Source organism: Cellulomonas sp. A375-1, assembly GCF_001040865.1.
GTDB lineage: Bacteria > Actinomycetota > Actinomycetes > Actinomycetales > Cellulomonadaceae > Cellulomonas > Cellulomonas gelida.
This window is the reverse complement of sequence record NZ_LFKW01000105.1, coordinates 639-56,852: the sequence shown is the minus strand read 5'-3', so window position 1 is coordinate 56,852 and position 56,214 is coordinate 639. Positions and strand designations below refer to the sequence as shown.

At 73.2% G+C, this 56,214-nt stretch carries 47 protein-coding genes, 1 tRNA gene and 1 pseudogene; 41 read left to right on the top strand and 8 right to left on the bottom strand.

From position 1 onward, the window contains the following. Positions 1-351: 351 nt before the first annotated feature. The 3 genes from CWIS_RS11330 (at position 352) to CWIS_RS11320 (ending at position 3,532) form a co-directional block, all read left to right on the top strand. Positions 352-1,422, top strand: a complete 1,071-nt coding sequence (locus tag CWIS_RS11330) for a lysylphosphatidylglycerol synthase domain-containing protein (RefSeq protein WP_048343396.1) — start codon at positions 352-354, stop codon at positions 1,420-1,422. Positions 1,423-1,464: 42 nt separating this feature from the next. Continuing rightward, a complete protein-coding gene (locus tag CWIS_RS11325) occupies positions 1,465-2,586 on the top strand; it encodes a chorismate-binding protein (RefSeq protein ID WP_048343395.1) in 1,122 nt (373 codons plus the stop codon). 85 nt (positions 2,587-2,671) lie between these two features. Beyond that, complete coding sequence (locus CWIS_RS11320; protein WP_048343394.1) at positions 2,672-3,532, top strand: aminotransferase class IV; 861 nt, start codon at positions 2,672-2,674, stop codon at positions 3,530-3,532. 93 nt (positions 3,533-3,625) lie between these two features. Here CWIS_RS11320 and CWIS_RS11315 read toward each other — a convergent pair whose 3' ends face one another. Further along, positions 3,626-4,054, bottom strand: coding sequence for an SsgA family sporulation/cell division regulator (locus CWIS_RS11315; protein ID WP_048343393.1), 429 nt, complete (start codon positions 4,052-4,054; stop codon positions 3,626-3,628). A gap of 368 nt (positions 4,055-4,422) precedes the next feature. Here CWIS_RS11315 and CWIS_RS11310 point away from each other — a divergent pair. The 9 genes from CWIS_RS11310 to CWIS_RS11270 all read left to right on the top strand — a co-directional run bounded on the left by CWIS_RS11310 (position 4,423) and on the right by CWIS_RS11270 (position 12,708). After that, positions 4,423-4,497, top strand: a tRNA-Val gene (locus tag CWIS_RS11310). A gap of 243 nt (positions 4,498-4,740) precedes the next feature. Next, positions 4,741-6,756 carry a threonine--tRNA ligase gene (gene thrS / locus CWIS_RS11305; protein ID WP_048343392.1) on the top strand — a complete coding sequence of 672 codons (2,016 nt, stop codon included), beginning with the start codon at positions 4,741-4,743 and terminating at the stop codon, positions 6,754-6,756. A 36-nt stretch (positions 6,757-6,792) separates the two neighbouring features. Beyond that, a complete protein-coding gene (locus CWIS_RS11300) occupies positions 6,793-7,356 on the top strand; it encodes an HIT domain-containing protein (RefSeq protein WP_048343424.1) in 564 nt (187 codons plus the stop codon). A 7-nt stretch (positions 7,357-7,363) separates the two neighbouring features. Beyond that, a complete protein-coding gene (gene pgsA, locus CWIS_RS11295) occupies positions 7,364-8,020 on the top strand; it encodes a phosphatidylinositol phosphate synthase (protein ID WP_048343391.1) in 657 nt (218 codons plus the stop codon). Continuing rightward, positions 8,017-9,009: a phosphatidylinositol mannoside acyltransferase gene (locus tag CWIS_RS11290; RefSeq protein WP_048343390.1), complete on the top strand. Its 993-nt coding sequence runs from the start codon at positions 8,017-8,019 to the stop codon at positions 9,007-9,009. Before pgsA ends, CWIS_RS11290 begins: the two co-directional genes overlap by 4 nt. A gap of 20 nt (positions 9,010-9,029) precedes the next feature. Continuing rightward, positions 9,030-10,235: a glycosyltransferase family 4 protein gene (locus CWIS_RS11285; RefSeq protein ID WP_082156405.1), complete on the top strand. Its 1,206-nt coding sequence runs from the start codon at positions 9,030-9,032 to the stop codon at positions 10,233-10,235. Continuing rightward, positions 10,232-10,891 (top strand): hypothetical protein, encoded by a 660-nt coding sequence (locus tag CWIS_RS11280; RefSeq protein WP_048343388.1) that lies wholly within the window; start codon positions 10,232-10,234, stop codon positions 10,889-10,891. Before CWIS_RS11285 ends, CWIS_RS11280 begins: the two co-directional genes overlap by 4 nt. Positions 10,892-11,110: 219 nt before the next feature. Then, a complete protein-coding gene (pdxS, locus tag CWIS_RS11275; protein ID WP_048343387.1) occupies positions 11,111-12,037 on the top strand; it encodes a pyridoxal 5'-phosphate synthase lyase subunit PdxS in 927 nt (308 codons plus the stop codon). Next, positions 12,034-12,708 carry an NUDIX hydrolase gene (locus CWIS_RS11270; protein WP_082156402.1) on the top strand — a complete coding sequence of 225 codons (675 nt, stop codon included), beginning with the start codon at positions 12,034-12,036 and terminating at the stop codon, positions 12,706-12,708. Before pdxS ends, CWIS_RS11270 begins: the two co-directional genes overlap by 4 nt. 12 nt (positions 12,709-12,720) lie before the next feature. On the opposite strand, the pseudogene CWIS_RS11265 reads toward CWIS_RS11270, so the two are convergent. Continuing rightward, a pseudogene (locus CWIS_RS11265) lies at positions 12,721-13,176 on the bottom strand (DUF937 domain-containing protein); the annotation flags it as partial. Between the two features lie 244 nt (positions 13,177-13,420). Between CWIS_RS11265 and CWIS_RS11260 the strand changes: the two are divergent. From CWIS_RS11260 to CWIS_RS11210, 11 genes are all read left to right on the top strand, one after another. Beyond that, entirely contained in the window at positions 13,421-14,605 is a 1,185-nt protein-coding gene (locus CWIS_RS11260) for a pyridoxal phosphate-dependent aminotransferase (RefSeq protein WP_048343386.1), read from the top strand. Positions 14,606-14,636: 31 nt separating this feature from the next. After that, on the top strand, positions 14,637-15,242 hold the full coding sequence (gene pdxT, locus CWIS_RS11255; RefSeq protein WP_048343385.1) for a pyridoxal 5'-phosphate synthase glutaminase subunit PdxT: 606 nt from the start codon (positions 14,637-14,639) through the stop codon (positions 15,240-15,242). Positions 15,243-15,249: 7 nt separating this feature from the next. Then, entirely contained in the window at positions 15,250-16,005 is a 756-nt protein-coding gene (locus CWIS_RS11250) for a YebC/PmpR family DNA-binding transcriptional regulator (RefSeq protein ID WP_048343384.1), read from the top strand. Between the two features lie 169 nt (positions 16,006-16,174). Next, entirely contained in the window at positions 16,175-16,735 is a 561-nt protein-coding gene (gene ruvC / locus CWIS_RS11245) for a crossover junction endodeoxyribonuclease RuvC (RefSeq protein ID WP_048343383.1), read from the top strand. A gap of 136 nt (positions 16,736-16,871) precedes the next feature. Then, positions 16,872-17,498 (top strand): Holliday junction branch migration protein RuvA, encoded by a 627-nt coding sequence (ruvA, locus tag CWIS_RS11240; RefSeq protein WP_048343382.1) that lies wholly within the window; start codon positions 16,872-16,874, stop codon positions 17,496-17,498. A 37-nt stretch (positions 17,499-17,535) separates the two neighbouring features. Next, a complete protein-coding gene (ruvB, locus tag CWIS_RS11235) occupies positions 17,536-18,570 on the top strand; it encodes a Holliday junction branch migration DNA helicase RuvB (protein WP_048343381.1) in 1,035 nt (344 codons plus the stop codon). A gap of 131 nt (positions 18,571-18,701) precedes the next feature. Beyond that, positions 18,702-19,175: a preprotein translocase subunit YajC gene (gene yajC, locus CWIS_RS11230; protein WP_053071684.1), complete on the top strand. Its 474-nt coding sequence runs from the start codon at positions 18,702-18,704 to the stop codon at positions 19,173-19,175. 32 nt (positions 19,176-19,207) lie between these two features. After that, complete coding sequence (gene secD, locus CWIS_RS11225) at positions 19,208-21,241, top strand: protein translocase subunit SecD (RefSeq protein ID WP_082156401.1); 2,034 nt, start codon at positions 19,208-19,210, stop codon at positions 21,239-21,241. Further along, positions 21,241-22,338: a protein translocase subunit SecF gene (secF, locus tag CWIS_RS11220; protein WP_048343379.1), complete on the top strand. Its 1,098-nt coding sequence runs from the start codon at positions 21,241-21,243 to the stop codon at positions 22,336-22,338. The genes secD and secF overlap by 1 nt, the downstream gene beginning before the upstream one ends. Further along, positions 22,335-22,895 (top strand): adenine phosphoribosyltransferase, encoded by a 561-nt coding sequence (locus CWIS_RS11215; protein WP_048343378.1) that lies wholly within the window; start codon positions 22,335-22,337, stop codon positions 22,893-22,895. Before secF ends, CWIS_RS11215 begins: the two co-directional genes overlap by 4 nt. Positions 22,896-23,006: 111 nt before the next feature. Next, complete coding sequence (locus CWIS_RS11210; protein WP_048343421.1) at positions 23,007-25,367, top strand: bifunctional (p)ppGpp synthetase/guanosine-3',5'-bis(diphosphate) 3'-pyrophosphohydrolase; 2,361 nt, start codon at positions 23,007-23,009, stop codon at positions 25,365-25,367. Here the strand turns inward: CWIS_RS11210 and CWIS_RS11205 are convergent. The 3 genes from CWIS_RS11205 to CWIS_RS11195 all read right to left on the bottom strand — a co-directional run bounded on the left by CWIS_RS11205 (position 25,333) and on the right by CWIS_RS11195 (position 28,675). Beyond that, positions 25,333-25,959 (bottom strand): hypothetical protein, encoded by a 627-nt coding sequence (locus CWIS_RS11205; RefSeq protein WP_048343377.1) that lies wholly within the window; start codon positions 25,957-25,959, stop codon positions 25,333-25,335. The genes CWIS_RS11210 and CWIS_RS11205 overlap by 35 nt on opposite strands. A gap of 89 nt (positions 25,960-26,048) precedes the next feature. Further along, positions 26,049-27,884 carry a DUF349 domain-containing protein gene (locus tag CWIS_RS11200; protein ID WP_048343376.1) on the bottom strand — a complete coding sequence of 612 codons (1,836 nt, stop codon included), beginning with the start codon at positions 27,882-27,884 and terminating at the stop codon, positions 26,049-26,051. Next, complete coding sequence (locus CWIS_RS11195) at positions 27,881-28,675, bottom strand: peptidylprolyl isomerase (RefSeq protein WP_053071683.1); 795 nt, start codon at positions 28,673-28,675, stop codon at positions 27,881-27,883. Before CWIS_RS11195 ends, CWIS_RS11200 begins: the two co-directional genes overlap by 4 nt. Positions 28,676-28,890: 215 nt before the next feature. Between CWIS_RS11195 and CWIS_RS11190 the strand changes: the two genes are divergently transcribed. The 4 genes from CWIS_RS11190 to aspS all read left to right on the top strand — a co-directional run bounded on the left by CWIS_RS11190 (position 28,891) and on the right by aspS (position 34,131). After that, entirely contained in the window at positions 28,891-29,613 is a 723-nt protein-coding gene (locus CWIS_RS11190; protein WP_048343375.1) for an MBL fold metallo-hydrolase, read from the top strand. Positions 29,614-29,658: 45 nt separating this feature from the next. Further along, complete coding sequence (gene hisS / locus CWIS_RS11185) at positions 29,659-31,029, top strand: histidine--tRNA ligase (RefSeq protein ID WP_048343374.1); 1,371 nt, start codon at positions 29,659-29,661, stop codon at positions 31,027-31,029. A gap of 92 nt (positions 31,030-31,121) precedes the next feature. Further along, positions 31,122-32,225 (top strand): Rv2578c family radical SAM protein, encoded by a 1,104-nt coding sequence (locus CWIS_RS11180; protein WP_048343373.1) that lies wholly within the window; start codon positions 31,122-31,124, stop codon positions 32,223-32,225. A gap of 115 nt (positions 32,226-32,340) precedes the next feature. Continuing rightward, positions 32,341-34,131, top strand: a complete 1,791-nt coding sequence (aspS, locus tag CWIS_RS11175) for an aspartate--tRNA ligase (RefSeq protein WP_048343372.1) — start codon at positions 32,341-32,343, stop codon at positions 34,129-34,131. 109 nt (positions 34,132-34,240) lie between these two features. On the opposite strand, the gene CWIS_RS11170 is transcribed toward aspS, so the two are convergent. Beyond that, positions 34,241-34,579 carry a hypothetical protein gene (locus tag CWIS_RS11170; protein WP_048343371.1) on the bottom strand — a complete coding sequence of 113 codons (339 nt, stop codon included), beginning with the start codon at positions 34,577-34,579 and terminating at the stop codon, positions 34,241-34,243. Position 34,580: 1 nt separating this feature from the next. Then, the gene (locus CWIS_RS11165; RefSeq protein WP_048343370.1) at positions 34,581-36,815 is read right to left on the bottom strand and encodes an MMPL family transporter; all 2,235 of its coding nucleotides are present in this window, start codon (positions 36,813-36,815) and stop codon (positions 34,581-34,583) included. A gap of 139 nt (positions 36,816-36,954) precedes the next feature. On the opposite strand from CWIS_RS11165, the gene CWIS_RS11160 reads away from it, so the two are divergent. The 13 genes from CWIS_RS11160 (at position 36,955) to CWIS_RS11100 (ending at position 51,272) form a co-directional block, all read left to right on the top strand. After that, complete coding sequence (locus tag CWIS_RS11160; RefSeq protein WP_048343369.1) at positions 36,955-38,328, top strand: replication-associated recombination protein A; 1,374 nt, start codon at positions 36,955-36,957, stop codon at positions 38,326-38,328. A 274-nt stretch (positions 38,329-38,602) separates the two neighbouring features. Further along, positions 38,603-39,229 carry a 30S ribosomal protein S4 gene (gene rpsD / locus CWIS_RS11155; protein ID WP_053071682.1) on the top strand — a complete coding sequence of 209 codons (627 nt, stop codon included), beginning with the start codon at positions 38,603-38,605 and terminating at the stop codon, positions 39,227-39,229. Between the two features lie 181 nt (positions 39,230-39,410). Beyond that, the gene (locus CWIS_RS11150; protein WP_048343368.1) at positions 39,411-39,779 is read left to right on the top strand and encodes a DUF948 domain-containing protein; all 369 of its coding nucleotides are present in this window, start codon (positions 39,411-39,413) and stop codon (positions 39,777-39,779) included. Continuing rightward, positions 39,779-40,153 carry a hypothetical protein gene (locus CWIS_RS11145; RefSeq protein WP_048343367.1) on the top strand — a complete coding sequence of 125 codons (375 nt, stop codon included), beginning with the start codon at positions 39,779-39,781 and terminating at the stop codon, positions 40,151-40,153. Before CWIS_RS11150 ends, CWIS_RS11145 begins: the two co-directional genes overlap by 1 nt. A 96-nt stretch (positions 40,154-40,249) precedes the next feature. After that, complete coding sequence (gene alaS, locus CWIS_RS11140) at positions 40,250-42,946, top strand: alanine--tRNA ligase (protein WP_048343366.1); 2,697 nt, start codon at positions 40,250-40,252, stop codon at positions 42,944-42,946. A gap of 1 nt (position 42,947) precedes the next feature. After that, positions 42,948-43,535, top strand: a complete 588-nt coding sequence (gene ruvX / locus CWIS_RS11135; protein ID WP_048343418.1) for a Holliday junction resolvase RuvX — start codon at positions 42,948-42,950, stop codon at positions 43,533-43,535. Further along, positions 43,532-44,719: an endolytic transglycosylase MltG gene (gene mltG, locus CWIS_RS11130; RefSeq protein ID WP_048343365.1), complete on the top strand. Its 1,188-nt coding sequence runs from the start codon at positions 43,532-43,534 to the stop codon at positions 44,717-44,719. The genes ruvX and mltG (CWIS_RS11130) overlap by 4 nt, the downstream gene beginning before the upstream one ends. Before the next feature lie 86 nt (positions 44,720-44,805). Next, entirely contained in the window at positions 44,806-45,981 is a 1,176-nt protein-coding gene (mltG, locus tag CWIS_RS11125; RefSeq protein ID WP_048343417.1) for an endolytic transglycosylase MltG, read from the top strand. Beyond that, positions 45,978-46,829 carry a shikimate dehydrogenase gene (locus tag CWIS_RS11120; RefSeq protein ID WP_048343364.1) on the top strand — a complete coding sequence of 284 codons (852 nt, stop codon included), beginning with the start codon at positions 45,978-45,980 and terminating at the stop codon, positions 46,827-46,829. Before mltG (CWIS_RS11125) ends, CWIS_RS11120 begins: the two co-directional genes overlap by 4 nt. Before the next feature lie 58 nt (positions 46,830-46,887). Beyond that, on the top strand, positions 46,888-48,558 hold the full coding sequence (locus CWIS_RS11115) for a cation:proton antiporter family protein (RefSeq protein WP_048343363.1): 1,671 nt from the start codon (positions 46,888-46,890) through the stop codon (positions 48,556-48,558). 95 nt (positions 48,559-48,653) lie between these two features. After that, positions 48,654-50,018, top strand: coding sequence for a ferric reductase-like transmembrane domain-containing protein (locus CWIS_RS11110; protein WP_053071681.1), 1,365 nt, complete (start codon positions 48,654-48,656; stop codon positions 50,016-50,018). After that, positions 50,015-50,539 (top strand): FMN-binding protein, encoded by a 525-nt coding sequence (locus CWIS_RS11105; RefSeq protein ID WP_048343362.1) that lies wholly within the window; start codon positions 50,015-50,017, stop codon positions 50,537-50,539. Before CWIS_RS11110 ends, CWIS_RS11105 begins: the two co-directional genes overlap by 4 nt. Before the next feature lie 4 nt (positions 50,540-50,543). Further along, positions 50,544-51,272, top strand: coding sequence for an FAD:protein FMN transferase (locus CWIS_RS11100; protein ID WP_229747559.1), 729 nt, complete (start codon positions 50,544-50,546; stop codon positions 51,270-51,272). On the opposite strand, the gene CWIS_RS11095 is transcribed toward CWIS_RS11100, so the two are convergent. After that, positions 51,258-53,627, bottom strand: coding sequence for a glycoside hydrolase N-terminal domain-containing protein (locus CWIS_RS11095; RefSeq protein WP_053071680.1), 2,370 nt, complete (start codon positions 53,625-53,627; stop codon positions 51,258-51,260). The two genes, CWIS_RS11100 and CWIS_RS11095, sit on opposite strands and share 15 nt — an antisense overlap. A 470-nt stretch (positions 53,628-54,097) precedes the next feature. Between CWIS_RS11095 and CWIS_RS11090 the strand changes: the two genes are divergently transcribed. After that, the coding region (locus CWIS_RS11090; RefSeq protein ID WP_197080829.1) for an alpha/beta hydrolase-fold protein at positions 54,098-56,214 on the top strand (2,117 nt) is incomplete at its 3' end.

The window sequence follows — 56,214 nt, the reverse complement described above, 5'->3', positions numbered from 1 at the left end:
CCGCGGCAGCAGCCGCGAGGTTGCCGACGCTCTCGCCATGCCTGACCAGCACGAGCTCGCGCGCGGCCGCCGCGCGGGTCATCGCTCGACCCCCCGGAACGGGCCCGCCTCGAACGATCGCGACATGCTGGCACGCTAACCGCGCTGCTGCCGCGACGCTCGGGGACGCGGGAACCGTCGAGGCCCGTGACGGGCGGCGGGTCGGGTGCCCGGCATCGCCGCACGACGCACGTGAGCCGATATGTTGCGGCGAGGCGCTCACAGCCGTCGTCGTCCGACGACCGCCGCCGCGCGCGCCGCACGACCCGGGGAGGGCGCGATGGGCACGTCCCGCACGGCACCGCGGTCGCGATGACGGTCGCCGGGGCGTCGGCCGCAGGGCCGGACGACGACGTGCCGCCCGCGTGGTGGCGGCGCCCGCTGCGCCTCGTGCTGTGGGCTGCGCTGGCGGTGTTCGCGTGGTTCGCGGTGTCGCGGCTCGTGGGGGCGATCGACTGGCACGCGGTCGCGGACGCGTTCGGGCACGTCCCGGCGTGGGTCATCCTGCCCCTGCTGGCGCTGCTGCTGCTCCGCCAGGTGCTCAACGCGGTGCCGCTGCAGCAGTACGTCGCGGGCCTCAGCCTGTTCCGCTCGTTGCAGAACGACCTCGCGGCCTACCTCGTCGGGAGCTTCACACCGCCGCCTGCGGACGTGGTCGTGCGCGTCTCGATGTTCCGCGCGTGGGGCGTCGACCCGGCCGCGGGCCTGGCGGGCGTGGGGCTCAACACCGCGACGTTCTATGCCGTGCGGTTCGGTGTCCCCGTGGTCGGTGTCGTGCTCCTGCTGCTGGGCGAGGGGGTCGAGAGCAGGCAGTGGGTCACGGCGCTCGTGTGCGGGCTCGTCGCGGCCGCCTGCGTCGCGGCCCTGGCGATGCTGCTGCGCTCGACCACGCTCGCGGCGTGGATGGGTCGACAGGCGGGCGCCCTCGTCGGGCGGTTCCGCAAGGACGTCGACCCGCAGGCGTGGGCGGACTACCTCGTGGACCTGCGCGCGCGGACCTCGGACCGGCTGCGCACGGGCCTGGTGCCGTCGTTGCTCGCGCTCGTCGCGATGGTGCTAGCCGACGGCTCGATGCTGCTGCTGGCCCTGCGCGCGGTCGGCGTGCCGATGAGCGCCCTGACCGCCGTCGACGTCCTGGCGGCGTTCCTGGTCGCCTACCCGATCACCCTCATGCCGATGTTCGGGTTCGGGATCATGGACGCGGTCCTCGTGGGCGCGTGGACGACGATCGCGGGCGTGGCCTGGGAGCCGGAGATCGTCGCGGCGACGATCGTGTGGCGCGTCGTCACGATCGTCGGCCCCCTCGTGCTGGGCCTGGCCGTCGTCGCGTTCTGGCGTCGCCGTGCAGGTGACAGCACCGACGACGCGGCCACCGCGCCCTGAACGCGCACCGGGCGCCGCACGCGCGGCGGCTACGGTGGGCGGGTGGCCGCCCCTCCCGCCAGCGCTCGGTTCGCCGGCGTGCACCTGCGTGACGTGGTGGAAAGCATCGACGTGCTAGCCGAGCCGCGGCGGCTGAGCGAGCCGGGGTGGTGGGTCCTGGTGGGGGAGTTCGAGGGTCGGGTCCGGGCGTGGCGGTTCGCCCACGCGTCGGCCAGGCCAGACGGTCCGTCCGACGAGCCGTCCGACGATGCCTCCAGCGAGCCGGTGATCGGTCCCTGGCGCGGCCCGCGGGCCGACGACTGGACGAGCGCGATGACCCGGGCCGAGTACGTCGCCGCGGTGCAGTCGGTGCGTGACCACGTGCGTGAGGGCGACGTCTACCAGGCGAACCTCTGTCGCGTCCTGAGCGCACCCCTGGGCTCGTCGCACGACGAGCCCGACGCACGCGCGCTCGCGCAGGTGCTGGCGGCCGGCAACCCCGCGCCGTTCGGCGGCTACGTGCACGTCCCACGAGGCATGACGGGCGTCGACCCGGTGTGGGTCGTCACGGCGTCTCCGGAGCTGTTCCTGCGGCTCGAGGACGACGTCCTGACGTCGGCGCCCATCAAGGGCACCGCGGCGACCCGTGAGGGTCTCACACCCAAGGACGCCGCCGAGAACGTCATGATCACCGACCTCGTCCGCAACGACCTGCAGCACGTCTGCCGGCCGGGCACCGTCGAGGTCACGACCCTGCTGGGCGTCGAGGAGCACCCTGGGCTCGTGCACCTGGTCTCGACGGTCCAGGGCGCGCTGGACCCGGCCGTCGCCCGGGCGCCCGACCGGTGGGCTCAGGTCCTCGCGGCCACCTACCCGCCGGGCTCGGTGTCGGGTGCGCCGAAGTCGTCGGCGCTGCGGGTGATCGACGAGCTCGAGGCCGGTCCGCGCGGGCCGTACTGCGGCCTGGTCGGCTGGGTGCACGTCGGCGACGACGGTCGCACGCGCGCCGAGCTCGCCGTCGGCATCCGCACGTTCTGGTGGGCCGGCGACGACGAGGGCGCGGGCGTGCTGCGGTTCGGCACGGGCGCGGGCATCACGTGGGGGAGCGACCCCGACGCCGAGTGGGACGAGACCGAGCTCAAGGCCGCGCGCCTCGTCGGCCTCGCGTCGGCGCCGCGTCCCTGACGGAGGAGACCTCACCGGCGGACGCGACGTCCCCGGCGGACGTGACGTCCCTGACGGACGTGACCGCGGTGGGAGACTGGCGACCATGAGCGTCGTGATCTGGGCCGACGGACGGCTGCACGCACCCACCGACCGCATCCTGACGGGCGTCGACCACGGGGTCACCGTCGGGGACGGCGTCTTCGAGACGTGCGCGGTGTACTCCGGGCAGGCGTTCGCGCTGACCCGGCACCTGCGCCGGCTGGCCCGGTCCGCGGCAGGTCTCGGGTTGCCCGCACCCGACGAGGGACGCGTCCGCGACGCCGTGGCCGAGGTGCTGGCCGCAGCGGGTGACGCCGGGCGGCTGCGCATCACGTACACGGGTGGGCCAGGGCCGTTGGGGTCGCACCGCGACGAGCCCGAGGAGCAGCGTCCGTCGCTCGTCGTCCTGGCCGGTCCCGCGACGCGCGCGGCGTCCAGCCGTGTCGTGCGGGTGCCGTGGGTGCGGAACGAGCGTTCGGCGGTCGCGGGGCTCAAGACCACGTCCTACGCCGAGAACGTCGTCGCGCTCGCGCGGGCGCACCGCCAGGGCGCCGACGAGGCCGTGCTCGCGAACACGGTCGGCGAGCTGTGCGAGGGGACCGGCTCGAACGTCGTCGTCGAGCGCGCCGGGGAGCTCGTCACCCCGCCGCTCTCGAGCGGCTGCCTCGCGGGGATCACGCGCGAGCTCCTGATCGAGTGGGCTGCCGCGGCCGGCGTCCCGGTGCGGGAGGCCGCGCCGGGCGAGCTGCCCTACGACGTGCTCGACGAGGTCCTGACGGGCGCCGCCCACCTCACGCTCACGGGCTCGATCCGCAACGTGTCGCCGGTCGTCTCACTCGACGAGCACGACGTGACGGTCGGTGAGCTCTCGCGTGCCGCCGCGGAGCTCTTCCAGGCGAGGGCGCTCGACGACCTCGACCCCTGACGGTCAGGCGTCCGTCCCGGACGGAGACGGCGGCCCCGGACGGACGACGACCGGCCCCGTCGTCGGTGACGGGACCGGTCGGATGATCAGTGATCAGGCGGTCAGGAGCGCGGCGATGAACGCCGAGATCTCCGACTCCATGCGATCGCTCTCCGCACCCAGGGGCACGAGTGCCTCCGTGCCGGCGAGGAACCTGACGATGGGTTCGCTGGGAGCGGCGAGGAGCGCACTGCCCTCGACCCCGCTGAGCGACACGAGCGCGTAGTCGGGATCCTCGTCCCGCCATACCTGGACGTCGCCACTTCCGGCGGGCGCATCCGACGACGCGTGCATGCCCATGGAGAGCAGCTCGCGGCCGATGAGCCAGGTCGACATGGTGTGCGGGCCGGTGAAGACCGCGCGCACCGTGTACGGATCCGACGTCCGGAAAGAAAGTTCTGCGCTCACCGGGATGACGCTCGCGTCACTCCCGATCAGCTGCATGGCGACGACCTCGACGACGTCATACGACGAGCGCGTCATCGGGTCCCCTCCTCGTCTACATGGGCTGTTGGTCCCATCATGGCAGCGGGTCTGCCCGATTGGACCGGAACTGCACCCAGGTTCACCCGGTGGGACGCCTTGTGAGCGTGCCCAACGTGGGTGCATGCACCTCCCCGCGCGCCGAGCCCGGCGTGGACCTCCACTCGCGAGTGACACATACCCGAGTAATCGGTCGCTCGCGGCGACGGCTTGAGACCTGACCGACAGCAATCTGGGCGAGCTCGATGTCGCATCCGGTGCTCATCGTGCCCCAGATGACCGCGACTCGGGCCGGTTTCGGAATCTGCGGGCTGGGCGGGTAGCATCCTCGTCAGCGCCGCCCCCGGGAGGTGCGCCGGGGAGACCCCGGGCGATTGGCTCAGTGGTAGAGCGCCTCGTTCACACCGAGGAGGTCACTGGTTCGAACCCAGTATCGCCCACCACCACATCGACGAAGGCCGCCGCGAGGCGGCCTTCGTCGTCTCCGACCGCTGTCCTCGTCGTGGCGCTGTCCTCGTCGTGGCGCCGTCCTCGTCGTGGCGCGGTCCTCGTCGTGACGGGGTCCTCGTCGTGGCAATGCGCGCGAGGTCGGGGACCTGCGCAGGTAGCATCGACGGGTCCGCTGCCCGGCGGAACACCACGTCGCGCGGGTGACCGCGTGAGCTCCCGAGGAAGGCCACCACCCCGTGCCTGATCAGATCGCCCTCACCGTCGACGGAACCGCGACCACGGTGCAGGCGGGCACGACGGGCACGGACCTCTTCGGTGACCGCAAGGACGTCGTCGTCGTGCGCGTGGACGGCGAGCTGCGCGACCTGCACCTGCCGCTGCCCGAGGACGCGAAGGTCGTCGAGCCGGTGAGCGTGCACGAGCCCGACGGGCTGGCCGTGCTGCGGCACAGCGCGGCGCACGTGCTCGCGCAGGCCGTCCAGGAGGTCAACCCGTCCGCCAAGCTGGGCATCGGACCGCCGATCACCGACGGCTTCTACTACGACTTCGACGTCGAGACCCCGTTCACCCCCGAGGACCTGCGCGCGCTCGAGAAGGTCATGTCGCGCATCGTCAAGGAGGGGCAGACCTTCCGGCGCTGGGACGTCTCCGAGACGGAGGCGCGCGAGGTGCTCGCCGGCGAGCCGTACAAGCTCGAGCTGATCGGCCTCAAGGGCGACCCGGGCGCGGCGGACGGCGCGAGCGTCGAGGTCGGCCTCGGTGGGCTGTCGATCTACCAGAACGTGCGCGGCGCCGGCCGGGAGAGCGAGAAGGTCGTCTGGCAGGACCTGTGCCGCGGCCCGCACCTGCCGAGCACCCGGCTGATCGGTAACGGCTTCCAGCTCATGCGGTCGGCCGCGGCCTACTGGCGCGGCAGCGAGAAGAACCCTCAGCTCCAGCGCGTGTACGGCACCGCGTGGCCCAGCAAGGACGAGCTCAAGGCCCACCTCGACCGGCTGGCCGAGGCCGAGCGCCGTGACCACCGCAGGCTCGGCAACGAGCTCGACCTGTTCTCGTTCCCCGACGAGATCGGCTCGGGCCTGGCGGTGTTCCACCCCAAGGGCGGGATCGTGCGCATGGAGATGGAGGAGTACTCGCGCCGTCGGCACGTCGAGGCGGGCTACTCGTTCGTCAACAGCCCGCACATCACGAAGGCCAAGCTGTTCCACACCTCGCGTCACCTCGAGTGGTACGCCGACGGCATGTACCCCCCGATGAAGCTCGACACCGAGTTCCACGAGGACGGCACGGTCAAGCGCGAGGGCCAGGACTACTACCTCAAGCCCATGAACTGCCCGATGCACAACCTCGTCTACCGCTCGCGCGGTCGCTCGTACCGCGAGCTGCCGCTGCGGCTGTTCGAGTTCGGGACGGTGTACCGCTACGAGAAGTCCGGCGTCGTGCACGGCCTGACCCGCGCGCGCGGCTTCACCCAGGACGACGCGCACATCTACACCACGCGTGAGCAGATGCGCGAGGAGCTCGGCTCGCTGCTGACCTTCGTGCTCGACCTGCTGCGCGACTACGGCCTCGACGACTTCTACCTCGAGCTGTCGACCCGCGACCCCGAGAAGTCGGTCGGCGACGACGCGACCTGGCACGAGGCGACCGAGACCCTGCGCGAGGTCGCCACGGCGTCCGGGCTGCACCTGGTCGACGACCCGGGCGGCGCCGCGTTCTACGGCCCGAAGATCTCGGTGCAGGTCAAGGACGCCATCGGTCGTACCTGGCAGCTCTCGACCATCCAGCTCGACTTCTTCGAGCCGGAGCTGTTCGAGCTCGAGTACACGGCACCCGACGGGTCGCGCCAGCGTCCCGTGATGATCCACCGCGCGCTGTTCGGCTCGATCGAGCGCTTCTTCGGCATCCTCGTCGAGCACTACGCGGGCGCGTTCCCGGCGTGGCTCGCGCCCGTCCAGGTGCTCGCGGTGCCGGTCGCGGAGCCGTTCGAGGGTTACCTCGACGACGTCGTCGCGCAGCTGCGAGCGCAGGGGATCCGCGCGGAGGTGGACCGCAGCGACGACCGCTTCGGCAAGAAGATCCGCAACGCGAGCACGCAGAAGATCCCGTTCGTGCTCATCGCGGGCGGCGAGGACGTCGAGGCGGGTGCGGTCTCGTTCCGCTACCGCGACGGCCGCCAGGAGAACGGGGTGCCGGTGGCCGAGGCGGTCGCGCGGATCGTCGCCGCGGTCCGCGACCACACGCAGGTCTGAGCCGTGGCTGACGACCGGCACCGCCCGGACGCCGGCGTGACGGGTCCCGAGCTCGTCGACGCGCGCGCGCTCGCCGGCGAGCCGGACGGCTTCCAGCGGCTGTGGACGCCGCACCGCATGGCGTACATCGGCGGGGAGAACAAGCCCGTCGACGACGCCGCCGGTCCCGGGTGCCCGTTCTGCCGTATCCCGTCGCTGCCCGACGACGAGGGCCTCGTCGTCGCGCGCGGCACGCGGGCGTACGTCGTGATGAACCTGTACCCGTACAACCCGGGGCACGTCCTGGTGTGCCCGTACCGGCACGTCGCGGACTACACGGACCTCAGTGTCGACGAGGTGGCTGAGGTGGGTGCGCTGACGCAGTCGGCGATGCGCGTGCTCCGTGCGGTCCTGGCGCCGAGCGGCTTCAACCTGGGCATGAACCAGGGCGACGTCGCGGGCGCCGGGATCGCCGCTCACCTGCACCAGCACGTCGTGCCGCGGTGGGATGGTGACTCGAACTTCCTGCCGGTCGTGGGGCGCAGCCGGGCGTTGCCGGAACTCCTGTCCGACACGCGCGCGCGGCTCGCCGCGGCCTGGCCCACTCCGACCGGGGGATGATCGACCCGTGCTGAACCGTCTCCGTGGCGCGATGACCCGCCTCTTCACGCCGGTCGCGGACGCCTTGCTCCGGCTCGGGGTCTCGCCCGACGCCGTGACCATCACCGGGACGCTCGTCGTGGTGGTCACCGCGCTGTGGGCGTTCCCGACCGGTCACCTGCTCGCGGGCACGCTCGTGATCACCGTCTTCGTGCTCACCGACTCGCTCGACGGCGTCATGGCGCGTCGGGCCGGCCGGTCCGGGCCCTGGGGGGCGTTCCTGGACTCCACGCTCGACCGGTTCGGCGACGCCGCGATCTTCGGTGGCCTGGTGCTGTGGTTCTTCGGCGCCGGCGACGACCGCCTCACGGCCACGCTCGCGCTGGCGTGCCTGATCCTCGGCTCGATCGTGCCGTACGCGCGCGCCCGCGCCGAGGGGCTCGGCATGACCGCGTCGGGCGGAATCGCCGAGCGGGCCGACCGGCTGCTGCTCGTGCTGACCGCGACCGCACTCGTCGGGTTCGGGCTGCCGCTCGCCGTGCTGACCGTGGTCCTCGCCCTGCTCGCGGTGGCGTCCGCCATCACGGTCGTGCAGCGCATGGCCAAGGTGTACGCCCAGGCGCGAGCGCTCGCCGTGCCGAGCGCACCGGCCGACGGTGCGAGCGGGCACGGGGCGGACGCGTGAGCCTCGACGTCGGCGCGCTGTACGGCTTCGCGTGGCGGCACGCCCCGCGCCTGCCCGGACCGCTGCTGCGCGGCGCGGCTGCCCTCGGGGCCGACGTGGCATGGCTGCGCCGCGGGAGCGGTGTGCGGCGGCTCGAGGCGAACCTCGCGCGCGTGCGGCCCGACCTCAGCCGGTCGCAGGTGCGGCGGCTGTCCCGTGCGGGCATGCGCTCGTACCTGCGCTACTTCAGCGAGGCGTTCGCGCTCAGCGGTGCGAGCGCCGAGCAGATCGACGCGCGGGTGCGTGCGGTCGGCCTGGAGCACGTGGTGCGGCACGTCCAGGACGGTCGGGCCGTCGTCCTCGCGCTCGGTCACCTCGGCAACTGGGACCTCGCGGGGGCCTGGGCGACGCGCGCCGTCGCACCCGTCACGACCGTGGCGGAGCGCCTCGAACCGCCCGAGGTGTTCGAGGAGTTCCTGCGGTTCCGCGAGGGCATCGGGCTGCGCATCCTGCCGCTCGGCGACGGCGACGTGTTCCGCGAGCTCGTGCGCGTCGTGCGCACGGGCGGTCCGGGCCTGGTTCCGCTGCTCGCCGACCGCGACCTCACCCACAGCGGCATCGAGGTCGACCTGTTCGGCCGCCAGGCCCGCGTCGCCGCGGGACCGGCCGCGCTCTCCCTGGCGACCGGGGCGCCTCTGGTGACGACAGTCATCACCTATGAACGGCTGCACGGCGAGCGCCGACGCCGCGCGCGCACCCCGTGGGGCATCTGCGTCACGTTCGACCCGGTCGAACCCGTCGCGGACGACGTGCCGCGTGCCGAGCGCGTGGGGGTGCTCACCCAGGCGTGGGTGGACCGGCTCGCTGCCGGCATCGCGGCCTCCCCGCAGGACTGGCACATGCTGCAGCGGATCTTCGTCGAGGACCTCGACCCCGAGCGGTACGCCGCCACGAAGGCACGCGCGGCGCAGCGGGCCACCACCGACCGTGACGGGACGGCACGGCCATGACGACGACTCCGACCCGGCCGTTGCGCGTCGGCATCGTGTGCCCCTACTCGTTCGACGTGCCCGGTGGCGTCCAGTTCCACGTGCGCGACCTCGCCGAGGCGCTGCTGTCCCGCGGCCACACCGTCGAGGTCCTCGCGCCCGCCGACGACGACACGCCGGTCCCGGACTACCTCACGGCCGCCGGACGTGCCGTCCCGGTCCGGTACAACGGCTCGGTCGCGCGGCTGACGTTCGGGCCCGTGACGGCCGCCCGCACGCGCAAGTGGCTCGAGCAGGGGCAGTTCGACGTGCTGCACCTGCACGAGCCGGTGACGCCCAGCCTGTCGATGCTCGCGCTGTGGATCGCCGACGGTCCCGTGGTCGCCACGTTCCACACCTCGACCGTGCGCTCACGGTCGCTCCAGGTCGCGTTCCCGCTCGTGCGCCAGTCGCTCGAGAAGATCTCGGCGCGGATCGCGGTGTCCGAGGACGCACGCCGCACGCTCGTCGACCACCTCGGCGGCGACGCCGTCGTCATCCCGAACGGCGTCTACGTCGACCTGTTCGAGCAGGCCGAGCCGGACGGCCGCTGGACCGGCACGCCGCAGGCCCCGACGATCGCGTTCCTCGGCCGGCTCGACGAGCCGCGCAAGGGGCTCGGCGTCCTGCTCGGCGCGGTGCGTGAGGTGCTCGCACACGTGCCGGGCGCGAGGTTCCTGGTGGCCGGTCGGGGCGACAGCGGCGAGGAGCAGGCGCGCGAGGTCCTCGGGGAGCAGGCGGGCGCCGTCGAGTTCCTGGGCGGTGTCTCCGACGAGGACAAGGCGCGGCTGCTCGCGTCGGTCGACGTGTACGTGGCGCCGCAGACGGGCGGAGAGAGCTTCGGCATCGTGCTCGTCGAGGCCATGAGCGCGGGGGCGGCGGTCGTCGCGAGCGATCTCGGCGCGTTCTCGCGCGTGCTCGACGACGGCGCCGCGGGCGTGCTGTTCCGCACGGGCGACTCCGACGACCTGGCCCGCACGCTCGTGCGCGTCCTGGGCGACGCCGCGCTGCGGGAGAAGGTGGCGACGCACGCCCACGCGGTCGTGCGCCGGTACGACTGGTCCGCCGTGACCGACCAGGTGCTGGCCGTGTACGAGATGGCCGTCGCGGGCCGGGACGCCCCGGTGGGCGAGGACCCGTCCTCGCTGCGCGGCGCCCGGATCCTCGAGCTGCGGCGTGGTCGCGAGAGCCGGGGTGAGGGTCGATGACATGGTCCGAGATCGCGGTCGTCGTGGTGCTCGTCCTCGGCCTGCTCGTGTGGTCGGTGTGGGTCGCGGCCTCCCGGCTCGACCGGCTGCACCGCAAGGTCGGTGCGTCGCGCAGCGTCGTCGAGGCCCAGCTCGTGCGTCGTGCGACCGCCGCGGCGGCGCTGGCGACGTCGGGCCTGCTCGACCCGGTCTCGTCCGTGCTCGTGGGCGAGGCCGCGTGGGCCGCCCTCGGCGCCGAGGGGACGAGCGGAGGCACGGACGGTCCGCCCGAGCTGCTCGCGCTCCTGCTCTCCGACCCGCGCGGCAGCGCCGACCGCGCGCTGTCCTCACCGGCCGCCTCGGGCGACGAGGAGGAGCGCGGGCAGGTCGAGAGCGAGCTCAGCGCGACGCTGCGCGAGGTGCTCGGCGCGCCCGACGAGGTCGCGACCGTGAGCGCGGAGCCGGGCGGCGTCGAGCTGCTCGACGCGCTCAGCTCCGCCTGGTACCGGGCCGAGATCGCACGCCGCTTCCACAACGAGGCCGTGCTGCAGACCCAGCGCGTGCGCCGCGGGCGGTTCGTGCGGCTCCTGCGCCTCGCGGGGCACGCCCCCGAGCCGCGGACGCTCGAGCTCGATGACGCGTGGCCGTCCGCGCTGCCGCGGCCCGGCGTCGGCTGACCGACCCTCACCGGTCTGCTGCCCGTGAGGCTGCTGCCCGTGACCCTGCCGCCCGTGAGACGGTCGCGCCGTGCGGCTCACGGCACGCATTACGATGGCGAGGTTCGGTCCGTCGTGGAGCCCGCCGGCTCGTCCCGGTAGGCAGCTGACAGGGCGCGCCCCGACCGCCTCCGGACCGCACACCACCAGTGACCGCACCTTTTCTCTGCGAGGCTTGACGTGACCAGCGACAACAGCCAGCCCACCCCGACGAGCGACGCGGCCGGCGTCATCGGCACCGCGCGTGTCAAGCGAGGCATGGCGGAGATGCTCAAGGGCGGCGTCATCATGGACGTCGTCAACGCCGAGCAGGCGAAGATCGCCGAGGACGCGGGCGCCGTGGCCGTCATGGCGCTCGAGCGCGTGCCGGCGGACATCCGCTCGCAGGGCGGCGTCGCGCGCATGAGCGACCCGGACCTGATCGACGGCATCATCGAGGCCGTCTCGATCCCCGTCATGGCGAAGGCTCGGATCGGCCACTTCGTCGAGGCGCAGGTGCTGCAGAGCCTCGGGGTCGACTACATCGACGAGTCCGAGGTCCTCACGCCCGCGGACTACGCGCACCACATCGACAAGTGGGCGTTCACGGTGCCCTTCGTCTGCGGTGCCACCAACCTGGGTGAGGCGCTGCGCCGGATCACCGAGGGCGCCGCGATGATCCGCTCGAAGGGCGAGGCCGGCACGGGTGACGTCTCCAACGCGACGACGCACATGCGCACGCTGCGCGACGAGATCCGCCGCCTCACCTCGCTGCCCGAGGACGAGCTGTACCTCGCGGCGAAGGACCTGCAGGCGCCGTACGAGCTCGTCAAGGAGGTCGCGACCGCCGGCAAGCTCCCCGTCGTGCTCTTCACCGCGGGCGGCATCGCGACGCCCTCGGACGCGGCGATGATGATGCAGCTCGGTGCGGAGGGCGTCTTCGTCGGCTCGGGCATCTTCAAGTCCGGGAACCCGGCGGAGCGCGCCGCCGCGATCGTCAAGGCGACCACGTTCTTCGACGACGCCGACGTCATCGCCAAGGTCTCGCGCGGACTGGGTGAGGCGATGGTCGGCATCAACGTCGACGACGTGCCCGTCCCGCACCGGCTGGCCGAGCGGGGCTGGTGACCTCAGACGTGTCGACGAGGGCCGCGGGCGACGACGAGCCCGCGGCCTTCGTCGTGCCCGCTGATCCGCCCGGCCCTGCCGACCACGCCGCTCCGGCTGCGGCGGTGGACGTCGACGCGGGACGCGGGGGACCGGTGCACGCCCTTGGTCCCGAGTGGACGCGCGGCGCCGACGGCCTGCTGTTCCGCCGCGCCGCACGCGTGATCCTGCTCGACGAGGACGACCGTGTGCTCCTGATCCGCGGGCACGACGCCGATCAGCCCGAGCGCTCGTGGTGGTTCACCATCGGCGGTGGCATCGACGCCGGCGAGTCGGCGCTCGACGCGGCGGTGCGTGAGGTGCGCGAGGAGTCGGGGATCGTGCTCGCGGCCGACGACGTGAGCGGCCCGGTCTTCACGCGTTCGGCGATCTTCGACTTCTACTTCGAGCACTGCCGGCAGGACGAGGAGATCTTCCTCGCGCGCGTGCCCTCGTCGTCGTTCGTCGTCGAGGACCGTTCCGGCTGGACGGCGCTCGAGCAGGACGTGATCGACGAGCTGCGCTGGTGGACGCTCGCGGATCTCGCCGCGGTCGACATCGAGGTCTTCCCCGAGGGTCTGGCCGCCCTCGTGGCGAGCCTGCTGCCCGTGTGGGACGGCACCACGCGGCACCTGGGTCTCGCGCGCGAGTGACTGCCCCGGCGGTCAGCGACCGCCGAGCCCGCCGAGGATCGAGCCCAGCATGTCCTGCAGCCCGCCGCCCGACGAGGGTGCGGTGCTCGTCGGGCCGCCGCCGCCCTGCAGGCGCTTGGCCAGGAACGCCATGACGATCGGCGCGAGCATGGGCAGCAGGCGTGAGACGAGCGAGCCCGACCCGCCACCGAGCCCGGCAGCGCCCTCGGGCACGCCGCCGAGCTGCGCGCCCAGGTCGGCATCGACCTGCTGCGCCACCTGGTCCGTGCCGCCGCCGAAGATGTGCCCGAGGATCTTGGCGCCGTCGTCGAGGTCGAGCCCGCCCAGGTCGAGCCCGCCGTCGAAGAGCGTCGCGGGGTGCTGCTCGATCGCGCCCCCGAGCGATGCCGCGCCGTCGGGACTCGCGGCGTTCGACTGCAGACCGCCCACGAGGGCGGGCAGTGCGCTGCGCACCGCAGCCTCGGGTCCGCTCGTCGACGCCGAGCTGCGCTGCGAGGGAGGGCAGGGGGATCTGGGCCAGGATCTCGTCGATCTCGCTCATCGTCGGACCTCGCTACGAGGTTCCCGCTGGCTGCGGCCGTTCGTCTCGGACACTAGCCCCGCGCCTCGCGCAGGGCGAGACGGGCGCGGTCGCAGGCCCCGGCCGATGCGCCGCGACGCGACCGTACTGGTCGGTAACCTGCTCGTGACCTGACGCGCGTACCGTCGGGCCATGCCGATCGCCTCGTCCTCCTCGCCCTCGCGCGCGATCCCGCGCAGCGGCATCCGCACGCTCATGGACCTCGCCCTGCGTGACCCCGCGGCCGTCCACCTCGAGATCGGCGAACCCGACGCGGTGCTGCCGCACCACGTCGTCGACGCGGTCGCGCGTGCCGCCTCGCGCGGCGAGACGGGCTACTGCTCGAGCATCGGCCTGGCCGAGCTGCGGGCCGCGGGAGCCGAGCGCATCGCGAAGCGTTCGGGCGCGCGCGTGGACGCCGACGCGGTCGTCGTGACGCACGGCGCGATGCACGGGCTCGCGATGGTGATGTCCGCGATCCTCGGGCCGGGTGACGAGATCCTGCTGCCCGACCCCACGTTCCCCAACTGGGCGATGTCCGCGCACGCGTGCGGCGCGGTCCCGACGACGTACCTCGCACGGGCGAGCGACGGCTTCGTCCCGCGTGTCGCCGACGTCGAGGCAGCGATCACGCCGCGCACGCGCGCGATCGTCGTGTGCTCGCCGAACAACCCGACCGGCGCCGTGTACCCGGCGGCGACCGTCGAGGCGCTCGTCGAGCTCGCGCGTCGGCACGACCTGTGGATGCTGTCCGACGAGTGCTACGAGGCGATCACGTTCGGCACCCCGCACGTGAGCCCCGCGGCGTACGACACCGACGGCCGCGTGCTCGTCTTCCACTCCATGTCGAAGACGTACGCGATGACCGGCTGGCGCGTCGGGCTCGTGGCGCTTCCGCGGCCCGAGCTCGTCGACCTCGTCGGCCAGATCGCGGAGGCGACCGTCTCGTGCCCGTCGACGGTGGGCCAGCACGCGGCCCTCGCGGCCCTCGAGGGCTCGCAGGAGTGGGTGCACGACGCCGTCGAGTCGTACTGGGACCGGCGGGACGCCGCGGCCGAGCTGTTGACCTCGCGCGGTCTGCGGTTCTCCGAGCCCGACGGTGCCTTCTACCTGATGGTCGACGTGGGCACGACCGAGACCGAGGCGTTCGCGCGGCGGCTGCTCGCGCGTCGGCACGTCGCGGTCGCCCCGGGGTCGACGTTCGGCGTCGGTGCGGACGGGATGGTGCGCGTGAGCCTGGCCGCGTCCCGGTCCGCGCTGCTCGACGGCCTGACGCACCTGGCCGACGAGGTCCGCACGGCGTCGGGCAGCGGTCTGCGCGCAGCCGCCGCGCGCTGAGCACCCGCGACGGCGACCTAGGATCTGCGACGTGACTGTGACCGTCGGTGTCCTTGCGCTGCAGGGTGACGTGCGTGAGCACGCGCACGCCCTCGAGACCGAGGGCGCTCGCGCCGTGCCCGTGCGTCGGGTCTCCGAGCTCGACGCCGTCGACGCGCTCGTCATCCCGGGTGGGGAGTCGACGACGATCGACAAGCTCCTGCGCGCGTTCGACCTGTTCGACCCGGTCCGGGAGCGACTGCGGGCGGGGATGCCCGCCTACGGCTCGTGCGCCGGCATGATCCTGCTCGCCGACCGGGTGCTGGGCGGCATCGAGGGGCAGCAGACCCTCGGCGGGGTCGACATGACGGTGCGCCGCAACGCGTTCGGTAGGCAGGTCGACTCGTTCGAGACTGACCTGTCGATCGAGGGTGTGGACGACGGCCCGTTGCACGCCGTGTTCATCCGAGCGCCCTGGGTCGAGGAGGTCGGCCCGGCCGCCACGGTGGTCGGGCGCGTCGAAGCAGGTCCAGCCGCCGGTAGGATCGTGGCGGTCCGCCAGGGACCGCTGCTCGTGACCTCGTTCCACCCGGAGGTCACCGGTGACACCCGGGTGCACCGTCTCTTCGTCCAGATCGTCCGCGACAGCCAGGGGTAACGAGCGCATGTCGGGTCACTCCAAGTGGGCCACCACCAAGCACAAGAAGGCCGTGATCGACGCGAAGCGAGGCAAGCTCTTCGCCAAGCTCGTCAAGAACATCGAGGTGGCCGCCCGCACTGGCGGTGGTGACCCCGCGGGTAACCCCACGCTCTTCGACGCGATCCAGAAGGCCAAGAAGTCGTCGGTTCCCAACGACAACATCGACCGCGCCCTCAAGCGCGGGTCCGGCCAGGAGGCCGGCGGCGCCGACTACCAGACGATCATGTACGAGGGCTACGGCCCCGGCGGGGTCGCGGTGCTGGTCGAGTGCCTGACCGACAACCGCAACCGGGCCGCCTCGGACGTGCGCGTCGCGTTCACGCGCAACGGCGGCCAGATGGCCGACCCGGGCTCGGTCTCCTACCTCTTCAGCCGCAAGGGCGTCGTCATCGTGCCCAAGGAGGGCACCGACGAGGAGGCCGTCATGGAGGCGGTCCTCGAGGTCGGCGGCGAGGAGGTCACCGACCTCGGCGAGCAGTTCGAGGTGCTGAGCGAGGCGACCGACCTGGTCCCGGTCCGGACCGCGCTGCAGGAGGCCGGCATCGAGTACGACTCGGCCGACGTGGTGTTCTGGCCCGCGACGCAGATCGAGGTCGACGCCGACGGCGCGCGCAAGATCCTGCGCCTCATCGACGCGCTCGAGGACTCGGACGACGTGCAGAACGTCTACGCGAACTTCGACGCGTCCGACGAGGTCATGGCCGAGCTCGAGGACGACTGACCGACCGGTCCGTCCCGCACGACAACCGCGACGAGGGGCCGCACCACCCGCGAGGTGGTGCGGCCCCTCGTGCGTCCTCGCCCGAGCGCGCTCGTCGGCGATGCACCGGGTGGGCGGCGTGCGGCGTTGCGAGCCGTCCCGCGTGGGAGCCGGGTGCGACGATGCGCGCGTGCGAGTTCTCGGCGTGGACCCTGGCCTGACCCGGTGCGGGCTGGGTGTCGTCGACGGGCTCCCCGGACGCCTGGTGCGGCTCGTGCACGTGGGCGTGGCGACCTCCGGCGCGGACCTGGACGTCGACCAGCGGCTGCTCCTGATCGAGCGCCGGATCGAGGAGTGGCTCGAGGAGCACGCTCCCGATGCCGTGGCCGTCGAGCGCGTCTTCGCCCAGCACAACGTGCGCACGGTGATGGGCACCGCGCAGGTCGCGGGGCTGGCCATGGTCGCCGCCGCGCGTCGTCGGATCCCGGTGGCGCTGCACACGCCGTCCGAGGTGAAGGCGGCGGTCACGGGCAACGGCCGCGCGGGCAAGGCGCAGGTCCAGACGATGGTCGCGCGCCTCCTGCAGCTCGACGAGCTGCCCCGGCCGGCCGACGCGGCGGACGCGCTCGCGCTGGCGATCTGCCACCTGTGGCGCCCGGCCGGCGCGCTGGGTGCGCCCCAGCGCCCGGCGGCGTCGATGACCTCCGCGCAGCGCGCGTGGGCCGCCGCGGAGCAGGCCGCGCGGCGCTGAGGTTCGGCACCTCGTCCGGGGAGCGTGCGCCCGGGCCGGGCCGGGCCGGACCGGACCAGGCCGGGTCGGGGCGTGTCGTTCGTACAGTTGTTCGTGCGTGTGGGAAGGTTACCCGTCGAACGGTGGAGGTGGCTCGGTGATCGCTTCGGTGCGGGGGACGGTCCTCGCGGTGCGGCTGGACTCGGCGGTCGTGGAGGTCGGCGGCGTCGGCATGCTCGTGCAGGCCACGCCCGCGACCCTGGCGCAGCTGCGGCACGGCCAGGAGGCGCTCCTGCACACGTCGCTCGTGGTGCGGGAGGACTCGCTCACGCTCTTCGGCTTCGCCGAGGACGACGAGCGCGAGGCCTTCGAGATCGTGCAGACCGTGAGCGGGGTCGGGCCGCGACTCGCGCTCGCCATGCTCGCCGTCCACACGCCGGACGGTCTGCGCCGCGCGGTCGCCGGTGAGGACCTCAAGGCTCTCGAGCGCGTCCCGGGCATCGGCCGCAAGGGTGCGCAGCGCATCGTCCTCGAGCTCAAGGACCGCCTGGGCGCGCCGTCGGCGGTGCCCGTCGCGGGGGCTGCGGCGGCGGCTCCCACGCCGACCGAGACGGACCGCAGGCAGCAGGTCGTCGACGCGCTCGTCGGCCTCGGGTGGAACCCCAAGGTCGCCGAGGAGGCCGTGACCGACGTGCTCGCCGACACCGAGGGCCCGCTGACGGCCGAGGACGTCCCCGCGGTGCTGCGGGCCGCGCTGCGCGGGCTCGGCGGCGTCCGTGGCTGATCGTCGGGGAGACGCGGCGGAGCCGGACGAGGAGCTCGTGACCGAGCGCTTCCCGGCGGAGTCGCTCGTGCGCTCGGGCGCGGACGACCTCGAGCGCGCGGCCGAGGCCGCGCTGCGCCCGCGGCGGATGGCGGAGTTCGTCGGGCAGCGGGTCGTGCGCGAACAGCTCTCCCTGGTGCTGCAGGCCGCGCGCGGCCGCGGCCGGGCGCCGGACCACGTGCTGCTGTCCGGGCCGCCCGGGTTGGGCAAGACCACGCTCGCGATGATCATCGCGGCCGAGCTCGGCGCCTCCTTGCGCGTGACGAGCGGGCCCGCGATCCAGCACGCGGGCGACCTCGCCGCGGTGCTGTCCTCGCTCGAGGAGGGCGAGGTGCTGTTCCTGGACGAGATCCACCGCATCGCGCGGCCGGCCGAGGAGCTCCTGTACGTCGCGATGGAGGACTTCCGCGTCGACGTCATGGTCGGCAAGGGCGCGGGGGCCTCGGCGATCCCGCTCGCGCTGCCGCCCTTCACGGTCGTCGGTGCGACGACGCGCGCGGGCCTGCTGCCCGCGCCGTTGCGCGACCGGTTCGGCTTCACCGGTCACCTCGACTTCTACGCGACGGATGAGCTCGAGCAGGTGCTGCTGCGTTCCGCGGGCCTGCTCGGCGTGCCGCTCGCGGGGGCGGCGGCGCGCGAGATCGCGTCGCGCTCGCGCGGCACGCCACGTATCGCGAACCGGCTCCTGCGCCGCGTCCGGGACTGGGCCGAGGTGCGCGGCGACGGGACCCTGAGCCTCGCCGCGGCACGCGCCGCGCTCGAGGTCTACGAGGTCGACGAGCGCGGCCTCGACCGCCTCGACCGGTCCGTCCTCGAGGCGCTGTGCCAGCGGTTCGGCGGGGGACCGGTGGGCCTGACGACCCTGGCGGTGGCCGTCGGCGAGGAGCCCGAGACGGTCGAGACGGTTGCTGAACCGTTTCTGGTGCGCGAGGGCCTGATCGGCCGGACACCGCGCGGCAGGGTCGCGCTGCCCGCGACGTGGGCACACCTCGGGCTCGCCGCCCCGCGTGACCCGGGCACGCTGTTCGCCTGAGGGCGTCGGACGCGCGCCGATCTGTGGCAGGCTCCCCACCGGGCGGGAACCTTCGCACCTGGACGTGCGTTGGAGCGACGGGCCGCTACGCCTAGACTGCCCCGGACACGATCGACCCTAAGGACTCTGCTGTGACTCAGCTCAGCGTCGCGCTCGCGGCGACCAACGCCACCACCAGCAACACCGGTGGGGGCGGTTACTCCATGTTCCTGATCCTGGCCCTCGCGGTCGGGGCGTTCTGGTTCATGTCCCGTCGCGCGCGCAAGCAGCAGAAGGCGCAGCAGGAGTTCCGCAACACCCTCGAGCCCGGCGACGAGGTCATGACCGCTTCCGGCATGATGGGCTACGTCGTGGAGATCGAGGACGACGCGATCACGCTCGAGTCCACGCCGGGCGGCAGCCAGACGCGCTGGGTGCGCGCCGCGATCGCCAAGAAGATCGAGCCGCCCGTCGTGTACGACGACGAGGAGGAGGACGTCGAGGACGACGCCGACCTCACCGACGAGGAGCGCGCTGCCGCCGCTGACGACGCCGTGATCGACGTGCCGGACGACCTGTCGTCGCTTCCGCCCACCCGGGGAGACGACGAGACCGACCGGAAGTAGCCCACGCGGCCCGTCGAGCTGTTCGGCGGGCCATGACCCCACCGGTCGCATGCGACCGGTGCGCGCACGAGAGAAGAACTCCGTTGGCCCCACCCACACGCCGCCGCCGGCCGGTTCGCACCCTGATCACGCTGGTGGTCATCGTGGTGCTGCCCTTCCTGGCGGTCTTCATCGGTACGAAGACGTCCGACGCGACCTGGACGCCCAAGCTGGCCCTCGACCTCGAGGGCGGGACGCAGATCATCCTGACCCCGGTGTCCACCGACGGGCGCGAGCCGACGGCGGAGGACATCAGCCAGGCGATCAACGTCATCCGCCAGCGGGTCGACGGCTCGGGCGTGTCCGAGGCGGAGATCAGCAGCCAGGGCGGCAACAACATCGTCGTCGCGATCCCGGGCAAGGCCTCCGACGAGACGATCGCCACGGTCAGCCGCTCGTCGCACATGGAGTTCCGCCCGGTCCTCGTGCAGGACTACGCGTTCTCGGCACAGCCGACGCAGGCGCCGACGGCCGCAGCGACCGGTGAGCCGACGCCCGACGCGACCACGGAGCCCGGCAGCGACGAGACGGTCGCGCCTGCCCCCACGGAGTCCGCGGACACCACGGCGGACGCGACGGACGACGCGAGTGCGCCCGCGACGCCCGAGGCCACCGACGCACCGACCCAGGAGCCGACGGCCGACCCCACGGCTGCGCCCCAGCGGCCGAGCGAGCCCGCGTCCGCGAGCGACGCCGCGTACTGGGTCACCGACGAGATCCGCGCGCAGTTCGACGCGCTCGACTGCACCGACCCGTCGAACCTCGGCGGCGGCACCTCGGGCAAGGCCGACGCCGCGTTCGTCAGCTGTGGCGTCGACAGCGAGGGCAACAGCGACGGCCTGAAGTACATCCTCGGCCCCGTCGAGATCGACGGGAAGGAGATCTCCTCGGCCTCGTCGGGCCTGGAGGTCCTGCCGAGCGGTGCGATGGGCAACCGCTGGGTCGTGAACATGGAGTTCTCGTCCACGGGGGCCAAGCAGTTCACGGACGTCACGACGCGCCTCGCGACCCAGAGCAGCCCGCTGAACCAGTTCGCGATGGTGCTCGACGGGCTCGTGATCTCGGCGCCCAGCGTCGAGAAGGCGATCCCGAACGGCCAGGCGCAGATCTCGGGCAGCTTCAACCAGACCACCGCCGCGCAGCTCGCGAACCGGCTCAACTTCGGCTCGCTCCCGCTCGACTTCAAGGTGCAGAGCGAGCAGCAGATCTCGGCCACGCTCGGCTCCGAGCAGCTCCAGAAGGGCCTGCTCGCGGGCATCATCGGCCTGCTCCTCGTCGTCGTGTACTCGCTGCTGCAGTACCGCACGCTGGGCCTGGTGACGGTCGCGTCGCTCGGGATCGCCGCGCTCCTGACGTTCGGCGTGATCACGCTGCTGTCGTGGACGCAGGGCTACCGCCTGTCGCTCCCCGGTGTCGCGGGTCTGATCGTCGCGATCGGTATCACGGCGGACTCGTTCATCGTCTACTTCGAACGCATCCGTGACGAGCTGCGGGAGGGGCGCACGCTGGGCGCCGCGGTCGAGCGGGGCTGGGCACGCGCCCGCCGCACGATCCTGGCCTCGGACGCGGTCAACCTCATCGCGGCCTTCGTCCTGTACTTCCTGGCGGTCGGCGGCGTGCGCGGGTTCGCGTTCACGCTGGGTCTGACGACGATCATCGACGTCATCGTCGTGTTCCTCTTCACGCACCCGCTCATGGAGCTCCTGTCGAAGACGAAGTTCTTCAGCGAGGGCCACCCGGCCTCGGGTCTCGACCCGCGCCGCCTGGGCGTCGTCGGCGCGCGGTACGTCGGCCGGGGCCAGGTCGTGACGGGTCGGCGTACGGACGTCGAGCCGGGCGACGACGCGACCGCCGACGCGGTCCGCACGCCCGCGACGGTGGGCGCACGGCAGGACGGCCTGACGATCGCCGAGCGCCGTGCCGCGCAGCGGGCCGCTGAGCAGGGCACGACCAAGGACCGCGCGGTCTCCGACGCACCGAAGGACGACACGGCCGGCGACGCGCCGGTCGAGGGGAGCGAGCACTGATGGCCGTCGGATTCGCCCAGTGGGGCAACGACCTGTACACGGGCCGTCGTTCGTACGACATCGTCGGACACCGGCGCATCTTCTACATCGCGTCGACGATCCTCGTGCTGATCTCGGCCGCGCTGCTGATCAAGCCGGGGCTGAACCCGGGCATCGAGTTCCGGGGCGGCTCGGAGTTCGTCGTGTCGGGCATCGCGGGCGACCGCGACCAGCAGCTCGCCATCGACACGGTCCAGGGGATCGCGTCGGGGGAGTCGCCCGAGGTGACGAACCTCGGTGCCGACTCGCTGCGCATCCAGGTCGCCGAGCTCACCGACGAGCAGGTCAACAAGGTCGGTGACGCCCTGCAGGCCGCGTTCGACGTGACCGAGGACGAGATCACGACGCAGTTCGTCGGCCCGACGTGGGGGCAGGACGTGTCCCGCAAGGCGATCTCGGGAATCCTGGTGTTCCTGGTGTTCGTCACGGTCGTCATGACGATCTACTTCCGCAACTGGCGCATGGCGCTGGCGGCGCTGATCGCGCTGTTCCACGACCTGATCATCACGGTCGGCCTGTACGCGGGGATCGGATGGGAGGTCACACCGGCGACGGTGATCGGCTTCCTGACGATCCTGGGGTACTCGATCTACGACACGGTCGTGGTGTTCGACAAGGTGCGTGAGAACACCGCGGACACGCTGGACCAGAGTCGCTTCACGTACGCCGAGAAGGCGAACCTCGCCGTCAACCAGACGCTGGTGCGCTCGATCAACACCTCGGTCGTGGCGCTGCTGCCCGTCTCGGCGATCCTGTTCGTCGGCGCCGCGATCCTCGGCGCCGGGACGCTGCGTGACATCGCGCTCGCGCTGTTCGTCGGCATGCTCGTCGGCGCGTACTCCTCGATCTTCCTCGCGACCCCGCTCGAGGTGACGCTGCGGGAGCAGGAGCCGCGGATCAAGGCGCACACCGCCAAGGTGCTGGCCGCGCGCGTGGGTGTCGACGCGGAGACCGTCGGAGCCGGTGGTGTCGCCGTCCCGCACGCTGCGGCTCAGCTGCGTCCGGGCACTCACCTCGGGCAGGCGGCACAGCCGAAGCGGCGCAAGCCGTCCCGATGAGCACCTTCCCCATCGTGGGCGACCCGGCGCGCGACGATGTCGTGCGCCGGGTCAACGCGCTCGTCCGCCTGGTCCCGGACTACCCGCAGCCCGGGGTGCTGTTCCGTGACATCACGCCGCTGCTCGCCGACGCGAGCGCCTTCGCGGACGTGGTTGCGACGATGGCGTCCCCGGCGCACGGACCCGTGGACCTCGTCGCGGGCATGGAGGCGCGCGGGTTCCTGCTCGCAGCGCCCATCGCGACCGCGCTGGGTGCGGGGCTCGTCCCCGTCCGCAAGGCCGGCAAGCTGCCCGGCCCGCTCGCCACCGAGTCCTACTCGCTGGAGTACGGCGACGCGTCGATCGAGATCCAGCCGTTCACGATCCCGGCTGGTGCGCGGGTGCTCGTCGTCGACGACGTCCTGGCGACCGGTGGTACCGCCGCCGCGACCGTCCGACTGCTGCGCGCCTGTGGCGCCGAGGTGGTCGGGCTGTCCTTCCTGGTCGAGATCGCGGGACTCGACGGACGCCGGCACCTCGAGGGCCTGGCCATCGACTCGGTGGTCACGGTCGACTGACCGTTCGTCCGACCAGGCACGCGACCGCCGCCGGGCGCCCTGCGTGCGAGGCGATCGCGCGACGGTCGTAGACTCGTGCGATCCAGCGTGACCAGCACGGAGGGAGTCCGGGTGACCGAGGACCTCGCCGCGCCCACCGCAGGCGACCGCTCGCCCGAGGCGTCAGCGGGTTCGTCGGCCGGGCAGGCGTCGGCTGCGACCGCCGAGCAGAACGGCTCGTCGGCGTCGCGGGTGCGCGCTGCCCTCACGCGGTTCGGCAGCGCCAGGGGCCCGGCGTACCCGGCGCTCGAGCCGGTCCTCCAGGCGGCGCGCGCGAATCACCCGAAGGCCGACCTGAGCACGGTCGAGCGCGCGTACGTCGTCGCCGAGCGGGCGCACCGCGGCCAGCTCCGCAAGAGCGGCGACCCGTACATCACGCACCCCGTCGCGGTCGCGACGATCCTCGCCGAGCTCGGGATGACGCCCTCGACGCTGGTCGCCGCGCTCCTGCACGACACGGTCGAGGACACCGAGTACTCGCTCGAGCAGCTCCGGCGCGAGTTCGGGCCCGAGGTCGCGATGCTCGTCGACGGCGTGACGAAGCTCGACAAGGTCACCTACGGCGACGCGGCGCAGTCCGAGACGGTCCGCAAGATGGTCGTCGCGATGGCGCACGACATCCGCGTGCTCGTGATCAAGCTCGCCGACCGCCTGCACAACGCCCGCACGTGGAAGTTCGTCCCCGCGGCCTCGGCCGAGAAGAAGGCGCGGGAGACCCTCGAGATCTACGCGCCGCTGGCGCACCGCCTCGGCATGAACACGATCAAGTGGGAGCTCGAGGACCTGTCCTTCGCGACCCTCTACCCGAAGGTGTACGACGAGATCGTCCACCTCGTCGCCGAGCGCGCCCCGGCCCGCGAGGAGTACCTCGCGGTCGTGCGCGACCAGGTCGGGGCGGACCTGCGGGCTGCGAAGATCAAGGCCACGGTCACGGGCCGGCCGAAGCACTACTACTCGATCTACCAGAAGATGATCGTGCGCGGCCGCGACTTCGCGGACATCTACGACCTGGTGGGCGTGCGCGTCCTGGTCGACACCGTGCGCGACTGCTACGCGGCGCTCGGCGCGCTGCACGCGCGATGGAACCCGGTCCCCGGCCGGTTCAAGGACTACATCGCGATGCCCAAGTTCAACCTGTACCAGTCGTTGCACACGACCGTGATCGGGCCGGGGGGCAAGCCGGTCGAGATCCAGATCCGCACGCACGACATGCACCGCCGCGCGGAGTACGGCGTCGCGGCGCACTGGAAGTACAAGGAGAACGCGAAGAACGCGACCGACGACGCGCCCGCGGGCGGCGACATGACGTGGCTGCGTCAGCTCGTCGACTGGCAGCGCGAGACCGCCGACCCCACGGAGTTCCTGGACTCGCTGCGGTTCGAGATCGCCGGTTCCGAGGTCTACGTCTTCACGCCCAAGGGCGACGTGATCGCTCTGCCGCAGGGCTCGACGCCCGTCGACTTCGCGTACGCGGTGCACACGGAGGTCGGGCACCGCACGATGGGCGCGCGCGTGAACGGCCGCCTCGTCCCGCTCGACTCGACGCTCGAGAACGGCGACGTCGTCGACGTCTTCACCTCGAAGTCCGAGACCGCCGGACCGAGCCGCGACTGGCTCGGCTTCGTCAAGAGCCCCCGCGCGCGCAACAAGATCCGTCAGTGGTTCTCCAAGGAGCGCCGCGAGGAGGCGATCGAGCACGGCAAGGACTCGATCGCGAAGGCGATGCGCAAGCAGAACCTGCCGATGCAGCGCCTGCTGTCGCACGAGTCGCTCGTCGCCCTCGCGACCGAGATGCGCTACCCCGACGTGTCCGCGCTCTACGCGGCGGTCGGCGAGGGTCAGGCGTCCGCGGCCAGCGTCGTGCAGCGGCTCGTCCAGTCGCTCGGCGGCGAGACGGGCGCGGAGGAGGACCTCGCAGAGACCGCCCGGCCAGGTCCGACCGCGCGCCGGGTCCGCACCGGCGACCCGGGCGTCGTCGTGCGTGGCGTCGAGGACATCTGGGTCAAGCTCGCGAAGTGCTGCACCCCGGTGCCGGGCGACGACATCGTCGGGTTCGTGACCCGGGGCGCGGGCGTGAGCGTCCACCGCAGCGACTGCATCAACGTCGAGCAGCTGCGCGCGCAGCCCGAGCGCATGGTCGACGTCGAGTGGAGCCACACGTCGTCGTCGCTGTTCCTCGTGCAGATCCAGGTCGAGGCGCTCGACCGCGCGCGTCTGCTCTCCGACGTCACGCGGGTCCTGTCGGACCACCACGTGAACATCCTGTCGGCCTCCGTCTCGACGTCGCGCGACCGCGTCGCGATGTCGCGGTTCGTGTTCGAGATGGCCGAGCCGTCCCACCTGACGTCGGTGCTGGCGGCCGTGCGCAAGATCGAGGGCGTGTTCGACGTCTACCGGCTCACGGGTTCGCGTCCGGAGGACGCGCTGCGCTGAGCCTCGCGAGGTCGCCCTGGGCGCCGTCGCGCTCGAGTGCTGCCTCGAGGACGGCGTGCGCCCGCCGCACGTGGCGCCGCCCGGCGAGTGCGGTGAGCCGCCGTCGGACGGTCGCGAGGTCCAGTCCGTGCGCCGCGAGGTCGACGAGCCGGGCCACCGCGTCGTCGGGGGCGAGCCAGCGCGCGACGTCCTCGGCCGTGCGCTCCGGGGTCGTCACCGCGGTTCCCGCGACCAGGACGACGTCAGAGGGTCCGAAGACCGCCTCGGCGCACGTCCGGTCCGGCCGCGGGGCCGGTCGCCGCACGCCGACGGGCACCAGGACGCACGCGCGCGCGGGCGGCCTCGTCCCGGTGTGCACCCAGGCCGCGCTGTCGCGCCCGAGCACGCCGTGCCGGGGCAGGGCCGTGACGAGCGCCCGCGCGCGGTCGTCCGGGCTCGGCGGCTCGGGCCCGACGACCGCGACGGACTCGGTCACGGGGAGCAGCACGCCGTCGCGCAGCATCCCCGCCCAGTCGGCGGTCGCGGTGTCGCAGCGGCGCACGAGCCGCGGCAGGACGAGCTCGGTGGGGAGCAGCGAGAGGGCGTCGGTCATCCGGTGAGGATGCCCGACGCCCTCTCGTCGTCGTGCGGGGCCTGTGGACGACGGGCGCGCGCGGCCGCGCCCGTGGGCTCAGCCCGTGGTCAGCCTCGCGCGTCCTGCGCGGCCCGCTGGACCTGCTCGAGCCAGGCGCGCCGCGCGTCGAGCGCGGCCTGCGCCTCGGCGATGCGGCGCTGGTCCTTGGCGGCCTTGGCCTTCTCGAGGTCCTTCTCGAGCCCGACGATCGCCTGCTCGAGCTGTGCAGCGGCACCCTCGGCGCGTGCGCGCGTCTCGGGGTTGGTGCGGCTCCACTGCTTCTGCTCGGCCTCGCGGATCGCGGTCTCGACCGCGCGCAGGCGGCCCTCGACACGCTGGATGTCGCCGCGGGGCACCTTGCCCGCGGCCTCCCACCGGTCCTGGATCCCGCGGATCGCCTGCTTGGCCGCGCCCAGGTCGGAGATCGGCAGCAGCGCCTCCGCCTCGACGAGGAGCGACTCCTTGACCTCGAGGTTCGCCGCGAACTCGGCGTCCGTCGCGGCGTTCTGGGCGTCACGGGCGGCGAAGAAGGCGTCCTGCGCAGCACGGAACCGGGCCCACAGCGCGTCGTCGTCGGCGCGGCTCGCGCGTCCGGCCGACTTCCACTGCGCCATCAGGTCGCGGAACGCGCCGGCGGTGGCGCCCCAGTCGGAGCTGGACTGCAGCCGCTCGGCCTCGTCGACCAGGCGCTCCTTGGCCTGCTTGGCCGCGGCGTTGGACTGCTCGAGCTCGGCGAAGAAGTGGCGACGCTCGCGGTCGAACGTGGTGCGCGCGTGGCTGAACCGCTTCCAGAGCGCCTCCTCGGTCGGCCGGTCGAGACGCGGACCGGTCCGCTGCGCGTCCTTCCACTGGTCGAGCAGGCCTCGCAGCTGCTCGCCGGCGGGGCGCCACTGGATGCGGCTCGGGTCGGTCTCGGCGATCTTCTCGGCCTGCTCGACGATGGCGGTGCGGGCCTCGACCGCTGCCGCTCGCGCGGCCTGGCGCTCGGCCTCCGCGCGGGCACGACGCTCGGCCGCGACACCGCGCAGCGCGTCGAGACGCGCCCGGAGCGCGTCCAGGTCGCCGACCGCGGCCGGCTCGGCGGTCTCCTCGGTCAGGCGCGTGAGCGTCTGGTCGATCTCCTTGACCGACAGGTCGGTCGCGCCGAGGCGCGCCTCGAACACGGTCACCTTCGCCTGCAGGTCCAGGAACCGGCGGACGTAGAACGCCAGCGCCTCCTCGGCCGTCGCGCCCGGGTACTGGCCGACCACGCGCTCGCCCGCTGCCTCACGGACCGAGACGGTGCCGTCGGCGTCGACCGAGCCGAACGTGGCCGCGTGCGCGGCCTCGGCGGCGTCGACCGGGGGCGTGACCACGACGGCCGGCGTCGCGGGTGCTGCGGGCGCGCTCGGCGCAGCGGGGGCGACGTTCACGGGAGGGCGGGGGACCGGGCGCGGCCCGGGCTTGATCGAGGCGGGCGTGGGGCGGGCTGCGCTGGTCGGCGCCGTCGCCGCGTCCTCGGCCGGAACCTCCTCGACCGGAACCTCCGCGACCGGTGCGTCCTTAGTCGACGGGACCTCGGCGATCTCGTCGGTGGTTGCGTCCTGTGCGGCCGCAGCGTCGTCCGAGGATGTCTCCTCGACCGCAGCCTCGACGGCTGCCTCCGCGACAGGCGCCTCCTCGGTCGCGGCAGCACCCGGCGCCTCAGCGCGGGGTGTCTCGTCGGCCTGTGCCTGGTCGGTGGCCGCCTGCTCGGCGGGTGCCTCGGTGACGGGTGCCTCGTCGGTGACGACATCGGTCGTGGCGACCTGGTCGGTCGCGTCCTGGGCGGCCGCCTCGGGGGCAGGTGCGCTCACATCGGGGGAGGTGGGCTCCGTCACGCCGTCGGCGGCGATCTCGGCCGACTGGTCCGGGGTCTGCGTCACTGGATCTTCACTCCCTCGATGATGACGTCGGACACGGGAGGGCCGTCTGGCGAACCCTGTGCCGTGCCCGCGTCGGCGATGGCCTTGACGACGTCCAAGCCGGACGTGACCTGGCCGAACACGGTGTAGCCGCCCGCCTTGTCTGACGGGATGGAGCTGGTGTCGTACACGATGAAGAACTGCGAGCCCATCGAGCTGCCGTTCCCGCTCTGGCGCGCCATCGCGATGGTCCCGGCGGGGTACGTCCCGTCGGCGGGCGCGTTTTCGATCGGTCCCCACGAGTAGCCTGGCCCGCCCATGCCCGTCGCCTGGGGGTCGCCGCACTGCAGCACGTAGATCCCCTCGGTGGTGAGGCGGTGGCACTTCGTACCGTCGAAGAAGCCGTCCTTCGCGAGCGTCACGAAGTTCGCGACCGCCTGCGGCGCGGCCGCGCCGTCGAGCGAGACCTGGAGCGGACCGGCGTTCAGGTCGATCTCGCCGGTCCACGTGCGGCCCTCGGCGAGCGCGGGATCGGGGACCAGCTCGGAGTTGGTGGGCGCGGCCGTGGGTGTGGCGTCGACGGGAGGTTGCGTCGCGTCGGGGCTCGGGGTGTCGGTCGAGTACGCGGCGGGGGTGGCGTCGTCGGCGTTGTTCGCGACGACGGCCGCGACGACGCCGATGACCAGGACGAGCGCCCCGACGACCGACCCCGCGACGATCCGACGCCGACGCCGACGGACGGCCTCGGCGTGCCGTGCCTGCCACTTCTCCATCCGGCGGCGCTCGTACTCGCGCTCCCGCTTGTTGGACACCCGCACTCCTCGCGTGACTGTCTGTGCACCGTGCGGGACGCGATGCGTCGTCGCACAGTGGAACCCCGGACAGTCTAGGCAGGTGGCGGACGTGCGCGATCCGCACACGGCGCGCGTGGATCACAACCCGGTCACGGTCTCGTCCCACGGGCGGCGCCCGGCCCCCGACGGGCCGCGCCGGGCGTCGTCGCAGGGGGCGCCGATAGCCTTCGAGCGTGGACGTGCTGACGGTGATCTCTGCGGTGTTCGGTGCACGCTCGAGCGTGCTCGTGGCGGACGACGGCGCCTGCGTCGTGGTGGACGCGGGCGCGCTGGTCGCGGACGCGGTGGTCGCCGCGGTGGGGGAGCGTGGCCTGCACCCGCGCGCGGTCGTGCTGACGCACGGGCACGTCGACCACACCTGGGGCGCCGCGGAGCTCTCCCGTCGCCTCGAGGTGCCCGTGCACGTGCACGCACGCGACGCGTACCGGCTCGCTGACCCGTTCGGGACGCTCGGCGTGCTGGGAGGCGCCCCGCACGACCCGTCCGGGCCGCTCGCCCAGGCGCTCGCCGCAGCGGGAGTGGACCCGTCGTCGTACACGCCGCCGCAGGACGTGCGCACGTTCGGCACCTCCCGGGCCGACGAGAGCGCGCCCGAGCGCGACGACGACGTCGCACTCGGGCTCGAGGGCTTCGACCTCGTCGCACGGCACGCGCCCGGTCACACGGAGGGTTCGACGCTCTACCTCACCGAGGGCCTCGCCTTCACGGGCGACGTCCTGTTCGCCGGCACGGTCGGTCGCACCGACCTGCCGGGAGGCGACCCGCAGGTCATGGAGCGCACCCTGCGGGAGGTCGTCGCGCGCCTCGACCCGGCCACCCACGTCGTCCCAGGTCACGGTCCGACGAGCGTGATCGCCCAGGAGCTCGCGACGAACCCGTTCCTCGCGCATCGCTGAGACGGCACGACGAGCACGGCCTCGTCGTCTGGGAAGATCGTGCACATGGCGCGACCGACACCCCTGTCCGGATTCCCCGAGTGGCTGCCCGAGGGCCGCATCGTCGAGCAGCACGTGCTCGACGTGCTGCGGCGCACGTTCGAGCTGCACGGCTTCGCGGGGATCGAGACGCGCGCCGTCGAGCCGCTCGACCAGCTGCTGCGCAAGGGGGAGACCTCCAAGGAGGTCTACGTGCTGCGGCGGCTGCAGGAGGAGCCGGACGCGACCCCGGACCGCGCCGGCCAGCTGGGCCTGCACTTCGACCTCACGGTCCCGTTCGCGCGGTACGTTCTCGAGAACGCCGGTCACCTCGCGTTCCCGTTCCGGCGCTACCAGATCCAGAAGGTGTGGCGCGGCGAGCGGCCCCAGGACGGCCGGTTCCGGGAGTTCGTGCAGGCGGACATCGACGTGGTGGGCGCGGGTGCTCTGCCCTACCACTACGAGGTCGAGCTGCCGCTCGTCATGGCCGAGGCGCTCACCGCCCTGCAGGAGATCGGGCTGCCTCCCGTGCGCATCCTGGTCAACAACCGCAAGGTCGCGGAGGGCTTCTACCGTGGCCTGGGCCTGACTGACGTCGAGGCGGTGCTGCGCAGCATCGACAAGCTCGACAAGATCGGTCCGGACGCCGTCGCCGAGCTGGTGGTCGCCGAGGCGGGCGCCACGCCCGAGCAGGCGCAGGCGTGCCTGCGGCTGGCGGCGATCAGCGGGACCGACGAGGACGTCGTCGACCGGGTGCTCCAGCTCGCGGTCGAGGTGGGTGCGCAGCACGAGCTGCTGGACGAGGGGCTGGGCGAGCTCGGCCAGCTCGTGCGCGCCGCGCAGGACCGCGCGCCGGGCGTCGTCGTCGCCGACCTGAAGATCGCGCGCGGCCTGGACTACTACACGGGCTCGGTGTACGAGACCGTGCTCGTCGGGCACGAGCAGCTCGGCTCGATCTGCTCGGGCGGGCGGTACGACACGCTCGCGTCCGACGGGGCGAACAGCTACCCCGGCGTCGGGCTGTCGATCGGCGTCTCGCGGCTCGTCTCGCGGCTGCTGGGGGCGGGGTTCGTCCGCGCGACCCGGTCGGTGCCGTCGGCGGTGCTCGTCGCCGTCTCGTCGGAGGATGACCGGCACCGTTCCGACGCGGTGGCGACCGCGCTGCGGGCGCGTGGCATCCCCGTCGAGGTCGCGCCCTCCGCGGCGAAGTTCGGCAAGCAGATCAAGCACGCGGACCGTCGTGGCATCCCGTTCGTCTGGTTCCCGGGTCCCGCGGACGCGGGCGGTACCGCGGACGAGGTCAAGGACATCCGGTCGGGCGAGCAGGCACCCGCGGACGCGGCGACCTGGGCGCCTCCGGCGGAGGACCTCTTCCCGCGCGTGGTCGCCGCCGGCTGACGCGCGACCACGCCCGCCCGGGCCCGGCGAACGGTCCCGGTGGCGCGGGCGCAACCCTTGCACGCCGTGCGTACATGTGTTCGAATCGTGGCGTGCGGTGGGACGGGCAGAAGATCGAGGCCGACGAGGGTGCGCTCCCGGGGCTGGAGCTGCCCGGGCTCGTGCGCACCGTGCGGACGCCCGAGTTCGCCGGCGTGACGTTCCACGAGGTCCGGGCCCGTTCCGAGCTCTCGCGCGTCCCGGACGCGTCCCAGGTCCCGTTCCGCTGGACCGTGAACCCGATGCGCGGCTGCCTGCACCGGTGCGTCTACTGCTTCGCCCGGGGCACGCACCGCTACCTCGAGCTCGACGCGGGCCGCGACTTCGACACCCAGATCGTCGTCAAGACGAACGTGGCCGAGGTGCTGCGCAGCGAGCTCGCGAAGCCGTCCTGGGGACGCGAGCACGTGGCCCTCGGCACGAACACCGACCCGTACCAACGGGCCGAGGGTCGCTACCGCCTGATGCCGGACGTGATCGACGCCCTCGCGGGGGCCGCGACTTCGCTGTCGATCCTCACCAAGGGCACGCTGCTGCGCCGGGACCTGCCGCTGCTCGAGGCTGCGGCGCGCGAGGTCCCGGTCTCGCTCGCGGTCTCGATCGCCGTGCTCGACGACGAGCTGCAGCAGAGCCTCGAGCCGGGGACGCCCACGGCCAAGGCCCGGCTCGACCTCGTCCGGGCCATCCGGGACGCGGGGCTGCCCGTGCACGTCATGGTGGCGCCCGTCCTGCCGTGGCTCACCGACTCGACGGACCACCTGGAGCGGCTGTTCGCGGCGGTGGCCGAGGCAGGCGCGGGGCGGGCGTCCGTGCTGCCGCTGCACCTGCGCCCCGGTGCGCGCGAGTGGTTCCTGTCGTGGCTCGGCCGGGAGCGACCCGACCTCGTCGCGGGCTACGGCCGGGTGTACGGCAGCGGTTCCTACGCGCACGGCGAGTACCGCGCCTGGCTCAGCGCGCGTGCCCGACCGTTGCTGGCGAAGCACGGGCTCGACCCGGATGCCCACGGCCGCCGCGCCCACGACCAGCGTGCCCAGGAGGACCAGCAGCGGCGCGCCGGGGACCCGCGGCACCGGGACGGGGCAGGCCTGAGGTGGGGCAAGCGGTCCGTGGCCGCCGCGCACGCGGCCGCCGCGGAGGTGCAACCGAGCCTGTTCTAGGGCCGGTCGGGGCGGTGGCGCACGGACGCGCGCGGCCGTCGGACGTCGTGACCGCGCCGAACTATGATCGTCACGGCGCCCGTCCGGGCGTGATCCCCGACCTGAAGGACCTTCCGTGCTGCGCACCCACACCGCCGGCTCGCTGCGGGCCGAGCACATCGGCACCACCGTCACGCTCACGGGCTGGGTGGACCGCCGGCGCGATCACGGCGGCGTCGCGTTCGTGGACCTGCGTGACGCGTCGGGCGTCGCGCAGGTCGTGATCCGTGACGAGGCGGTGGCGCACGGCCTGCGCTCCGAGTACGTCCTGCAGGTCACGGGCGAGGTCGGTCGTCGTCCCGAGGGCAACGAGAACGCGAACCTCGCGACGGGCGAGATCGAGGTCGTCGCGTCCGAGGTCGTCGTGCTCAACGAGTCGGCGCCGCTGCCGTTCCAGGTCTCGTCGTCGCTCGACGAGCAGGTCGGCGAGGAGACGCGACTCAAGTACCGCTACCTCGACCTGCGCCGGCCTGCCCCGGCGCGCGCCATCAAGCTGCGCTCGAAGGTCAGCCAGGCCGCGCGCGCGGTGCTCGACGCGCACGACTTCGTCGAGGTCGAGACGCCGACCCTCACGCGATCGACGCCCGAGGGCGCGCGCGACTTCCTGGTGCCCGCGCGGCTCTCGCCGGGCAGCTGGTACGCGCTGCCGCAGTCGCCCCAGCTCTTCAAGCAGCTCCTCATGGTCGCCGGGCTCGAGCGGTACTACCAGATCGCGCGCTGCTACCGCGACGAGGACTTCCGCGCGGACCGCCAGCCCGAGTTCACGCAGCTCGACGTCGAGATGAGCTTCGTCGAGCAGGACGACGTCATCGCCCTCGCCGAGGAGGTACTCGTCGCACTGTGGCGCCTGGTCGACGTCGAGATCCCGACGCCGATCCAGCGCATGACCTTCGCCGACGCGATGGCCCGCTACGGCACGGACAAGCCCGACCTGCGGTTCGGGCTCGAGCTCGTCGACCTGACCGCGTACTTCGCGAGCACGCCGTTCCGCGTGTTCCAGGCGCCCTACGTCGGCGCCGTGGTGCAGCCGGGCGGTGCGGACACGCCGCGTCGCGGGTTCGACGCCTGGCAGGAGTGGGCCAAGCAGCGCGGGGCCAAGGGCCTCGCCTATGTGACGGTGGGCGAGGACGGCGAGCTCGGCGGGCCGGTCGCGAAGAACATCACCGACGACGAGCGTGCCGGCCTGGCCGCGGCGACGGGCGCCCAGCCGGGCGACGCGATCTTCTTCGCCGCGGGCAAGCAGTCCGAGGCCCGTGCGCTGCTCGGTGCCGCGCGGCTCGAGATCGGTCGTCGCGGCGGCCTGATCGACGAGGACGAGTGGTCGTTCGTGTGGGTCGTCGACGCGCCGCTGTTCAAGCCCACGGGCGAGGACGACGACGTCGCGGTCGGCGAGGGCGCCTGGACCGCGGTGCACCACGCGTTCACGTCGCCGACCCCGGAGTGGATCGACCGGTTCGAGGAGAGCCCGGGCGAGGCGCTCGCGTACGCCTACGACATCGTCTGCAACGGCAACGAGATCGGTGGCGGCTCGATCCGTATCCACCGTCGCGACGTGCAGCAGCGGGTGTTCGAGGTCATGGGCATCGGCGAGGAGGAGGCGCAGGAGAAGTTCGGCTTCCTGCTCGACGCCTTCCAGTTCGGTGCGCCGCCCCACGGCGGGATCGCGTTCGGGTGGGACCGCATCGTCGCGCTGCTGACCGCCTCGGAGTCGATCCGTGAGGTCATCGCGTTCCCGAAGTCGGGTGGCGGCTACGACCCGCTCACGCAGGCGCCGGCGCCGATCACGGCCGCGCAGCGGCGTGAGGCGGGCGTCGACGCCAAGCCCAAGGAGGCCAAGCCGGCTCCGGAGGTCGCCCCGGCGTCCTGAGGCCGCGACCGCCCCGACTGCCCGACCAGCTGCCGGTCCGGCGGTGTGCCGACCTCGCCTCGCGGTCGGCACACCGCCGGGCCGTCGCGCTGCCCACGGCGGCCGTGACTCACCACCTGACGGGCGGGGGCTCCTCGCGCTCGTCGTCGAACGACGCGTGCCGGCGGGGCTCAGCGGGCTCGACGGGTGGCAGGTCGAACCGGCCTGCGCGCGACTCGCGGACCCACCACCATGAGCGGACGGCGGCCGCCACGATCACCACGGTGGCAAGCGCGCTGAAGAACCACGGGGCAGCCAGGTCTGCCGTGTCGTCACTCGCCGTGGTGGCGGTCCTGACGAGCCAGCGGACGCAGCCGACCGACCACAGGGTGAGGACGACCGCGACGGCGATCCGGGCGGCCCTGGGCGCGCCGCGGTAGGTGGCGGTGCGGCTGCGGTCACGCCTCATGTCAGTGGGTCAGGCCGATGCGGTCGTGGACGCGCGCGGCCCAGCGGGGCGCCCACCAGTTGAGGTCCCCGAGGACCGTCATCGTCGCGGGGACCAGCAGCAGCCGCACGATCGTCGCGTCGATCAGCACCGCGACGGCGAGCGCGAACCCGACCTCCTTGATCACCAGGAGCTGGCCGGCGACGAAGCCGCCGAACACGATGATGAGGATCGCCGCGGCGGACGTGATGATCCGTCCGGAGCGCTGCAGGCCGATGCGGATCGCCTCGAGCGTGGGCCGGCCCTCGTCGTGCAGCTCCTTGATGCGCGACAGGAGGAACACCTCGTAGTCCATCGCGAGGCCGAACCCGAAGGCGACGACGAGCGCGAGCACGTACGTCTCGATGCCCCCGGTCGAGACGAACCCGAGCAGGCGCTCAAGGTGGCCGTCCTGGAAGGCCAGGACCAGCACGCCGAGCGACGCCGCGAGCGACAGCAGGTTGGTCACGAGCGCCTTGACGGGCAGCACGAACGAGCCCGTCATGAGGAAGAGCAGCAGCAGGGTCGCGAGGCCCACGATCGCCGCGGCGAGCGGCGCGCCGTCCTCGAGCGCGGCGACGAAGTCGATCTGGAACGCGGCCTGACCGGTGACCCATGTCGGGAACGCGGGGTCGAGCCCGCGGATCTCCTCGACCACGTCGCGCGCGACCGGACCGCCTCCGTCGTCCGTGTCCGGCCGCACGCCGATGACGACGTACGCGCCGGCCGCGCTCGGCGGGTCGACCGAGGCGACGCCGTCCAGCGTGGCGAGCTCGGCGGCCCAGGCGGTGCCCTCGGCCAGCGAGGTCTCGACGACGACGGTCACCGCGGGCGAGGTCGCCGCGGGGTACTCGCGCGCGAGCGTCTCGACGAACTGGCGCTGCGTGCTCCCCGGCGGCAGCAGGCCGGTCGTCGAGCTGCGCAGCTCGAGGTGCAGCAGCGGGGTGGCGAGCAGGGCGAGCAGCGCGACCGAGCCGGCCAGCACCCACCACGGGCGTCGCTGCACGCGGCCGGCCAGGTGCGAGAACGCGCCCTCCTGCGACTGCGTGTCCATGGTCCGGGCGAGGACGGCGCGCACGCCCGGGACCCGCGCGAGCACGCCCGGACGCAGGAGGCGTCGACCCGCGAGCGTGAGCAGCGCGGGCACGAGCGTGAGCGCCGTGGCGACGGCGATGAGGACGACCGCGCACCCGGCGGCGCCGATGGCGCGAAGGATCTGCGGGCTGAACACGAGCAGCGAGGCGATCGCCACGGCCACCGTCACGGCCGAGAAGGCGACCGTCCTCCCCGCGGTGGCCATCGTGCGCTCGATCGCGGTCGCGACCGCGCCGTCACCGCGCCGCCGCCGCGCCGCCCGGCCGCCGTCGTCGTCCACCACCTGGTGCAGCTCCTCGCGGAACCGGGAGACGATGAGGAGGCCGTAGTCGATCGAGAGGCCGAGCCCGAGCACCGTGACGACGTTGATCACGGACGAGTCGACGTCCATGAGGTAGCTCAGGCCGAGCACGGTCGCCAGACCGCCGGCGATCGAGGCGAGCGCGCCGGCCATCGGCATCGCGGCGGCGAGGAACCCGCCGAACACGAGCACCATCGCGATCAGCGCGATCGGGAGCGTCAGCGCCTCGCCCGTACGCAGGTCCTGCTTCACCTGCGACGTGATCTCGTCGACGATCAGCCGCGTCCCGCCGACGATGCCCGTGACGTCGGGTGCGGCGTCGCGCAGGTCGTCCGGCACCGCGTCGAGCCGCGCGGCGACCGCGCCGATCGCCGTGTCCCGCGCCTGCGGGGTCAGGGTGGCGTCGAGGTCGACGACGACGAGGAACCCGTCACCGCCGGTCGAGACGAGGGGCGCCGCGGCCGGGTTCGCCACGCCGTCCGGCAGCGCGAGCGGGTCGATGACCGACGCCACGCCGGGGATCGCCGCGAGCTCCTGGCGGGAGTCGGCGAGGGCGGTGCCGACGGCGGGGTCGCTCGGGTCGACGTCGGACAGGACGAGCGTGAGCGAGGCGCCGCCGTCCTGCGACCGGTAGAGCAGGTCGCGACCTTCCACGCTCTCGGAACCCGGAACCGTGGGCTCGCCAGTCGCGACCCGTTGGAACACGGACTCGCCGTGCACGCCGAGTCCGGCGAGCGCGTAGGCGAGGACGGCGAGCACCGCCCACACGACGACGACGGTGCGGGGGCGATGCGCGACGATGCGGCCGAGTCGAGCGAACACCGGGTCATCGTCGCAGGTCCGCGCGCGGCGCACGGGGCGGGACGCGCGCGGGTTGTGGACGGGCACGGGGTCCGGCCGTCCCGCGCGCCCGTCAGCCCGCGGATCCGGGGAAGTCGGCGGCGCGACGTACGCTGCGCGCATGGACCTGTTCGACGCGGTGACGTCGACGACCGCGGGCGTCCCCGCACCGACGGCGGGTGCGCCGCTCGCGGTGCGCATGCGCCCGCGCTCGCTCGACGAGGTGGCCGGCCAGGGGCACCTGCTGGTGCCCGGCTCGCCGCTGCGCCGGCTGGTCGAGCCCGCGGGGGACTCCGAGCGTCGGGCTGCGCCGTCGTCCGTGGTCCTGTGGGGCCCGCCCGGTACGGGCAAGACGACCCTGGCCTACCTCGTGGCTTCGTCGTCGGGGCGCCGGTTCGTCGAGCTGTCGGCGGTCACGGCCGGGGTCAAGGACGTCCGGCAGATCGTCGACGACGCGCGGCGGCGTCTCGCGACGGGCGACGGCGAGACCGTGCTGTTCATCGACGAGGTGCACCGCTTCACCAAGGCCCAGCAGGACGCGTTGCTGCCCAGCGTCGAGAACCGGTGGGTCACGCTCGTCGCCGCGACCACCGAGAACCCGTCGTTCTCGGTCAACTCCCCGCTGCTGTCCCGCTCGCTGCTGCTCACCCTGCAGCCGCTCGGCGTCGACGACGTGCGCGCCGTCGTGCGCCGCGCGGTGGCCGACGAACGTGGGCTCGGCGGCACCGTCGTGCTCGCGCAGGACGCCGAGGACCATCTGCTGCGGCTCGCGGGAGGCGACGCCCGCAAGGCGCTGACGATCCTCGAGGCAGCAGCGGGAGCCGCGCTCGCGGACGGCCCGTACGACGCCGCGGCCCCTGCGGTCGTGGACCTGACGACCGTCGAGCGTGCGATCGACGTCGCGGCGGTCCGCTACGACCGCGACGGGGACCAGCACTACGACGTGATCTCCGCCTTCATCAAGTCGGTGCGCGGCTCGGACGTCGACGCCGCGCTGCACTACCTCGCGCGGATGATCGCGGCGGGGGAGGACCCGCGGTTCATCGCACGACGCCTCGTGATCTCGGCCGCCGAGGACGTCGGCATGGCGGACCCCAGCGCGCTGCAGACCGCGGTCGCCGCCGCGCAGGCCGTGCAGCTCATCGGCATGCCCGAGGGTCGGCTCGTCCTTGCCGAGGCCGTGGTGCACCTCGCCACGGCGCCCAAGTCGAACGCGGCGTACGCAGGCATCAACCGCGCGCTGGCGGACGTTCAGGCGGGCCGCATCGGTTCCGTCCCGCCGCACCTGCGGGACACGCACTACGCGGGGGCCCAGCAGCACGGGCACGGCAAGGGCTACCTGTACGCGCACGACGAGCCGCACGCGGTGGCCGCGCAGCAGTACCTGCCCGACGAGCTCGTCGGCACGCGCTACTACGAGCCGTCGGACCGCGGTTTCGAGCGTCAGGTCACCGAGCGGCTCGACCGGATCCGCCAGATCCTCGACGGCGAGTGACCGTCCTGCCCGCGGGTGGCCGGGCGTGCGGGCGCTCGTCACAGCACGGGGATTCGGCTCTCGGGGTGGTCAGCAGGTAGAGTCGTCAGGTCGTGCGCGCCGCCACCTCGTGGTGGAGGGCGTCGCATCGGCCACCTGGGGCCCTAGCCAGGACCGGTCGTCAGTTTCGTGTCCGTTCGTCGGACGAGACCCGGTCCCTCGAAGGTCGGCCCCACGCCCACGGACGACCGTCCCGCAGGCGTGACGTCAAACGAACACGACAGGAAGTATCACTGTGAGCAGTGTGACCCGCTCGCGCCGCCAGGTCCGCCTGAGCCGCGCCCTCGGCCTGGCCCTGACGCCCAAGGCCGTCAAGCACTTCGAGAAGCGTCCCTACCCGCCCGGTGAGCACGGCCGCGCGCGCCGTCGCACCGAGTCGGACTACGCGGTCCGTCTGCGCGAGAAGCAGCGTCTGCGCGCCCAGTACGCGCTCCGCGAGAAGCAGCTCGCCCGTGCGTACCAGGACGCCCGCAAGGCCCCGGGCCTGACCGGTGAGGCGCTCGTCGAGATCCTCGAGACGCGTCTGGACGCGCTGGTCCTGCGTGCCGGCTTCGGCCGCACGATCCTGCAGGCGCGTCAGATCGTCGTGCACCGTCACATCCTCGTCGACGGCAAGATCGTCGACCGCCCCTCGTTCCGCGTGAAGCCGGGCCAGACCATCCAGGTCAAGCCGAAGAGCCAGGCGACCGTGCCGTTCCAGGTCGCCGCCGCCGGTGCGCACCGCGACGTGCTCCCCGCCGTCCCGGGCTACCTCGACGTGCAGCTCGAGAAGCTCTCGGCGGTCCTGGTCCGCGACCCGAAGCGCGCCGAGATCCCCGTGACCTGCGAGGTCCAGCTCGTCGTCGAGTACTACGCCCGCTGACGCAGCGCCTCACGTCACGGAACCCCGCCGCGCCACGTGCGCGGCGGGGTTCCGTCGTACCGGGGCCGTGTCGGGCCCGGTCGGGGCTCGCGTCCCGTTGGCCGCTCGGCGCGTGCGTGTGTGCGCGCAGGGCGCCGCGGTGCGCAGGTAGGGTGCAACAGTCATCGAGGAAGGACGTGGGATGTCGGTCGCAGATGTCGCGGGACTCATCGCGGCGATCGCTTTCGTGCTGCTCGTCGGGCTGCTCGCCGTCCCGCTGCTGAAGCTCGGCCGTGTCCTCGACGAGGCACGTGACTCCGTCAAGGAGCTCACGGACCACACCGTGCCGGTGCTCGACGAGACCGCGCAGCTCGTGGCGTCGTCCAACGGTCAGCTCGACAACGTCGACAAGGTCACGACGGCCGCCGCCCAGGTGTCACAGAACGTCTCGGCGCTCACCGCGCTGTTCGCGGCGACGGTCGGCGGGCCGATGATCAAGGTCGCGGCGTTCTCCTACGGCGTGCGGCGCGCGCTCGGCGGCCTGGCCGCCGGCGCGCGCAAGGGCCGATGATGCGTCGCCTGTTCTGGGTCGGCGTCGGGGTCGCCGTCACGGTCGTGGTCGTCCGCAACGGGCGCCGGATCGCCGAGGCGTACCTGCCGCAGGGCGCGACCGACGTGGTCGACGGCGCCACGCGCCTGACCCGTGCGGTCGGCACCGCGCGGTCGCAGTTCGCCGCGGGCTTCGCCGAGCGCGAGGCCCAGCTCACGCACGACCTCGTCGGCGAGGCGGACGTCGACGAGCTGAGGGCGCACCGCTCGCAGCACGTCGGTGAGCTCCGGGACGCGCTCGGCTCGCGCCGTGCTCGCCCGGACCGCGCAGCACCGGCCGACTGGGCCGGCCCGCTCGACGACCCCGACGACGACGGCGAAGCCGCCTTCTTCTAGACCGCACCTTCCGGCCCGACCTGACCGGCGCGCCCGCGTACCGGCACCCGCCCGGCCCCGGGCACCCACGACCCATCGAGAACCACCGAGGACACCATGCGTACCGCCGAGATCCGCCAGCGCTGGCTCGACTACTTCTCCGCGCGCGGCCACGCCGTCGTGCCGTCGGCCCCGCTCATCTCGCCGGACCCGTCGACGCTGTTCGTGATCGCGGGCATGGTCCCGTTCATCCCGTACATGCTCGGCGAGCAGACGCCGCCGTGGCCCCGCGCGACGAGCGTGCAGAAGTGCGTGCGCACGCTCGACATCGAAGAGGTCGGCAAGACCACGCGCCACGGCACGTTCTTCCAGATGAACGGCAACTTCTCCTTCGGCGACTACTTCAAGGAGGGGGCGATCACCTACGCCTGGGAGCTCATCACGAGCAGCCAGGCGGACGGCGGGTACGGCTTCGACCCCGACACGATCTGGGTCACCGTCTTCCACGACGACGACGAGGCGGTCCAGCTCTGGAAGCGCATCGCGGGCCTGCCCGACGAGCGGATCCAACGCCGCGGCATGCGCGACAACTTCTGGTCCACGGGCGCGCGCGGGCCCGCGGGGCCCTGCTCGGAGATCTACGTGGACCGCGGCCCGCAGTACGGCGCCGAGGGCGGCCCGGTGGTCGACGAGGACCGGTACCTCGAGATCTGGAACCTCGTGTTCATGCAGTACGAGCGCGACAACGGCGGGACGAAGGACGCGTTCCCGATCCTGCGTGACCTCAAGCAGAAGAACATCGACACCGGCATGGGGCTCGAGCGCGTGGCCTACCTGATGCAGGGCGTCGACAACATGTACGAGATCGACGAGGTCCGTCCGGTGATCGACGGCGCCGTCGAGCTCTCGGGCAAGCGCTACGGCGCCGACCACGACGACGACGTGCGCATGCGCGTCGTGGCCGACCACGTGCGGTCGGGACTCATGCTCATGAGCGACGGCGTCACGCCGTCCAACGAGGGCCGCGGCTACGTGCTGCGCCGCCTGCTGCGCCGCTCGATCCGTGCGATGCGCCTGCTGGGCGTCGAGGACCCCGCGCTGCCGGTCCTGCTGCCGCTGAGCCGCGACGCGATGAGCGCGTCCTACCCGGAGCTCACGCGCGACTTCGAGCGGCTCAGCACGGTCGCGTACGCCGAGGAGGAGGCGTTCCGTCGCACGCTCGCGTCCGGGACGACGATCCTCGACACGGCCGTCGCCGGCGCGAAGGCCGCGGCGCGCACCACGCCCGACGCGCGACCCGTGCTCTCGGGTGCGGACGCGTTCCAGCTGCACGACACGTACGGCTTCCCGATCGACCTCACGCTCGAGATGGCGGAGGAGCACGGGGTCGACGTCGACCGCGAGGCGTTCAAGACGCTCATGTCCGAGCAGCGCTCGCGCGCCCGTGCTGACGCGCTCGCGAAGCGCGCCGGGCACGCCGACGTCGCCGCGTACCAGGACCTGCACGCGACGCTGTCGGAGTCGGAGGCCAAGCCGGTCACGTTCGTCGGCTACACCGACGCGCAGGCGCGCTCCAAGGTCGTCGGCCTCCTGGTCGACGGTGTGCCGTCGCCCGTGGCGACCGCACCGGCGGACGTCGAGGTGGTCCTCGACGTGACGCCGTTCTACGCCGAGGCCGGCGGCCAGCAGGCGGACACGGGCACGATCGTGCTCGACAACGGCGCGCGCATCGAGGTCGACGACGTGCAGGCGCCGATCAAGGGCCTGTCCGTGCACCACGGTCGGCTCGTCGACGGCACGGTGACACTGGGTGAGCCCGGCACCGCGGCGATCGACACGGGCCGACGGCAGGCGATCGCCCGCGCGCACACCGCGACGCACCTGGTGCACAAGGCGCTCCACGAGTCGCTCGGCCAGACCGCGACGCAGGCCGGTTCGCTCAACGCGCCCAGCCGCCTGCGCTTCGACTTCCGCTCGCCGTCGGCCACGCCCGCCGAGGTCGTCGGCGAGATCGAGGCGCGGGTCAACGAGCGCCTGCAGGACGACCTCGAGGTGACCGACTCGGTCATGCAGATCGACGAGGCGCGCGCGATGGGTGCGATGGCGCTGTTCGGCGAGAAGTACGGCAACGAGGTGCGCGTCGTCTCGATCGGCGGCGACTGGTCGCTCGAGCTCTGCGCGGGGACGCACGTCAAGCGCTCCGGGGAGCTCGGCCTGGTGACCCTGCTCTCGGAGTCGGCGATCGGCTCGGGCGTGCGCCGCGTCGACGCGCTCGTGGGTGCGGGTGCGTACGGCTACCAGGCCAAGGAGCGCGCGCTGGTCGGGCAGCTGTCCGGCCTGCTGGGCGCGCGACCCGACGAGCTCGCCGAGCGCGTCTCGGGGCTCATGACCAAGCTCAAGGAGTCCGAGAAGGAGCTGGCCGCGCTGCGCCAGGCCCAGGTGCTCGCACTGGCGGGCTCGCTCGCGGATGCCGCGCAGCAGGTCGGGGTCACGCGCGTCGTCACGTTCGACGCGGGGGAGCAGTCGCCCGACGACCTGCGCACACTGGTGCTCGACGTGCGCTCACGCCTCGGCGACTCGGCTCCGTCCGTCGTCGCCGTGGGCGGCGTCGCCAAGGGCCGTCCCGTCGTCGTGGTCGCCACCAACGCCGCGGCGCGCGAGGCCGGGCTCAAGGCTGGCGCGCTCGTGCGGTCCGCGTCGCAGGTGCTCGGCGGCGGTGGCGGCGGCAAGGACGACCTGGCCCAGGGCGGCGGCACGGACGCGGGCCGGCTCGCCGACGCGCTTGCCGCCGTGCGGGCCGCGGTCCAGGGCTGACGTGCCCGACGGCTCGTCCGGCACGCCTGCGGGGCACGGCCTGGCGCGCGGTCCGCGACTGGCGGTCGACGTCGGGACCGTGCGCGTCGGGCTCGCCGCGAGCGACCCCGACGGCCTCATCGCGACCCCTGTCGAGACGCTCGCCCGGGACGCGCGCAACCGTCCGGGACGTCTGCCCAAGGACATCGCGAGGATCGTGCGGGAGGCGCGCGAGCGATGTGCGGGGTGTGTGTACATCGGGCTGCCCCGCCACCTCTCCGGGGCCGAAAGTGCCTCTTCCCACGCAGCCCGCGCGTACGCTGACACACTGGCGCAGGCCGTGTCACCCATCGAGGTGCGCATGGTCGACGAGCGGATGAGTACGGTGTCCGCTCATCAGGCGCTGCTGGCGTCCGGCAGATCCGGGCGCCGCCATCGTGAGGTGGTCGACCAGGCCGCCGCGGTGGTGATCCTGCAGTACGCGCTGGACGCCGAGCGTGCGACGGGGCGTCGTCCCGGAGAACGGGTCGACGTGGACCCGGAGCTCGGTACCACGCGTCAGGGGGCTGTGGGCGAGGCGACGGACGATGGTGGAGCGACGCGCACGTGACCAACGGCAGCCAGACGCAGTGGTGGACGGCGGACGAGGCCCCTCGGGCCGATGTCGTCGACCCCGCCGCGCCCTCGCAGGCGCCGCAGCGACGTCGGCGCGCGGCGGGTCGTGCCGCGCAGGAGCGTGAGCGGCAGGAGGCACGTCGCCGCAGGATCGTCGTGGTGCTCGTCGTCGTGGCGCTGCTCGCCGGCGCGGCGTACGTCGTCGCGTCGTTGCTGAAGGATGACGAGTCGACGTCGCAGGCGGCGGTCTCGACCGCCGTGACGGACTTCGACGGTCCCGGCCACGGGTCGGTGACGGTGACCATCCCGGCGGGCGCCGACGGCCCCGCGATCGGCAAGGCGCTCCACGCGGCCGGAGTCGTCGCCGACGCTGACGTGTTCGCGCGTGAGTTCGCCTCGAGCGGTGCGCCGAAGGTCGCCGCGGGCGCCTACGCGCTCCCGCTCGAGCTCAGCGCCGCCGACGCGGTGGCCGCGCTGCTCGACCCCGCGAGCAAGGCGTCGCTGAACCTGACGCTCGCCGAGGGTCTGACCTCGTGGCAGACGCTCGAGAAGATCAGCGAGAAGACGACGATCCCGTTGGCCGACCTCCAGGCGGCGGCCGCCGACGCGGCGGCCATCGGGCTGCCGGAGCAGGCCGGCGGCAAGGTCGAGGGGTGGCTCGCGGCCGGCGCGTACGACGTCGCGTCGGACGCCACCGCGGCGCAGGTGCTCAGTCAGCTCGTGGCGCGCACGGTCCAGGTCCTCACCGACAAGGGTGTCGCACCGGATGCCTGGCAGGCGGTGCTGACGAAGGCCTCGCTCGTCGAGCGGGAGATGAGCCTCGACGAGGCGCGGCCCGTGTTCGCGCGGGTGCTCGAGAACCGGCTGCGCAAGGAGCGGACGCTCGAGATCGCCGCCTCCGTCTCGTACGGGGTGGGGAGCACCGCCGAACCGACGGCTGCGATGCTCGAGGACGCGAGCAACCCCTACAACACGTACAAGAACGTCGGGCTGCCGCCGACGCCTATCGTGAGCCCCGGAGCAGCGTCGCTCGACGCGGTGCTCGCTCCCGCGGACGGCGACTGGATGTTCTGGCTCGTCGTCGACGCGGACTCGGGAGAGACGAAGTTCGCGGTGACGTTCGACGAGCAGATGGAGAACCAGGCGGCGTTCGACGCCGCACAGGCGGCCGACGGGTGAGGACGCCGAGCGAGTGAGGCACGACCGGACGACCTCGTCCGGGACCAGACGACCGTGACGGTACGGCCGACGATGTGGAGACGCACGTGAGCGACAGTCAGACCGAGTGGTGGGCCCCGGCCCGTCCGGGAGCGAGCGAGACGCCTGCTCCCGAGGCGCGCCGTTCCCGCGACCGCGGCCACGGCCGCGCCCGTGCCGAGCGCGCGCGCAAGGCGCGGCGGCGTCGTACGACCTGGGTGGTTCTCGTCGTCCTGCTGCTCGTCGGCGGCGCGGGGTACCTCGTGTGGTCGATGCTCGACGGGATGTTCGACTCCTCGGGGAACAGCGCGTCGGCGACGGACTTCCCCGGTCCCGGTCACGGCTCGGTCGACATCGTCGTCAACCCGGGCGACTCCGGGAAGGCGATCGGCCAGACGCTCAAGGACGCCGGGGTGGTCGCCTCGGTCTCGGCCTTCGTCTCCGCGTACGCCGCCAACCCGGGCGCGACCGGCATCCAGCCGGGCACGTACTCGATGCTCCTGGAGATCCCGGCGGCCGACGCAGTGACGTCGCTGCTCAACCCCGCGACGCGCGTCGAGACGAAGCTCACGGTGGTCGAGGGCAAGACGGCCGAGGAGATCCTTGCGGTCGTCGCCGAGAAGCTCGACGTGCCCGTCGAGGACGTCGAGAAGGCGGTGGGCGACGGCTCGGCGATCGGCCTGCCGAAGGAGGCGAACGGCTCGCTCGAGGGTTGGCTCTTCCCGGCCACCTACGTGATCCAGCCGGACGACGACGCCGTCACGGTGCTGTCCGCGATGACCGCGAAGACCGTGCAGGTGCTCACCGACCGCGGGGTCGCCGAGAAGGACCGAGAGACGGTGCTGATCAAGGCCTCCCTGGTCGAGCGCGAGGGCAAGCTCGACGAGGACCGGCCGAAGATCGCGCGCACGATCGAGAACCGGCTCGAGCAGGACTGGCGGCTGGACATCGACGCGGCCGTCGCCTACGGCGCGGGCGTCAACGGCACGCAGCTGACGCAGGCCATGCTCGACGACACCACGAACCCGTACAACCTGCGCCGGCTCAAGGGCCTGCCTCCGACGCCGATCGCGTCGCCCGGGACGGCGTCGATCGACGCCGTGCTGAACCCGGCGGACGGTGACTGGATGTACTGGTGCACGCCGAACCTCGACACGGGCGTCACGGTGTTCAGCGAGACCGACGCCGAGCACGCCCAGTGCGTCGCCGACCTGAACGCGTGGCTCGAAGAGAACCCTCAGTGAGCGCAGGAGTCGCGCGACGGGCGGCCGTTCTCGGCCACCCCGTCGCGCACTCCCTGTCGCCCACGCTGCACCGAGCGGCCTACGCGGCGCTCGGGCTCGACGCGTGGTCGTACGGGGCCGAGGACGTGACGGAGGACCAGCTCGCGGGGTTCGTCGCGGGGCTGTCGGACGAGTGGGCCGGGCTGAGCCTGACCATGCCGCTCAAGCAGACGGTCATCCCGCTGCTGGACCACGTCGAGCCGCTCGCGCAGGTGGTCGGCGCCGTCAACACGGTCCTGCTCCAGGGCACCGGCACGGCGCGCACGCTCGTCGGGGCGAACACCGACGTGCACGGGCTCGTCGCGGCGCTGCGTGAGGGCCTGGGGCCCGACCGCAGCGTCGAGCGTGCGGTGGTGCTCGGCGCGGGCGCGACAGCGTCATCGACGCTCGCGGCTCTCGCCGAGCTCGGGTGCACGAGCCCTCTCGTCCTCGTGCGCTCGGTCGCGCGCGCGGGCGGGCTGCTGCGAGCGGCGCACCGCATGGGGGTGAACCCCGTGCTGCGCCCTCTCGACGACGCACCGCGCGCGATGGCCGACGCGGACGTCGTCGTCTCGACGCTGCCCCCCCACGCGGCCGACCCGCTCGCGGCCTCCGTCGACGGGCGTGTGACCGGCGTGCTCCTCGACGTGGCGTACGACCCGCGCCCCACGGCGCTGCACGCACGCTGGGTCGAGCTCGGCGGCACGGCTGTCGGGGGAGAGCGGATGCTGCTGCACCAGGCAGCCGAGCAGGTCCGCCTCATGACGGGCCACCCCGCGCCGATCGGAGCGATGGACGCTGCGTTGGGGCGGGCGTTGACCGTGTCCTGACGCCCGCTGGACCGGGCAGGATGGAGCCACCCGTTCGTGCCCGGTCGAGAGGAACCTGATGGCCGCCGCCGCGCTGTACCTCGGCGCCGCGGTCGTCGGCGGGCTCCTCGCGGTGCTCCTGCGGCTGCCCCCGCTGGTCGGCTTCCTGGCTGCGGGCTTCGCGCTCGGTGCCGGGGGAGCGCCCGAGCTCCCGTACCTCGAGGCGATCGCCGACTTCGGCGTGGTGCTGCTGCTGTTCGCGATCGGCCTCAAGCTCGACGTGCGCACCCTCCTGCGGCGCGAGATCTGGCTGACGAGCGTCGTGCACATGGTCCTGAGCGTCGCGATGGCGCTGGGATTCCTCGGTCTGCTGACAGTCGTCGGCTTCGGGCTCGTCGCGGACGAGTCGTTCGGGGCGCTCGCGCTCGTCGGCTTCGCGTTGTCGTTCTCGTCGACGGTCTTCGTCGTCAAGGTGCTCGACGACCGTTCCGACACGACCTCGCTCTACGGCCGCATCGCGATCGGCGTGCTCGTGATGCAGGACGTGGCGGCGGTGGTCTTCCTGTCGATGTCCAGCGGCGAGGCGCCGAGCCCGTGGGCGCTCCTGCTGTTCCTGCTGATCCCCGGGTCCTGGATGTTGCACCGGATCTGGAACCGAGTCGGCCACGGTGAGCTCCAGGCGCTCTTCGGGGTGTTCGTCGCCGTCGTGCTGGGCTACGGGCTCTTCGAGCTCGTCGGCATCGACGGCGACGTCGGTGCGCTCGTCGTGGGCGTGCTCCTGGCGTCGCACCCGCAGGCGGGCGAGCTGTCGCGTTCGCTCATGACGTTCAAGGACCTCATGCTCGTCGCGTTCTTCGTGCAGATCGGCCTGCACGGCACGCCCCACCTGCTCGAGGTCTCCCTCGCACTGCTGCTCCTTCTGCTCCTGCCGTTCCAGGTCGCGGCCTACGCCGTGGTGCTGTGGTTCATGCGGCTGCGGCGCCGTACGTCGTTCCTGGGCGGGCTCGTCCTTTCGAACTACTCCGAGTTCGGCATCATCGTCGTGGCGGTGGGGGCGAGCTCCGGGCTGCTCGAGGAGCAGTGGGTGGTGGTCGTCTCGCTTGCCGTGGCCTTCAGCTTCGGGCTCTCGGCGATCGTCAACCGTCGGGGCGTCGAGCTCGCGACCCGGCTCTCGCGGCTCCTGCCCGTGCGCGACAGCGACCGGCTGCACCCCGAGGACCGGCTGGTCGACATCGGCGACGCCGACGCGCTCGTCCTGGGCCTCGGCCGCGTGGGCGCCTCGACGTACTCGCGGCTGCGGGACGAGTACGGGCTGTCGGTCGTGGGCGTCGAGCACGACCGGACGCGAGTCGTCGCGCTCGAGGACGAGGGTTACGAGGTGGTGCGCGCGGACGCGACCGACCTCGAGTTCTGGACGCGCGTGCAGCGCGCCGGCCGCGTCAAGGTCGCGGTCCTGGCGATGCCGTTCCACAACGCGAACCTCATCGCGTTGACCCGTCTGCAGGCGGCGGGCTTCACGGGCAGGGTCGCGGCGGTCGCGCGGTACGACGACGACGTCGCGGAGCTCGAGCGGCACGGCGCCGACGCGGTGTTCCACCTGTACGGTTCGGCGGGCTTCGCGCTCGCTGACCACGCCGCCGAGGTGCTGCTCCCGGGTCGCAGCGGCCCGCCCCCGGCGCACCCGCCCGCGAGCCCGGGCGACGAGCTGGACGTGCTCGACCCGCTCAAGCCGCGCGACCTGCCCGGCTGACGCCCCGGTCGCCCTCCACGGGCGCGCCCGGACGTCCGGCGAACTCCCAGGTTCCTCGAAGAGTCCTCCGAGTTCGCCCCGCCACACTCGGCGTCATGGCGACGACCACCACCTGGGCCCCGGAGCTCACCCGCGCGGCAGCGTCGCGTCGCCCGCGCTGGCGTCCCGGCGCGCTGCCGGCGCTCGGGCTGGTCGTCGCCGGTGTCGTGGCGCTGTGGTGGACGGGGACGCCGCCCGCCGCGGGCGCGACGCCCGGCGGCATGCTCGCCTCGTTCGGCGAGCTCGCCGGGCTGCTGGCCTCCGCCCTCGTCTGCGCGCAGCTGCTGCTCGTGGGCCGCGTGCCGTGGTTCGAGCGGGCGGTCGGGTTCGACCGTCTGGTCGCGTGGCACCGCTCGCTCGGGACGTCGGTGGTGCTCCTGGTGCTCACGCACGTGGCGCTCATGATCGTCGGCGGGTCGCTGCTGGACGGCCTGACGCTGTGGTCGGAGGTGCCCGACGTGCTCGCGCGGCAGCCCTACCTGTGGCCCGCGCTCGTCGGGACCGTGCTGTTCGTCGGCGTCGGCCTGTCGAGCGCGCGGCTCGCCCGCGAGCGGCTCTCGTACGAGGCGTGGTTCGCGGTGCACCTGACGGTGTACGTCGGGGTGTACCTCGCGTTCGCGCACCAGCTGGCGGGCGGGAGCCACTTCGTCGACTCGCCGGCGGCCCGGGTGCTGTGGATCCTGCTCTACGCCGGTACGGCGGCCGCGCTGCTCACCTGGCGGGTGGTCCTGCCGCTGCTCGAGCACCGCCGACTGGCGCTGCGCGTCTCGGCCGTGGTGCCGGAGGCGCACGGGCTCACGAGCGTGTGGGTCGAGGGCCGCGGGGTGGCCACGCTCGGCGCACGGGGCGGGCAGTTCTTCCTCGTGCGGTTCCTCGCCCGCGGTCATCGCGCGACCGCCCACCCGTACTCGCTGTCGGTGGTGCCGAGGGGAGATCGGCTGCGCTTCACGGTCGGCGCGCTCGGGGACCACTCGTCCGCGGTCACGCACCTGCGGCCCGGGACTCGCGTACAGGTCGAGGGGCCGTTCGGGCGGTTCACGGCGGACCGCGCCGCCAACCCCGCGGTCCTGCTCGTCGCGGGCGGCGCGGGTGTCGGGCCCGTGCGGGCCCTGGCCGAGGACCTGCTCGCGCGCGGTCACGAGCTGGTGGTCGTCCACCGCGCGCACGACGAGAACGGTCTGGCGCTGCGCGACGAGTTCACGCGCTCGCCCCGCCTGCGCTACGTCCCGGTGCCCGGCCGGCGTGCGCAGCTCGGCTACGACCCGTTGGATCCCGCGCACCTGCGGGCGCTGGTCCCGGACATCGCGTCGCGCGACGTCTTCACCTGCGGGCCGCCCGCGATGACGCAGGCCGTCGTCCGGTCCGCCCGTGCGCTGGGCGTGCCCCGCGCGGCCATCCACCACGAGGAGATCGAGTCATGACCAAGCGCTGGCGTGGGACCTTGCTGTTCACCGGGACGGTGGCCGCCATGGGTGCCGCGGGGTTCGCGAAGTTCGGGGCGCTCGCCGCGCCCGAGGCGGCGGTGTCCGCGGCGTCCGCGAGCGAGTCGGCCCCGTCGGGGGCCTCGTCGTCGAGCGGCGCGTCCGCGGAGGCTCCCGCATCGTCGGGCTCGTCGGGCTCGTCGAGCGACGCGGCGTCGACCCCCGACGCCTCCCCGACGACTGACGGGACCGCGACCGTCGTCGGGGACGCGGTCGACACCCGGTACGGGCCGGTCCAGGTCGCGGTGACCTTCGCGGGCGGCCAGATCGCGAGCGTCCAGACGCTGCAGTCTCCTGACGGGCACGGCGAGAGCGTGCAGATCAACCGCTGGGCCACGCCGATCCTCGCGCAGGAGGTCGTCGCCGCGCAGTCCGCGCAGATCGACACCGTCTCCGGGGCCACGTACACGTCGCAGGCCTACGCCACGTCCGTGCAGTCCGCGATCGACCAGCGAGGCTGAGCCGGTGCGGCACGTCGACCTGGTGATGGGCATCCCGATGTCCGTGGACATCCGGCACGACGACGAGGGTCGCGCGCGACGTGCGGCCCGCGCGGCGTTCGACGGGATGCACGACGCCGACCGTCGGTTCAGCCGGTTCCGCCCCGACAGCGAGGTCAGCCGCTACGGTCGCGGCGAGTGCGAGCAGCCGAGCGCCGACCTGCGCGAGGTCCTGGCCGTCGCGGCCCGGTTCGAGGCGGCCTCGGGCGGGGCGTTCCGCATCTGGCGGCCTGACGGCACGATCGACACCGACGGCGTCGTCAAGGGATGGGCCGCGCAGCGTGCGGCCGACTCGCTGGTCGCTGCCGGGATGACGACGTTCTGCCTCAACGCGGGGGGCGACGTGGTCGTGCGCGGCGAGCCCGATCCCGGGCGCGGCTGGTCCGTGGGCGTGCGCGAGCCCGCGGACCCGACGGCGTTCCTCACGGTGCTCGCGGTGCGCGACGGTGCGGTCGCGACATCCGGCACCTACGAGCGCGGGGAGCACGTCTGGGACGGGCGTACGGGCGCACCGGCGACCGGTCTTCTGTCCGCGACGGTCGTGGCGGCGGACCTCACGACCGCCGACGTGCTCGCCACGTGCGTCCTGGCGCTCGGCCCCGACGGCGTGCCGTGGGCCGCGCAGCACGGTGCCGCCGCCGTGGTGGCCGTCCGCGCCGACGGTCAGGTGCTCACGGGGTCACGAGAGGCCTGAGCCCTCGTCCGGGTCGGCCCACCGCAGCCGGATGGTGGTGGCGTCCACCCCCACGCGCACGCGCCCGGCAGGCAGCACCGTCCCCGGCGTGGTGAACGGGCGTCCCGCCTCCAGCAGCACGCCGGGCTCGGGAGCCAACCAGGCGGCCTCTCGCAGCCGGCGCAACGTCACCGTGCAGCCGCCCGGGTCCCACGCGAGACGGTCGACGACGATGCCGCCACGTGCGCGCAGGCCCGTGACCGTGCCGGACGGCCACGCCCTCGGCAGCGCCGGCAGCACGGTGAGGGTGCCGGCCGTCGAGGCGAGCAGCATCGCCGCCACGAGCGCGGGCAGGCCTCCGCTCGCGTCGAGGTTGAAGATCGACCCTGCGTCGTGGGTGGTCGTCAGCGCCGGCCGCCAGTGGTCGACGGCGAGCCACTCGACGCACTGCAGCGCCGCCTCGGCGTCCCCGAGGGCTGCGGCTGCCAGCCCGACCTGGACCAGGCCGAACGCCATCTCCATCCGGCCGGGCGGTGGCGTCGGGTCCGCGGCGCGCCAGGCCAGCTTGGCGTGGACGGTCGCGAGCGCGGCCGCTCGCAGCGCCGCTCCGGCGGATCCGACGAACGCGGTGTCCGGCTCGTACCAGAGGGGGTAGAGCTGAGAGGCGTGGCGGTGCGCGGGTTCCTCGTGCCACTGCTCGTCGATCCACTCCGCGAGCGTCCCGTCGGCCGTGACGCGGAAGGAGGGGAGCGACGCAGCGAGCGCCGACCAACGGGCGTCGAGGCTGTGGTCGCCCCGCGCCGAGGCGAGCACCGCGCTCGCCCGCGCGGCGTCCCGCAGGATCGCCACGTCCATCGTGGTGCCGGAGGTGATCGGCCCGCCCGCGCCGGAGGGCGTGTTCTCGGGCGAGTACGCGGGCACGACGTGACGCCGTCCGTCGACGAGCACCGTCGCGGTCTCCGCGAACCGCAGGACGCCTTCGACGAGCGACCACAGCCGGTCGTCCACGAGCGTCCGGTCACCGGTCGTCGAGACGAGGTCCGCCGCGAGCCGCAGCACCCAGCCTCCGCACCCCGTCCAGAACACGTGGGGGTAGGCGGCGTGCACGTGGTTGGCGCGGCCGTGCGTCGACATCCGCGACGGCAGCAGCATCCCGTCGGCGCCGAACACCCTCCGGGCGTTCTCGCGGTAGTCGTCGAGGTGCGCGAGCACGAGGGTCAGCAGCGACCGCGCGAGCTCGGGCGTCCCGGTCGGGACGAGCCCGGCCATCCCGCCGTTCTGGAGGTTGCCGTTGAGGGTGTAGTCGGCGGACCACGCCGGTCGCCACGTGCCTTGCCACACGCCCTGCAGCGTCGGCGGGAGGTCACCCGTGGCGGCGATCGCGTGCGCGCGGCCGGACAGGTACGCGATCTCCACGACGCGCAGCCGAGCGCCCGCGTCGCCGGCGCGCGCCGCCGCCCACACCTCCTCGGTCGTCGGGTCGTGCGACGTCGAGCGCCCCCTCGGGGCCCGCAGGTCGAGCGTCGAGGCCGCGACCAGCCGTCCGTGCGTCGCGGCCTGCCCGCGGCGCAGCTGCGTCCAGTCGACGTCGGTGGGTCCGGTCGGTGACGGGGGAGTGCCGCCCGACGTCCGGACGGCGACCTCCAGGCGCACGGTACGACGACCGCCCGCGGGCACCACCAGCCGGGACGTCAGCGACTGCGCACCGTGCTCCCAGGGGCCTGCGCCGCGCGCCGTGACCGTCGCGATCGCCTCGGAGGTCACCGCCTCGACCCGGCCGTCGCGTCCGCCGACGAGCGTCACGGCGACGGCCGCGGAGCTGTCGGCCCCACCGGTGTCGAGGGCGGTGTCGAGCGCGCCGCCGAGGCTGAGCGCCAGGTCGACGACGACCTCGTGGTCCGACTCGATCGCCACCCACGCCGTCTCGTCGTCCCGCGGCGTGATCACGCGCACGGCGCACCGGCCGTCGCGCCCGTCCCGCAGGTCGACGGCGACCTCGCCCAGCGACAGGTCGGTGGAGCGCGAGAGCTCCTGGGTCACACCCGCGACCGCGAGGGTCAGGGTCGCGCAGATGCCGAGGGGGTCGGTCCAGATGAGTCCGTCGGGGTACCCGTCGGCTGCGAGACCCTCGGTGAGGAGGTCGCCGGCGTGGTCTGCGTCGCCCGTCAGGACGGCCCGGCGCAGGTCGTCGAGCACCGGGCGTAGGTCCGGCGCCCGCGGACGCGGGTTGACCGGGACGAAGAAGCGCTCGTGGCTGAGCGTGATCACCTGGCGCTGCGCGGGACCGTGCAGCACCGCCCCGAGGCGCCCGCTCCCGGCGAGGAGACCGTGCTCCCACGTCGGAGCCGGGGTGCGGGTGCGGAACACGCGTGTCATGCGTCGGAGGCGGGTGTCGTCGACTGACGGACGACGATGGAGGTGGCGCGCAGGACGTCGCGCGACGCGGACTCGGTGCCGGCGGCCATGGCGAGCAGCGTATCCACGGCCACGCAGCCCACGCTGGTGCGACCGCGACGAGCGGATCGAGCGGTGCGAGGGTCGCGCGGTCGCTACCGCTTGACGCGAATCGGTGCGTACCGCGACGATGCGGACATCCCACTTCGAGATCGCAGCGAAGCGGCCGGGCGGTGCTCCTACATCGGTGTAGAAATCCCGTCGCCGCTCGCGAGGGTCGGATCGGGTGTCGGTTCTACATCGGTGTAGGCCCGACGAGGTTGGCACGTCGTGGACGCCGCCGGCGCCCACGTTCCTTCCGGGGGGAAGGCAGCGCGGCTCCGGCCACGTGCCGGGACGGGCCCGCCTGCGCGTTCCCGCCGGTCGACGACCGAGGAGAGCACGTGATGCGGATGACTCGCAGGGGGCCGCGCAACCCGCGCGCCAAGCAGCAACGTACGGCGGCGATCATGACCGGGGCCGCGCTCGTCGTGGGGGCGACGGTCCTGCCGTCCGCCGGGTCCGCGGCGGACGGTCCGGCAGCGGACCCGTGGGTGTCCACGATCCCCGAGGGCTACCACCGGTTCACCGCCCCGCAGGCTGCTGTCGAGGAGATCGTCGGCACCCGGCCGGCCGTGCTCGAGCTGCAGGGGAACATCGGGCCGAGCGGTACGTGGTCCGACCTCGCGATGGACCCGAGCGGTGCCAACTACCAGACGACGGTGGGGCCCCTTGCGCCGGGCCTGTACTACTACCAGTACACGGCGACCGAGTCGGACCGGACCAAGCACTCCTTCCGCGCGCCGGGCACCCCCGTCGCGGTCACCTCGCACCCGGCGTGGAGCACGTTGTTCGTCCCGGGGCCGTCGGTGCAGTGGATGGCGGACCTGCGATCGGGCGGGACGGTCGAGGAGCTCACGTACGAGAGCCCCGTGACCGACGACGAGGCGACGACGCTCGTCTGGACGCCGCCGGGGTACGACGCGGACCGCGTCGATCCGTACCCGGTGCTCTACCTGCTTGCCGACCGGAACCAGTCGTACCGGGAGTGGGCCGAGCTCGGCCGCGTCCCGCAGGTGCTGGACAACCTCGCGGCCGAGGGTCGCCTCGAGCCGATGGTCGTCGTCATGGCGCAGGTGGGCGGCTCCGACCCACGCACCGAGCTGCTCGACGGCGTCGTCGACGCGACGCGGGACGCCTACCACGTGGCGGCCGACGGGCACGGCCAGGCGGTCGCCGGTATCCGCGACGGCGCCCAGCAGGCGCTCACGGTGCTGCGCAGCGACCCCGGGACGTTCGGTGCGGTCGGGTCGTTCTCGGGCCGGCTCGGAGGCTCGATCAGTGCGTCCACCGCACGTGAGATCAACGAGGGAACGGACCTCCTGCGGATCTACGTCGGCAACGTCCTCGACCCGTCGTACAACCTGAACGACGCGCTGCTGAAGACGCTCACGAGCGCCGGCGTCGAGCACGACTTCGACGGTGTCGACCCCGCACACGGCGGCACGTGGGACGCGTGGCGCTCCGGCCTGCGCGACTTCGTCTCCCGCGTGTTCCAGGACGACCCCGGGCACGAGCCGCGGGACGGCCACCTGCCGCTCGACGGTCCGTACACCGCGCCCGCGCCGGGGTCGATCACGCTCCCGCACGTCGGGGAGAACGGCATCGTGACGTTCGAGACCGGCACGCAGTGGGCCGACGCGAAGGACGTCACGGTGTGGGCCAACTGGGCGCCCAACGGCGCGTGGTTCCGGGTGCCGATGACGAAGGTCGGCGACCGCTGGCGGGTCTCGATGGGCCCGCTCGACGGCTTCTACTACTACCGGTACGTGGTCGACGGCGTCGACGAGAAGGACCCGGAGGACACGGTCAACACCCTCACCGGGGTGAGCCCTCTGTTCGTGCCCGGCAAGACCGACCGGATGCTCAGCGACGTGCCCGCAGGCACGGGCGGTGAGCTGTCGGTCCTCACCTACGACAGCGCGGTGGCCGACGAGGAGCGGTCCGCCTACGTCTGGACCCCGCCCGGCTACGACGCGGACCGCGCCGAGCCGTACCCCGTGCTCTACCTCAACCACGGCGGCGGGCAGAGCTGGGGCGACTGGGTCGAGGTCGGCCGGGCCGTGCAGATCATGGACCACCACTCGCTCGACGGCGCGATCGTCCCGATGGTCGTCGTCATGGGCAACGGCAACGTTCCCGACTTCCCCGCCGAGCTGCTCGAGAACCTGGCGCCCGCGGCACGCGCGAAGTACAACATCGCGTCCGACCCGGACCACCAGGCGCTCGCGGGCCTGTCCCTGGGCGCGCTGCGCACGCTGGACACGTGGCTGACCCGGCCGGGCGAGTTCGGGTGGATCGGCGCATTCTCCGGCGGGCTGTTCTTCGGCGCGCCGCAGTTCGACGCGGACGCGGTCAACGAGCACACGCGCCTGGCTCGGATCTACACCGGGGACGTGTCCGACTTCGCCTACCAGTCGGTGATCAACACCATGGACCTCCTGTCCGAGTCCGGCGTGACGTACGAGTT

Coding starts and splice junctions, on each gene's coding strand:
- CWIS_RS11145 (WP_048343367.1), top strand. CDS start 39,779: ATGCGTCGCCTGTTCTGGGTCGGCGTCGGGGTCGCCGTCACGGTCGTG.
- CWIS_RS11150 (WP_048343368.1), top strand. CDS start 39,411: ATGTCGGTCGCAGATGTCGCGGGACTCATCGCGGCGATCGCTTTCGTG.
- CWIS_RS11205 (WP_048343377.1), bottom strand. CDS start 25,959: ATGACCGACGCCCTCTCGCTGCTCCCCACCGAGCTCGTCCTGCCGCGG.
- CWIS_RS11095 (WP_053071680.1), bottom strand. CDS start 53,627: ATGACACGCGTGTTCCGCACCCGCACCCCGGCTCCGACGTGGGAGCAC.
- CWIS_RS11110 (WP_053071681.1), top strand. CDS start 48,654: ATGGCGACGACCACCACCTGGGCCCCGGAGCTCACCCGCGCGGCAGCG.
- CWIS_RS11105 (WP_048343362.1), top strand. CDS start 50,015: ATGACCAAGCGCTGGCGTGGGACCTTGCTGTTCACCGGGACGGTGGCC.
- CWIS_RS11115 (WP_048343363.1), top strand. CDS start 46,888: ATGGCCGCCGCCGCGCTGTACCTCGGCGCCGCGGTCGTCGGCGGGCTC.
- CWIS_RS11320 (WP_048343394.1), top strand. CDS start 2,672: ATGAGCGTCGTGATCTGGGCCGACGGACGGCTGCACGCACCCACCGAC.
- CWIS_RS11250 (WP_048343384.1), top strand. CDS start 15,250: ATGTCGGGTCACTCCAAGTGGGCCACCACCAAGCACAAGAAGGCCGTG.
- CWIS_RS11215 (WP_048343378.1), top strand. CDS start 22,335: ATGAGCACCTTCCCCATCGTGGGCGACCCGGCGCGCGACGATGTCGTG.
- hisS (WP_048343374.1), top strand. CDS start 29,659: ATGGCGCGACCGACACCCCTGTCCGGATTCCCCGAGTGGCTGCCCGAG.
- secF (WP_048343379.1), top strand. CDS start 21,241: ATGGCCGTCGGATTCGCCCAGTGGGGCAACGACCTGTACACGGGCCGT.
- CWIS_RS11260 (WP_048343386.1), top strand. CDS start 13,421: ATGCCGATCGCCTCGTCCTCCTCGCCCTCGCGCGCGATCCCGCGCAGC.
- alaS (WP_048343366.1), top strand. CDS start 40,250: ATGCGTACCGCCGAGATCCGCCAGCGCTGGCTCGACTACTTCTCCGCG.
- CWIS_RS11160 (WP_048343369.1), top strand. CDS start 36,955: ATGGACCTGTTCGACGCGGTGACGTCGACGACCGCGGGCGTCCCCGCA.
- CWIS_RS11170 (WP_048343371.1), bottom strand. CDS start 34,579: ATGAGGCGTGACCGCAGCCGCACCGCCACCTACCGCGGCGCGCCCAGG.
- CWIS_RS11280 (WP_048343388.1), top strand. CDS start 10,232: ATGACATGGTCCGAGATCGCGGTCGTCGTGGTGCTCGTCCTCGGCCTG.
- CWIS_RS11315 (WP_048343393.1), bottom strand. CDS start 4,054: ATGACGCGCTCGTCGTATGACGTCGTCGAGGTCGTCGCCATGCAGCTG.
- secD (WP_082156401.1), top strand. CDS start 19,208: ATGACCCCACCGGTCGCATGCGACCGGTGCGCGCACGAGAGAAGAACT.
- CWIS_RS11330 (WP_048343396.1), top strand. CDS start 352: ATGACGGTCGCCGGGGCGTCGGCCGCAGGGCCGGACGACGACGTGCCG.